Annotated in this window: 58 protein-coding genes and 1 tRNA gene (1 of these 59 running past the window's edge); 31 read left to right on the forward strand and 28 right to left on the reverse strand. The window is 60.3% G+C overall.

The window, feature by feature from the left end:
* From MRBLMR1_RS13130 to MRBLMR1_RS13140, 3 genes are all read left to right on the forward strand, one after another.
* The coding region (locus MRBLMR1_RS13130; RefSeq protein ID WP_148148372.1) for an integrase core domain-containing protein at nt 1-98 on the forward strand (98 nt) is incomplete at its 5' end.
* A gap of 39 nt (nt 99-137) precedes the next feature.
* Complete coding sequence (locus MRBLMR1_RS13135) at nt 138-641, forward strand: hypothetical protein (protein WP_183684902.1); 504 nt, start codon at nt 138-140, stop codon at nt 639-641.
* Nucleotides 642-817: 176 nt separating this feature from the next.
* Nucleotides 818-1006: a helix-turn-helix transcriptional regulator gene (locus MRBLMR1_RS13140; protein WP_148146277.1), complete on the forward strand. Its 189-nt coding sequence runs from the start codon at nt 818-820 to the stop codon at nt 1004-1006.
* 18 nt (nt 1007-1024) lie between these two features.
* Here the strand turns inward: MRBLMR1_RS13140 and MRBLMR1_RS13145 are convergent, their stop codons facing one another.
* The 9 genes from MRBLMR1_RS13145 to MRBLMR1_RS13185 form a co-directional block, all read right to left on the reverse strand.
* Nucleotides 1025-2107, reverse strand: a complete 1083-nt coding sequence (locus MRBLMR1_RS13145; protein ID WP_148146276.1) for a protein-glutamate methylesterase/protein-glutamine glutaminase — start codon at nt 2105-2107, stop codon at nt 1025-1027.
* A 7-nt stretch (nt 2108-2114) separates the two neighbouring features.
* A complete protein-coding gene (locus MRBLMR1_RS13150; RefSeq protein WP_148146275.1) occupies nt 2115-2987 on the reverse strand; it encodes a CheR family methyltransferase in 873 nt (290 codons plus the stop codon).
* Entirely contained in the window at nt 2984-3472 is a 489-nt protein-coding gene (locus tag MRBLMR1_RS13155) for a chemotaxis protein CheW (RefSeq protein ID WP_148146274.1), read from the reverse strand. Before MRBLMR1_RS13155 ends, MRBLMR1_RS13150 begins: the two co-directional genes overlap by 4 nt.
* 3 nt (nt 3473-3475) lie before the next feature.
* On the reverse strand, nt 3476-5278 hold the full coding sequence (locus MRBLMR1_RS13160) for a methyl-accepting chemotaxis protein (protein WP_500065024.1): 1803 nt from the start codon (nt 5276-5278) through the stop codon (nt 3476-3478).
* A 185-nt stretch (nt 5279-5463) separates the two neighbouring features.
* A complete protein-coding gene (locus tag MRBLMR1_RS13165; RefSeq protein WP_148146272.1) occupies nt 5464-7146 on the reverse strand; it encodes a methyl-accepting chemotaxis protein in 1683 nt (560 codons plus the stop codon).
* Nucleotides 7147-7168: 22 nt separating this feature from the next.
* Nucleotides 7169-7684 (reverse strand): chemotaxis protein CheW, encoded by a 516-nt coding sequence (locus MRBLMR1_RS13170; RefSeq protein ID WP_148146271.1) that lies wholly within the window; start codon nt 7682-7684, stop codon nt 7169-7171.
* Nucleotides 7681-9681 carry a chemotaxis protein CheA gene (locus MRBLMR1_RS13175; RefSeq protein WP_183684903.1) on the reverse strand — a complete coding sequence of 667 codons (2001 nt, stop codon included), beginning with the start codon at nt 9679-9681 and terminating at the stop codon, nt 7681-7683. The genes MRBLMR1_RS13170 and MRBLMR1_RS13175 overlap by 4 nt, the downstream gene beginning before the upstream one ends.
* Entirely contained in the window at nt 9678-10046 is a 369-nt protein-coding gene (locus tag MRBLMR1_RS13180; RefSeq protein WP_148146269.1) for a response regulator, read from the reverse strand. The genes MRBLMR1_RS13175 and MRBLMR1_RS13180 overlap by 4 nt, the downstream gene beginning before the upstream one ends.
* Nucleotides 10043-10480 carry an STAS domain-containing protein gene (locus MRBLMR1_RS13185; protein ID WP_500065027.1) on the reverse strand — a complete coding sequence of 146 codons (438 nt, stop codon included), beginning with the start codon at nt 10478-10480 and terminating at the stop codon, nt 10043-10045. The genes MRBLMR1_RS13180 and MRBLMR1_RS13185 overlap by 4 nt, the downstream gene beginning before the upstream one ends.
* A gap of 223 nt (nt 10481-10703) precedes the next feature.
* On the opposite strand from MRBLMR1_RS13185, the gene MRBLMR1_RS13190 reads away from it, so the two are divergent.
* From MRBLMR1_RS13190 to MRBLMR1_RS13220, 7 genes are all read left to right on the forward strand, one after another.
* Nucleotides 10704-12434 (forward strand): hypothetical protein, encoded by a 1731-nt coding sequence (locus MRBLMR1_RS13190; protein ID WP_148146267.1) that lies wholly within the window; start codon nt 10704-10706, stop codon nt 12432-12434.
* Nucleotides 12435-12625: 191 nt separating this feature from the next.
* Nucleotides 12626-13033 carry a 30S ribosome-binding factor RbfA gene (rbfA, locus tag MRBLMR1_RS13195; RefSeq protein WP_148146266.1) on the forward strand — a complete coding sequence of 136 codons (408 nt, stop codon included), beginning with the start codon at nt 12626-12628 and terminating at the stop codon, nt 13031-13033.
* Between the two features lie 17 nt (nt 13034-13050).
* The gene (gene truB, locus MRBLMR1_RS13200) at nt 13051-13980 is read left to right on the forward strand and encodes a tRNA pseudouridine(55) synthase TruB (RefSeq protein WP_148146265.1); all 930 of its coding nucleotides are present in this window, start codon (nt 13051-13053) and stop codon (nt 13978-13980) included.
* A gap of 157 nt (nt 13981-14137) precedes the next feature.
* Nucleotides 14138-14407 (forward strand): 30S ribosomal protein S15, encoded by a 270-nt coding sequence (gene rpsO / locus MRBLMR1_RS13205; RefSeq protein ID WP_112459048.1) that lies wholly within the window; start codon nt 14138-14140, stop codon nt 14405-14407.
* Between the two features lie 298 nt (nt 14408-14705).
* Complete coding sequence (gene pnp, locus MRBLMR1_RS13210) at nt 14706-16841, forward strand: polyribonucleotide nucleotidyltransferase (protein WP_148146264.1); 2136 nt, start codon at nt 14706-14708, stop codon at nt 16839-16841.
* 97 nt (nt 16842-16938) lie between these two features.
* Nucleotides 16939-17946 (forward strand): class I SAM-dependent methyltransferase, encoded by a 1008-nt coding sequence (locus MRBLMR1_RS13215; protein ID WP_148146263.1) that lies wholly within the window; start codon nt 16939-16941, stop codon nt 17944-17946.
* Between the two features lie 96 nt (nt 17947-18042).
* The gene (locus tag MRBLMR1_RS13220) at nt 18043-18693 is read left to right on the forward strand and encodes a tetratricopeptide repeat protein (RefSeq protein ID WP_148146262.1); all 651 of its coding nucleotides are present in this window, start codon (nt 18043-18045) and stop codon (nt 18691-18693) included.
* A 22-nt stretch (nt 18694-18715) separates the two neighbouring features.
* On the opposite strand, the gene fabI is transcribed toward MRBLMR1_RS13220, so the two are convergent.
* From fabI to fabA, 3 genes are read right to left on the reverse strand one after another with little or no spacing between them, the layout of a single operon-like run.
* On the reverse strand, nt 18716-19522 hold the full coding sequence (gene fabI, locus MRBLMR1_RS13225) for an enoyl-ACP reductase FabI (RefSeq protein ID WP_148146261.1): 807 nt from the start codon (nt 19520-19522) through the stop codon (nt 18716-18718).
* 4 nt (nt 19523-19526) lie between these two features.
* A complete protein-coding gene (gene fabB / locus MRBLMR1_RS13230) occupies nt 19527-20750 on the reverse strand; it encodes a beta-ketoacyl-ACP synthase I (protein ID WP_112506941.1) in 1224 nt (407 codons plus the stop codon).
* 45 nt (nt 20751-20795) lie between these two features.
* The gene (gene fabA, locus MRBLMR1_RS13235) at nt 20796-21311 is read right to left on the reverse strand and encodes a 3-hydroxyacyl-[acyl-carrier-protein] dehydratase FabA (protein WP_148146260.1); all 516 of its coding nucleotides are present in this window, start codon (nt 21309-21311) and stop codon (nt 20796-20798) included.
* 291 nt (nt 21312-21602) lie between these two features.
* On the opposite strand from fabA, the gene irrA reads away from it, so the two are divergent.
* Nucleotides 21603-22019 (forward strand): iron response transcriptional regulator IrrA, encoded by a 417-nt coding sequence (irrA, locus tag MRBLMR1_RS13240; protein WP_148146259.1) that lies wholly within the window; start codon nt 21603-21605, stop codon nt 22017-22019.
* 61 nt (nt 22020-22080) lie between these two features.
* Here the strand turns inward: irrA and MRBLMR1_RS13245 are convergent, their stop codons facing one another.
* Complete coding sequence (locus MRBLMR1_RS13245) at nt 22081-22740, reverse strand: trimeric intracellular cation channel family protein (RefSeq protein ID WP_148146258.1); 660 nt, start codon at nt 22738-22740, stop codon at nt 22081-22083.
* 170 nt (nt 22741-22910) lie between these two features.
* Here MRBLMR1_RS13245 and MRBLMR1_RS13250 point away from each other — a divergent pair, with 170 nt between their 5' ends.
* Nucleotides 22911-23339 (forward strand): hypothetical protein, encoded by a 429-nt coding sequence (locus tag MRBLMR1_RS13250; protein ID WP_148146304.1) that lies wholly within the window; start codon nt 22911-22913, stop codon nt 23337-23339.
* Here MRBLMR1_RS13250 and MRBLMR1_RS13255 read toward each other — a convergent pair whose 3' ends face one another.
* The 5 genes from MRBLMR1_RS13255 to MRBLMR1_RS13275 all read right to left on the reverse strand — a co-directional run bounded on the left by MRBLMR1_RS13255 (nt 23340) and on the right by MRBLMR1_RS13275 (nt 28049).
* The gene (locus MRBLMR1_RS13255; RefSeq protein ID WP_148146257.1) at nt 23340-24128 is read right to left on the reverse strand and encodes a YdcF family protein; all 789 of its coding nucleotides are present in this window, start codon (nt 24126-24128) and stop codon (nt 23340-23342) included.
* A gap of 30 nt (nt 24129-24158) precedes the next feature.
* Entirely contained in the window at nt 24159-24875 is a 717-nt protein-coding gene (locus MRBLMR1_RS13260; protein WP_148146256.1) for a YoaK family protein, read from the reverse strand.
* A gap of 105 nt (nt 24876-24980) precedes the next feature.
* Nucleotides 24981-26189, reverse strand: a complete 1209-nt coding sequence (locus tag MRBLMR1_RS13265; protein WP_148146255.1) for a TIGR03862 family flavoprotein — start codon at nt 26187-26189, stop codon at nt 24981-24983.
* Nucleotides 26190-26201: 12 nt separating this feature from the next.
* Nucleotides 26202-27101 carry a DMT family transporter gene (locus tag MRBLMR1_RS13270; RefSeq protein ID WP_210297739.1) on the reverse strand — a complete coding sequence of 300 codons (900 nt, stop codon included), beginning with the start codon at nt 27099-27101 and terminating at the stop codon, nt 26202-26204.
* Nucleotides 27102-27224: 123 nt separating this feature from the next.
* Nucleotides 27225-28049: a hormone-sensitive lipase gene (locus MRBLMR1_RS13275; protein WP_500065035.1), complete on the reverse strand. Its 825-nt coding sequence runs from the start codon at nt 28047-28049 to the stop codon at nt 27225-27227.
* A gap of 209 nt (nt 28050-28258) precedes the next feature.
* Between MRBLMR1_RS13275 and MRBLMR1_RS13280 the strand changes: the two genes are divergently transcribed.
* The 8 genes from MRBLMR1_RS13280 to MRBLMR1_RS13315 all read left to right on the forward strand — a co-directional run bounded on the left by MRBLMR1_RS13280 (nt 28259) and on the right by MRBLMR1_RS13315 (nt 35995).
* Complete coding sequence (locus tag MRBLMR1_RS13280; protein WP_148146253.1) at nt 28259-29884, forward strand: AMP-binding protein; 1626 nt, start codon at nt 28259-28261, stop codon at nt 29882-29884.
* Nucleotides 29885-30012: 128 nt separating this feature from the next.
* On the forward strand, nt 30013-31149 hold the full coding sequence (locus MRBLMR1_RS13285; RefSeq protein ID WP_500065037.1) for an ABC transporter substrate-binding protein: 1137 nt from the start codon (nt 30013-30015) through the stop codon (nt 31147-31149).
* Between the two features lie 9 nt (nt 31150-31158).
* The gene (locus MRBLMR1_RS13290) at nt 31159-32082 is read left to right on the forward strand and encodes a branched-chain amino acid ABC transporter permease (protein ID WP_148146251.1); all 924 of its coding nucleotides are present in this window, start codon (nt 31159-31161) and stop codon (nt 32080-32082) included.
* Between the two features lie 9 nt (nt 32083-32091).
* On the forward strand, nt 32092-33066 hold the full coding sequence (locus tag MRBLMR1_RS13295) for a branched-chain amino acid ABC transporter permease (protein WP_148146250.1): 975 nt from the start codon (nt 32092-32094) through the stop codon (nt 33064-33066).
* Entirely contained in the window at nt 33059-33808 is a 750-nt protein-coding gene (locus MRBLMR1_RS13300; RefSeq protein ID WP_148146249.1) for an ABC transporter ATP-binding protein, read from the forward strand. The genes MRBLMR1_RS13295 and MRBLMR1_RS13300 overlap by 8 nt, the downstream gene beginning before the upstream one ends.
* Nucleotides 33808-34491, forward strand: coding sequence for a branched-chain amino acid ABC transporter ATP-binding protein (locus MRBLMR1_RS13305; protein ID WP_148146248.1), 684 nt, complete (start codon nt 33808-33810; stop codon nt 34489-34491). The genes MRBLMR1_RS13300 and MRBLMR1_RS13305 overlap by 1 nt, the downstream gene beginning before the upstream one ends.
* Nucleotides 34488-35000 (forward strand): MarR family transcriptional regulator, encoded by a 513-nt coding sequence (locus tag MRBLMR1_RS13310; protein WP_148146247.1) that lies wholly within the window; start codon nt 34488-34490, stop codon nt 34998-35000. Before MRBLMR1_RS13305 ends, MRBLMR1_RS13310 begins: the two co-directional genes overlap by 4 nt.
* A gap of 62 nt (nt 35001-35062) precedes the next feature.
* On the forward strand, nt 35063-35995 hold the full coding sequence (locus MRBLMR1_RS13315; RefSeq protein ID WP_148146246.1) for a glutaminase: 933 nt from the start codon (nt 35063-35065) through the stop codon (nt 35993-35995).
* A 78-nt stretch (nt 35996-36073) separates the two neighbouring features.
* Here MRBLMR1_RS13315 and MRBLMR1_RS13320 read toward each other — a convergent pair whose 3' ends face one another.
* The 4 genes from MRBLMR1_RS13320 to MRBLMR1_RS13335 form a co-directional block, all read right to left on the reverse strand.
* Nucleotides 36074-37591, reverse strand: a complete 1518-nt coding sequence (locus MRBLMR1_RS13320) for a tripartite tricarboxylate transporter permease (RefSeq protein ID WP_148146245.1) — start codon at nt 37589-37591, stop codon at nt 36074-36076.
* Nucleotides 37592-37612: 21 nt separating this feature from the next.
* Nucleotides 37613-38107 carry a tripartite tricarboxylate transporter TctB family protein gene (locus MRBLMR1_RS13325; RefSeq protein WP_148146244.1) on the reverse strand — a complete coding sequence of 165 codons (495 nt, stop codon included), beginning with the start codon at nt 38105-38107 and terminating at the stop codon, nt 37613-37615.
* Nucleotides 38104-39048 carry a Bug family tripartite tricarboxylate transporter substrate binding protein gene (locus MRBLMR1_RS13330; RefSeq protein ID WP_148146243.1) on the reverse strand — a complete coding sequence of 315 codons (945 nt, stop codon included), beginning with the start codon at nt 39046-39048 and terminating at the stop codon, nt 38104-38106. Before MRBLMR1_RS13330 ends, MRBLMR1_RS13325 begins: the two co-directional genes overlap by 4 nt.
* 228 nt (nt 39049-39276) lie before the next feature.
* Nucleotides 39277-40362: an ABC transporter substrate-binding protein gene (locus tag MRBLMR1_RS13335; protein ID WP_148146242.1), complete on the reverse strand. Its 1086-nt coding sequence runs from the start codon at nt 40360-40362 to the stop codon at nt 39277-39279.
* 156 nt (nt 40363-40518) lie between these two features.
* On the opposite strand from MRBLMR1_RS13335, the gene MRBLMR1_RS13340 reads away from it, so the two are divergent.
* The 3 genes from MRBLMR1_RS13340 to MRBLMR1_RS13350 all read left to right on the forward strand — a co-directional run bounded on the left by MRBLMR1_RS13340 (nt 40519) and on the right by MRBLMR1_RS13350 (nt 43166).
* Nucleotides 40519-41025, forward strand: a complete 507-nt coding sequence (locus tag MRBLMR1_RS13340; RefSeq protein ID WP_148146241.1) for a DUF1993 domain-containing protein — start codon at nt 40519-40521, stop codon at nt 41023-41025.
* 72 nt (nt 41026-41097) lie between these two features.
* On the forward strand, nt 41098-41775 hold the full coding sequence (locus MRBLMR1_RS13345) for a response regulator transcription factor (protein ID WP_148146240.1): 678 nt from the start codon (nt 41098-41100) through the stop codon (nt 41773-41775).
* Complete coding sequence (locus tag MRBLMR1_RS13350; RefSeq protein ID WP_148146239.1) at nt 41772-43166, forward strand: sensor histidine kinase; 1395 nt, start codon at nt 41772-41774, stop codon at nt 43164-43166. The genes MRBLMR1_RS13345 and MRBLMR1_RS13350 overlap by 4 nt, the downstream gene beginning before the upstream one ends.
* 85 nt (nt 43167-43251) lie before the next feature.
* Here MRBLMR1_RS13350 and nagA read toward each other — a convergent pair whose 3' ends face one another.
* The 4 genes from nagA to MRBLMR1_RS13370 are packed head-to-tail and all read right to left on the reverse strand — an operon-like array spanning nt 43252 to nt 47095.
* Nucleotides 43252-44409: an N-acetylglucosamine-6-phosphate deacetylase gene (nagA, locus tag MRBLMR1_RS13355; RefSeq protein WP_148146238.1), complete on the reverse strand. Its 1158-nt coding sequence runs from the start codon at nt 44407-44409 to the stop codon at nt 43252-43254.
* Complete coding sequence (locus MRBLMR1_RS13360) at nt 44406-45428, reverse strand: SIS domain-containing protein (RefSeq protein ID WP_148146237.1); 1023 nt, start codon at nt 45426-45428, stop codon at nt 44406-44408. The genes nagA and MRBLMR1_RS13360 overlap by 4 nt, the downstream gene beginning before the upstream one ends.
* An 18-nt stretch (nt 45429-45446) precedes the next feature.
* Complete coding sequence (locus tag MRBLMR1_RS13365) at nt 45447-46211, reverse strand: GntR family transcriptional regulator (protein WP_148146236.1); 765 nt, start codon at nt 46209-46211, stop codon at nt 45447-45449.
* Complete coding sequence (locus tag MRBLMR1_RS13370) at nt 46208-47095, reverse strand: N-acetylglucosamine kinase (RefSeq protein ID WP_148146235.1); 888 nt, start codon at nt 47093-47095, stop codon at nt 46208-46210. Before MRBLMR1_RS13370 ends, MRBLMR1_RS13365 begins: the two co-directional genes overlap by 4 nt.
* Nucleotides 47096-47301: 206 nt before the next feature.
* Between MRBLMR1_RS13370 and MRBLMR1_RS13375 the strand changes: the two genes are divergently transcribed.
* The 7 genes from MRBLMR1_RS13375 (at nt 47302) to MRBLMR1_RS13405 (ending at nt 53971) form a co-directional block, all read left to right on the forward strand.
* Nucleotides 47302-48225 (forward strand): N-acetylmuramic acid 6-phosphate etherase, encoded by a 924-nt coding sequence (locus MRBLMR1_RS13375; RefSeq protein ID WP_148146234.1) that lies wholly within the window; start codon nt 47302-47304, stop codon nt 48223-48225.
* Between the two features lie 16 nt (nt 48226-48241).
* Nucleotides 48242-49498, forward strand: a complete 1257-nt coding sequence (locus tag MRBLMR1_RS13380) for an ABC transporter substrate-binding protein (RefSeq protein WP_148146233.1) — start codon at nt 48242-48244, stop codon at nt 49496-49498.
* Between the two features lie 216 nt (nt 49499-49714).
* Nucleotides 49715-50665 (forward strand): carbohydrate ABC transporter permease, encoded by a 951-nt coding sequence (locus tag MRBLMR1_RS13385; RefSeq protein ID WP_148146232.1) that lies wholly within the window; start codon nt 49715-49717, stop codon nt 50663-50665.
* Nucleotides 50666-50679: 14 nt separating this feature from the next.
* The gene (locus MRBLMR1_RS13390) at nt 50680-51519 is read left to right on the forward strand and encodes a carbohydrate ABC transporter permease (protein ID WP_148146231.1); all 840 of its coding nucleotides are present in this window, start codon (nt 50680-50682) and stop codon (nt 51517-51519) included.
* Entirely contained in the window at nt 51516-52577 is a 1062-nt protein-coding gene (locus MRBLMR1_RS13395) for a Gfo/Idh/MocA family protein (protein WP_148146230.1), read from the forward strand. Before MRBLMR1_RS13390 ends, MRBLMR1_RS13395 begins: the two co-directional genes overlap by 4 nt.
* Nucleotides 52578-52608: 31 nt before the next feature.
* Nucleotides 52609-53610 (forward strand): ABC transporter ATP-binding protein, encoded by a 1002-nt coding sequence (locus MRBLMR1_RS13400; protein ID WP_148146229.1) that lies wholly within the window; start codon nt 52609-52611, stop codon nt 53608-53610.
* A 103-nt stretch (nt 53611-53713) separates the two neighbouring features.
* Complete coding sequence (locus MRBLMR1_RS13405; RefSeq protein WP_148146228.1) at nt 53714-53971, forward strand: hypothetical protein; 258 nt, start codon at nt 53714-53716, stop codon at nt 53969-53971.
* Nucleotides 53972-53998: 27 nt separating this feature from the next.
* Here MRBLMR1_RS13405 and MRBLMR1_RS13410 read toward each other — a convergent pair.
* Nucleotides 53999-54074: transfer RNA gene (locus tag MRBLMR1_RS13410), tRNA-Ala, on the reverse strand.
* A gap of 153 nt (nt 54075-54227) precedes the next feature.
* Nucleotides 54228-54620 (reverse strand): TIGR02300 family protein, encoded by a 393-nt coding sequence (locus tag MRBLMR1_RS13415; RefSeq protein ID WP_148146227.1) that lies wholly within the window; start codon nt 54618-54620, stop codon nt 54228-54230.
* 228 nt (nt 54621-54848) lie between these two features.
* On the opposite strand from MRBLMR1_RS13415, the gene aroA reads away from it, so the two are divergent.
* On the forward strand, nt 54849-55616 hold the 5' portion of the coding sequence (gene aroA / locus MRBLMR1_RS13420) for a 3-phosphoshikimate 1-carboxyvinyltransferase (protein ID WP_148146226.1). It continues 600 nt past the right edge of the window; the window shows 768 of its 1368 coding nt (coding positions 1-768); its start codon is at nt 54849-54851; its stop codon lies off the right edge, out of view.

Genomic DNA, 55616 nt, shown 5'->3' on the forward strand with positions numbered 1-55616 from the left:
TGCCCTCATGGTTCGAACACTACAACACCCTTCACCCGCATAAGGCATTGGGGTATTGCTCGCCTCGTGAGTTCTTAAACCGTCAAACCGAAACCTGATCCTGTCCGGTTTTTAAGGGGCAACTCCAGGTCGGCGCATTGGCCGCGACTGAAAGGAAGAAGTCCAGTGACGACCCCGATGTCTTTTTCAGTGCCGTCAACTCGCCGATCCAAATGGAAGTCCGAGCCCTATTAAACGTCATGCGAAAGGCGGGCGTTCCCGACTATGAAGCAGGCCAAAAGGTTCGCGATTTATGGGCTTCAGACGTCTATAAGCAGCTGCCACATCATCGCATTTCAGCTTATCTTTTCGCTGCAACAGCCAGACGGGTTGTGGGAGGGCAGAAGACCATCATCAACAAGGGGATGATGAACGATATCCGCGCTATCTCAGCCTATGCTCCATACTTAGATGCGATGTTCGTGGACAAGACGTCAGCTCAATTACTTCAAGAGCGGCCGCTTTTAGAAGATCTGGAATACAGGGCACGAATTTTTTCCTTTGCCGAGCGCAACGACTTTATGGCCTACCTTGAAGAGCTCGAGGTCAATACCCCTCCCGAAGTTAGGGAGATGGCCTCACGCATCTACGGCGTGACCTGAGGCGGTAGATTTGGTTGCGAAGGCTGCTTCCACACGCGGACCAACGGGTACGTATCGACCTTCAGCTATGGGTTTCTCGAGAATGTCGGGTACCCGAAACTTTCGATGTTTTTCGTCTGGCCGCTGATGGCGGTGCTTTGGATGGTCGGCGGCCTGATCAGTGCCCGGCGTTTTCGATGAAGAACAGGTTGAAGGCTCTCCGCATCGAGAAAGGCTGGTCGCAGAGTGAGCTTGCGGCCCGGCTTTCCGTGTCGCGACAGACGGTCAACGCGATCGAAAATGAGCGTTACGATCCGAGCCTGCCGCTGGCATTTGCCATTGCCCGCGTGCTGGAGCGAAGGATCGAGGATATTTTCGAAGAGTGATCGTGATGGTGTCAGGCGTTACCGCCGCTTGTCCGCAGCCAGTATCTCACGCGCAATCTGGTCGAGCGGTACGATACGGTCGACGCCGCCATGGGCGATCGCTTCTTTCGGCATGCCGAACACGACCGAGCTTGCCTCGTCCTGTGCCACTGTGAACGCGCCGGCCTGGTGCATTTCGTTCATGCCGCGTGCGCCGTCGTCGCCCATTCCGGTCATGATCACGCCCATCGCGTTTGCGCCGGCGGAACGTGCGGCGGAGCGGAACAGCACGTCGACCGAGGGCCGGTGCCGGCTGACCAGTGGGCCTTCCCGGACGGAAACCTCGTAGCGTGCGCCGCGGCGCTCAAGCAGCATGTGTTTGTCGCCCGGCGCGATCAGAACGTGGCCGCGAAGCACCGGATCGCCGTTGACGGCTTCCTTCACCTCGACTTCGCAAAGACTGTTCAAGCGCTTGGCAAAGGCGGCGGTAAACTTTTCCGGCATGTGCTGGACAATAACCATGCCCGGCGAATTTGCCGGCAGCGCTTCTAGCAGTTCGCGCAGCGCTTCGGTGCCGCCGGTGGAAGCTCCGACGCAGACGACCATTTCCGTCGTCTTCGCCATCGCGCCGATCTTCGGCGGCGGCAGCACGGCATCGGCCGTCAGTTTGCCCTGGACGGGCCGTTCCTTCAGGCGGCTTGCCCGCAGCTTGGAAACGCTGGCGCGCGCCGCACCCTTCACCGTCTGGCGGATTTGTTCGGCATGTTCGGCCAGATGGTCGGCAGCGCCGATTTTGGGTTTGAGGATGATGTCGACCGCACCGGCCTCAAGCGCCTGCATCAGCGTTTCCGAGCCGGTTTCCGTCAGCGACGAGCACATCACCACGGGGATCGGATGTTGCGACATCAGCTTGCGCAGGAAGGTGATGCCGTCCATCTGCGGCATCTCGACATCGAGCGTGATGACGTCCGGTATTTCGTCGCGCAGCTTCTTGGCGGCCATGAACGGGTCGTTGGCAACCCCCATGATCTCGATATCCGGGTCTTCCGACAAAAGAGTCGAGAGCGTCTGCCGCACGCTCGCCGAGTCGTCGACGATCAGGACACGAATTTTACCGCCCATGCTTTGCCTATATCCGCTTGAAGATTGTGTTGGCGACCTGCCGGATCGGCAGATCGAAGCCGCTGACGGTTTCCGAATGACCGATGAACAGGTAACCGCCAGGTACCAGGCTGTTGCATAGCCGGGTCAGGACCTGCTGTTGGGTCTGCTTGTCGAAATAGATCAGCACGTTGCGGCAGAAGATGATGTGCATCGGATCGCCGATCGGATACTTTGCGTCCATCAGGTTCATGCGGGCGAACCCGACCTTCTGGCGCAGCATCGGCGCGACCCGCATTTCCTGCCGATGCGCGTTGGTTGCCCGCATGACATAGCGGCGCATCATGTCGGGCGGTACAGGCGCCATCATGTCGGACGAATAGATGCCCTTCTGCGCCTTCTGCAGCACATCGGTGGAAAGGTCCGTCGCCAGGATGAAATAGTCCCGGTCCGGCGCCTGCGATTGCAGGTAATCGGACATCACCATGGCCAGCGTGTAGGGCTCAGCCCCCGTCGAGCAGGCGGAACTCCATATGCGGAGTCGTCGCTCGGAAAACTGCCGCACGATATCGCCAAGCGCCACATCCCGCATGTAGTCGAAATGTTTCGGTTCACGGAAGAAGTCTGTCTTGTTGGTCGTGACCGCATCAATCAGGTAGATGGCCTCGCGCTCGATGCCGCCCTGATTGAAGAGATAGTCGCAATAGTCGTCGAAAGTGGCGATGCCCGTTACCCGCAGCCGGCGGCGAAGCCGGCCTTCGAGCATGGTGGACTTGCTCAGCGGCATCTTGATGCCGCTGTAGCTGTAGATGAATTTCGACAGCGCCTCGAAATTGCGCTTGCTGAGCTGATCGTCCAGTGGCTGAGTCTTTAATGCTGCGTTCACGCTGGGATCCGTCATGCAACCTGTGATCTGGGCGCGACGCCGGCAAGCGCCGGGCCGGTATCGGAAAATAGCCGGGCAAGATCGATGATGACGACAAAGCCGCCATCCTTGCGCACCACGCCGGCGATATAGTCTGATCGCCAGCGAATGCCGATATCCGGCGCATCCTCGATCTGCTCCGCACGGAACGGCACGACTTCGTAGACGCGGTCGGCAACCAGCCCGAGCGCCAGAACCTTGTCGCCGATCGGCACGTCGAGAACCAGCATGCGCGTATGCGGCGTGCGTGCGGTCGGGCTCATGCCGAGCCGGATCCGAAGATCGATGATCGGCACGCCCTGTCCGCGGACATCGCGCAGGCCGAGAAGATAATCCGGCCCGTGCGGGATCTTGAAGGCATCCTCGTGGTCGAGGATTTCCCGCACCACCTCGACAGGCACGGCGAAGATCTCCTCGCCGAGACTGAAAGTTACGAACTGGGATTCAGATGATGCGGCCATGGTTTAAGCGCTTTCCCGGAAATCGGCGTCGTCGCTATCGGGGCCACCCATCGACATGTCGAGGGCAAAACCCTTGGCGCGGGCCTGTTGCGACTTGATGCCGTTCGCCGATGAGGCACTCGTCCGCTGTGCCTGCGGGGCAGGCTTGTAGGCCGGTGCCTTGGCAGCCGGTACCGCGCGGGTGCGGGAGCCGGCCTGATCGACCTTGAAGAAGGAGATCGATGCCTGCAGTTCTTCGGCCTGGGCCGCCAGTTCTTCCGACGTCGATGACATTTCCTCCGACGAACCGGCGTTCTGCTGGGTCACCTTGTCGAGCTGCTGGATGGCTTCGTTGATCTGGCTGGCACCGATATCCTGCTCGCGGCAGGCGGCGGAGATTTCCGAAACCAGTTCGGCGGTCTTGTGGATCGCAGGAACCAGCTTGTTCAGCATGTCGCCGGCTTCGGCAGCTGTCTGCACCGTCTCGCCGGAGAGCGAGCTGATTTCGGCAGCGGCAGCCTGGCTACGCTCGGCGAGCTTGCGCACTTCCGAAGCGACGACGGCAAAACCCTTGCCGTGTTCACCGGCACGCGCAGCCTCAACGGCGGCATTCAGCGCGAGAAGGTCGGTCTGGCGCGCGATTTCCTGAACGATGGAGATCTTTTCGGCAATCGTGCGCATCGCGCCGACGGCACGGGCAACGGCTTCACCGGATGCTTCGGCATCCTTGGAAGACTGGCGGGCAATCTTTTCCGTCTGAGCGGCGTTATCGGCGTTCTGCTTGATGTTGGCGGCCATCTGTTCCATCGAGGCGGAAGCCTCTTCGGCCGACGATGCCTGCTCGGTTGCACCCTGCGAGAGCTGTTCCGAGCTGGAGGACAGTTCCTGGCTACCGGACGAAACGTTGTCGGCAGCGGCAAGCGCGTCGGCCACGACGCCGCGCAGGCGCTGGACCATGCTTTCGAGTGCGACGCCGAGCGTATCCTTGTCGGAAAGCGGCTTCGGCGTGACGGTCAGGTTGCCATTGGCAATCTGGTCGGCGATATCGGCCGTATTGCGCAGATTGGCGGTCATCACGTTGATGGTGTTGACCAGATCGCGGATTTCATCGTTGGACTTGATCTGGACGTCCTGGTTGAGATCGCCGATCGAAACGGCCTCTGCAACGCCCATGATCTTCCGCAGGCCGTTGCTGATGCTGAGTGCAATCCACAGAGCTGCAACGATAGCGATGAGCAGTGCGATTGCGGCCAGGCCGACGATGAAGTTGCGGGTTGTCGTGTACTGATCGTTGGTGTCCGCATCGGCCTTCTGCATGGCCGCGCGGCTTGCATCGGCGCGTGCGTTTGCCAACTCTTCGATCGCGTCGACCGTTGAGCGTCCTTCGGTCGTCGCCAGCCGCACTGCTTCGGCGCCGTTGCCGGATTTAGCCAGTTCGCGAATTTTGTCATCGATCGCAAACAGCTTGTCACCGAGATCGCCGACATCCTGCCAGGACTTGCGGCCTTCATCGGAAGTCGCGGCTGCAATCAGCCATGCGATCTCTTCCTTGAATTTCACACGGTTGGTGTCGCTGGCTTTGAGATAGCTGTCGACATCAGCCGAGGTGGTCGCTGTGGCCATGTTCATCTGGGCGCGGACGATGCGCAGCTGCAGCGCGCCGACATTCTGCGCATGTTCGAGCCGCTTTGCAGGGCCCGCGATGAGTTCAGAGATGGCGGTGTTGAGGTTGGAGAGGCTGAAGATGCCGTAACCGGCGGTCAATGCCAGAAGGACAATCATCAGTCCGAAAGACAAGGCCAGCTTGAGTTTGATGGTGAAGCGCAAGGAAATACCCCGATATGCATGGATGGCGACGTGGAGCTTTCAACCTCGATGGTGAAAGCTGAATGGATCGGTATTCGGGCAAGACATTCGCCCCGGAACCTCAATTCAAACCGGTCTGACGTCGACGCATACACACGGCGGCGGTGGTCCGGGCCACAAGCGCGGCCCGGACCAGCTAATTTGTCTCAAGCGCTTTCGCGGAAGTGCTGGTCGTCCGCGTCCGGGCCGCCCATCGACATGTCGAGCGCAAAACCCTTGGCCTTGGCCTGTTGAGCATGGACGGAATGGCCGCTCTGAGCCGGTGCCCGGTAGGCGGGCTTTGCAGCAGCGCGCGGGGCAGGGGCGGCAGACCGTTTGGGTGCCGGTTTTGCGCCCGCCTGATCGACGCGGAAGAAGGCGATCGATGCCTGAAGCTCTTCAGCCTGGGAGGCGAGCTCTTCCGACGTTGCCGACATTTCTTCCGATGCGCCGGCATTCTGCTGGGTCACCTTGTCGAGCTGCTGGATGGCTTCGTTAATTTGCGAAGCACCGATATCCTGCTCGCGGCAGGCGGCGGAGATTTCCGAGACCAGTTCAGCGGTCTTCTGGATGTCCGGAACGAGGCGGTTCAGCATTTCGCCGGCCTCGGTTGCGACCTGAACGGTATCACCCGAAAGCGCGCTGATTTCAGCGGCAGCTGCCTGAGAACGCTCGGCGAGCTTGCGCACTTCCGAAGCAACGACCGCAAAGCCCTTGCCGTGTTCGCCTGCGCGTGCAGCCTCGACCGCGGCGTTAAGGGCCAGAAGATCTGTTTGACGGGCGATTTCCTGAACGATGGAAATCTTTTCGGCGATCGTCCGCATCGCGCCGACGGCACGGTTAACGGCCTGACCGGAGGCTTCTGCATCCCTTGAGGATTGGCGCGCGATCTTTTCCGTCTGGGCGGCGTTGTCGGCGTTCTGCTTGATATTGGCAGCCATCTCTTCCATCGAGGCAGAGGCTTCTTCGGCCGAGGATGCCTGTTCGGTCGCGCCCTGCGAAAGCTGTTCGGAGCTTGCCGAAAGTTCCTGACTGCCCGAAGAGACGTTGTCGGAGGCCGACAGCGCATCACCGACCACGCCGCGCAGGCGCTCGATCATCGTGTTGACGTAAGTGAGCAGGTCGCCGATCTCGTCCTTGCTGGAAATTGTCGCAAAGCGGGTAAGATCGCCTTCGGCAACGTTCTGCACCGCGCTGACTGCGTTGCGCAGACCCTTGTTGATGCTCAGCGCGATCCAAAGCGCGGCAAGCGTTGCGATCAGAAAGGCCGCCGCAGCAACGGAGATCATGATCATCCGGGTCTGGGCATAGTCGACATCAGCCTGTTCGTCAGCGGCCTGAAGACGGCTGTCCTCAAGCTTAATGACTTCTGCGAGAAGAGCGTCGATCTGGTTGATCACTACGCGTGCTTCGTTGCTGGAGACCTGATTGGCACCGGTCTGGTCGCCTGCAAGCATAAGAGCGCGGATGCGATCGTCCTGTTTGCGGAATTCTGCGGTGAAGCCAGAAAGTTTGTCCCAGTACACCTTGCCCTGCTCGGTCGCGCGCGCCTGGATCATCTGAAAGCTTTCGTCATAGGCCTTACGTGCCGCGTCGTTGCTTTCGATGTAGCGTTGCATGTCAGCATGAGTGGAAGCGAGCAGAAGGTTTTTCTGCTGGCGAAGCTGCTGCAATTGTTCGGCATTGAGCGTCTGCGTCAGCTTGAGACGCGTCGCCGGACCCTGGATAACCTGTTCCAGAGTATCGTTGAGGTTGCCGAGGCTGAAAATGCCATAACCGGCAGTCACAATCAGCATCATGATAATGAAGCCGAAGGCCGAAGCGAGCTTTAACTTGATCGAGGCACGCATATGTAATCTCCGTCAAATATGATCAACCGTGGGTCGGCGCGGTTGCGGAACGCTCGTGTCTGGCCGAAAAGATGACCTGCAGATTGGGAACGATGATGAATTCGCTTCCCCGCTTCACGAGGCAGTTGATGAAATCCGGGCGCCAGCGCATGCCCACACTTGGCGGCGGTTCGCTGGCGGATTGCAAAAGCGTGGTGACTTCATTCACCTTGTCTGTGCGGATACCTGCAAGTACCGGCTCCCCATCGATTTCGATCTCGATGACGATGATCCGGCTGTCGATGGTCGGCTTCGTCGCCTCCATGCCGAAGGCGAGGCGGATATCTGCAAGCGGAATGACCTTGCCGCGGAAGTTGATCACGGCACCGACAAAGGCCTTGGCGCCCGGAACACTGGTTTCCGGCAAGAGATCAAGGATTTCCTGAACGATGAAGGCTTCGAGCGCGAAGGTTTCGCCGGCGATCTCGAAGGTAAGCACCTCGAGTTCGTCGCGTCCTTCCCACAGATCTTCCGAAAGTTTTGCTAAGGCTTGGTTCATCCGGCTGCGCGCAGATGCGCCTCCTGCTGCTGGCCCTCGGCGACGAGGTGGCCGACATCGAGAATAAGAGCGACATCGCCGTCGCCTAGAATGGTGGCGCCTGAGAAGGTCGCCACGTCATGGTGAAGCTTCGACATGCCCTTGATGACCGTCTGATGGTCGCCGATGATCTGGTCGACGACCAGGCCGACGCGTTCCGAACCGGTGGATATGACGACCACCTTCTGGAAGGGATCGGGCGTCGTGTTTGTGCGGAACAGATCGCGCAGGCGAAGGAAGGGAACGAGGCTGTCGCGCAGAGAGATGAAGCTGCGACCGCGAGAGCGCATGTCTTCCTCGATCGAGAGCTCGAGGCATTCCTCGACCGCCGAAAGCGGGATGACGTAGCGGCCGTTTCCGACACGCACGAGCAGGCCGTCAATGATGGCAAGCGTCAGCGGGATGGCGAGCGAAATCTCCGAACCTTCTCCCGGACGGCTGACGACGTTGATCGTGCCGCGGAGCGCGTCGATGGTGCGCTTTACCACGTCCATGCCGACGCCGCGGCCCGACAGGTTGGTGACCTGGCTCGCTGTCGAAAAGCCCGGCTGGAAGATCAGCTGGTAGAGTTCCTGATCGCTGAGGCTGGCATTGGCGGCTATGAGACCGGAGGATTCCGCCTTGGCGCGAACCCGCTCCTTGTTGATGCCGCGACCGTCATCCTTGATCGTGATAATCACTTCGCCGGCCTGCTGGCGGGCTGACAGGTGGATATGGCCGGCTTCTGTCTTGCCCGCTGCAAGTCGATCTTCCGGTGTCTCGAGACCGTGGTCACAGGAATTGCGGACCAGATGCACCAGTGGATCTGCCAAGCGTTCGATGACGCTCTTGTCTACTTCCGTGGTTTCACCCTCGGTGACAAGTTCGATCCTCTTGCCGGTTTCGTTCGCCAGATCGTGGACCAGGCGGCGGAAGCGGCTGAACAGATGCGTAACCGGCACCATGCGCAGGACCATCATCGTATCGCGCAGCTCGCCGGAAAGACGTTCGACGTCTTCGGACACGGCACGCAGCGTGAGATCGCCGCTGCCGCCTGCCAGCTGAGAGAGTCGCGACTGGGCAATCACCAGTTCACCGACCCGGTCCATCAGTTCGTCGAGCTTTTCGGCGGGAACGCGGACATTTTCATTTGCCTTGGCGGCTTTCGCGTCGCCCGGAGCCGGTGCTGCCGGTGCCGCGGCCGTCGGTGTTGCGGAAGCAACCGGTTCGGCCGCGACGGGCGCAGCCGCTGCAACAGGTGCCGGTGCTGCGACGGTTGGCGTTTGTGCCGCAACTGCGATCTCTTCGACGGCCAGTTCCATATCGTCCATGACGAAAATGAACACGTCATCGATCGCGGAACGCGTCTGATCGGTCAGAAGCTCGACATCCCAGGAAACATGGAGGTCGGTCGGCACGAGCTCATCGAGCGCGGGAATGCCGGAACGGTCGGCGACAATACGGCAGGTTCCGAGATCGCGCAGCTCGTCGAGCAGCGGCAGCGGATTGGTGCCGTTGGCCATGGCATTCTGCGGCAGGCTGAAACGGATCTTGAACAGCGTCTTGGCTGGAGCCGCAGCAACAGATGCTGCTGCCGGATCGCCGCTGCCGTCGACGGCGTGGCGCAGATTGGCAAGCAGTACCTCGCTCACTGCTTCATGATCGCCGGCAGGTGTCTCTACCAGCGCGCGCATGTGATCCTTGGCTTCCAGAACGGCGGTGACGAGCGCCTGGGTCGCGGGAACCTCGCCCTTGCGCACCCGGTCGAAAGCCGTTTCGCAATGGTGGGTGAAGGCCGCAAGCGCCTCGAAGCCAAACATGGCGCCGGAGCCTTTGAGCGTGTGGAGGCCGCGGAAGACCGCGTCGACCTGATCCTTGTCGCCGAGATTCACATTGAGATCGAGAAGCCCTGCCTCGATCTGTTCCAGAAGCTCGGCTGCTTCTGTTCTGAATACCGCGATAGGATCAGGGAAGCTCATTTGCCGAGCACCTTCCTGGCGATCTTGACCAGGCTTTCCGGGTCGAAGGGCTTGGTGAGCCAGCCGGTTGCACCGGCAGCCTTGGCCTGCTGCTTGATTTCACCGTCGGACTCGGTGGTGAGGAAGATGACAGGAACACCCATATGTGCGGGCAGCTTGCGCAATTCCCGGATCATCGTCAGGCCGTCCATATTGGGCATGTTGAGGTCGGTGATGACCAGATCGAACTGCCCTGCATTCAGCTTGGCAATGCCATCGACCCCGTCGACGGCTTCCGTAACCTGGTAGCCGGCATTGGTCAGCGCGACCCTCGTGGTCAGGCGAATGCTCGCCGAGTCATCGACGGTCAGGATGTTGGCACTCATTGAATTTTCCCTTGATGAAGCCAGAATTTCGCGTCGTCGTCCGACATGCCTTCCAGGAAGCCGCTTCTGCGGAGCGTTTCGAGAAGTACACCGCTTGCCGGCTGCGCAAGCGTGATGATCTTGCCGGCCGTCCCGGCATAAACGCGGGCGGCCTCGACCATCTGAATGAAGCTGATATCGACCTGCACCTCATCCGAAAGCTCGATCTTGGCGGCCTCGTGTGCATCGATGAATTTCAGCATATCCTCGCGTATGGGCACGATAGCCCGGACCGTCAGATTTTCGGGCAAGCGGAGGCATGCTTCATTTTGACTGGCAATATCCATACCTGCTCCAAAAGCCTTAGAATGTGCTGAAATGGTCTGCCAAATTTGAGACACTATGCTTAACCAGAGGTTAATTGGTGCCAGTGAGTTTTCATGTGCATTAGTCACAATTAGCGTTTAGCTAATGTTCATATCTCCCGAAAATTAACCACGAGCACTGAAACCAAAGGGGTGTTTTGACCCGGTTAACTGTCGCCGGGGCAGATTGCTTGCATGTGAGGACAACCCGTGCCCGGCTTTCACTGCCGGCGGAGAGTTGTCCCATAATGAACAGGGCAAATCGTTGCCGATAAGGGTGGAAAACCCCGGCAGAACGTGAAGGGTGGCCGAAGTGGCAGTTGCGGCAGTTTTGGTGAACAGGGCCGAGCCTTATGAAGGCTCGGCCTCGGTTTCTGGTCTTGTTGAGCGAATGGAGACCGCGAGGTCCCGTATCGAAGAGCGCTTTCTCGACGGGGGGGCAGCACTTCTTTCCGTTCTCGACGTTCTCAACAAGCTGATCGGATCGCTTGACCAGATTACCGGATCGCTCGACGAGGAAACGGCCAATGCCACCATGGCCGAATTGCAGCAGACCGTCGGCCGGCTTTCCGAACTCAGCGCAATCGAGACCGCGCGTCAGGCCGGTTTTGTCGATATTTCCGGGGCGGAACGCAATCTGCGACCACATGTGGCGGATATGCAGGAAACCATGCGCTACCTGCGCACCTTCGCGGTGACAGCCAAGATCACCGGCGCGGGCATCCCTGATTTCGCAGGTTTCGCTGAAGAAATTCTCGAACGCATCCAGACCGGGACAAGGCAGGTGAACGAGTTCGGCGACAAGTTGAAGTCTCTCGGTTTGGGCCTGGGTTCGGTCATGGAGCGCGGCGCCGCAACGGTTGAGCGTTATGAAGCGACCATTCCGGGCATCGTGACCGGTCTTTCGACCGGTGGCGCCGAGATCAGCGCTCAGCAGAAAGTACTGGTCGAGCGCGCGGCTCGCGTGCGCCAGATCGCGGCCGGCATTCAGGGCAAGCTGGCTTCCGTTCTATCTGCCATGCAGATCGGCGATATCACCCGCCAGCGCATCGAACACTGCCAGAGCACCTTGACGCTTCTCGACGGTTACCTTGAAACTGAGGCCGGAATGCTGGCGCCGGCCGACCGGGAAAACCTGTCGTCAATCATCACCAATCTTGTCGCTCTGCAGCTCAGCCAGTCAATCGACGATTTCGATCGCGATACGATGAAGATCGTCGAGACCGTAGCAAGCTTCCGTTCCGATCTCGGGGAGATTGATGGTTTGCGCCGGATGATGACCGAAGGCGGCGGCGATAACGCGATGCGCCGGCTTGAAGCCAATGTCGGCGTAGCGCGCGAGGCTGTCCAGGAAATCGAGGCCGTGGCGCTGGAGGCGGGCGAACTCAGCCGCTCGACCGGAACCACGGTTCGCGAACTGATCAATGGTGTCGGTCTGCTCCAACTGGTACGTACCGACATTCATTATATGGCGCTGAACACCAATCTACGCTGCGGCAAGATCGGCGAACATGGCAAGGCACTCAATGTCGTCACTGCCGAACTGCGCAATTTTGCGGCGCAGCTGGACGAAACGGCAGAGAAGGTGCTGGCCGAGCTGAAGACCCTGGAAACGGCTTCCGACAAACTGAATATCGGTCATGAAGGCGATAGCCAGGAACTGCTGGACGATCGGCTGGCAAGGGCAATGCAGAGCATCCGCGACGTCGGCGATCGGATGGATGCAGAAATGGATGGGCTGAGCGAGCAGAGCGGCGTCGCCATCGATCAGATGGAACACTCCCTGTCGCGCCTTAATTTCAAGGCGGAACTCGGCGAAGTGCTGCGCAACTGCGCCGACGAGATTTCGATGGTCGAGGCGGCCGAACTCTCCGCCGACCTGGAACCGGTACTTGCCGATCTCGGCGCCCGCATCGGCAAGCTTTACACCATGGTTTCCGAACGTGAACTGCATGCGGCTGTTCTGGGCACCGCGCCTCCTGTCGACGCGGCTGTTGTTGCGGCTGTCATGAGCGACGACGATATCGACGACGCCCTGTTCTAATAAGGCCTGACCTCGTCATCCGTCTCTGAGGGATACAACCTGCGTCCTGCGGTGGCGGGGCGCGATTTATCGGCGCCTGCGCCTTGACCTTTGGCCGGCTCTGGGTCATTTGACGCCCTTGATTGAAAAGGCGCCCAAGGGTCTCACCCTGGCGGGACGAACCCCGGCGGCGTTAGCAAAGAGAACAAGACATGGCAAAGGCTACATCTTCGGCGCCGTCCCAGCGCATGCTTCGCGTTGGCGAACAGGTTCGCGCCGCCATCACCCAGGTCCTGCAGCGCGGCGAAGTGCGCGACGACCTGCTCGAAAAGACCGTTATCTCCGTTTCGGAAGTGCGCATGTCACCCGACCTGAAGATTGCGACCGCCTATGTAACGCCGCTCGGTCTTCCAGACCATGAGGCCGTGATTGCAGCGTTGAACCGTAACGCGAAATTCATTCGCGGCCGGCTCGGCGGCCAGCTTCGGCAGATGAAATACATGCCGGAAGTCCGATTCCGCGACGATACCAGCTTCGACAACTACAAGAAGATCGATGAGCTCCTGCGTTCGCCCGAGGTCCAGCGGGATCTTGGTGCGACAGACGAAGACAAAGAATAATCTACTAAAGAGAACGCATGTCCAAACCACGCAAACCCAAGGGCCGGGCGGTTTCCGGCTGGCTTATCCTCGACAAGCCGGTGGACTTCGGTTCGACCGAAGCCGTGTCCAAGATCAAGTGGCTGCTCAACGCCCAGAAGGCCGGTCACGCCGGCACGCTCGATCCGCTTGCCTCCGGCATGCTGCCGATCGCGCTGGGCGATGCGACGAAAACCGTGCCTTACGTTATGGACGGTCGCAAGATCTACGAATTCACCGTGACCTGGGGAGAGGAACGCTCGACCGACGATCTGGAAGGCGAGGTGACGGCTTCCTCCGACACGCGCCCGGCCGAACAGGCGATCCGCGATCTGTTGCCGAATTATACCGGCGTCATTCAACAAATCCCGCCGCAGTTTTCGGCAATCAAGATCGCCGGCGAGCGCGCTTATGATCTCGCCCGTGACGGCGAGACCGTCGAAATCCCGGCCCGCGAAGTCGAAATATTCCGTCTGACGCTGCTTGGCGTGACGCAGAACGAGGCGCATTTCGAGGTCGAATGCGGCAAGGGCACCTATGTGCGCTCGCTCGCCCGCGATTTCGGCCGCGAACTCGGCTGCTACGGCCATATTTCCAATCTCCGCCGCACCTTCGTCGCGCCCTTCGGCGAGGACAAGATGGTGCCGCTTGCCGATCTGGTGGCGCTGGAAGAGATCGAGGACCGCGACGAGCGGCTTGCCGCTCTCGACGCCTATCTGATCGATACCGCCGAGGCGCTCTCCTCATTGCCGCATCTGCCGGTGACGGAAGAACAGGCGCACCGCATCAAGATGGGCAATCCGATCATCCTGCGCGGCCGCGACGTGCCCGTCGAAGAGCCGGAAGCCTATGCCACCGTCCGCGGCAAGCTGATCGCCATCGGCGAGATCGGCCAGGGCGAGTTCCGCCCGAAGCGCGTGTTCGGCTGATCCGGCGTGGCACCTCTTCCAATTAGAGCTTGAATGGTCTATAGGCAGCGCCAGCCAAGGGGCTGCCTTCGGGCATCGCCTTTGCATTCACGGCCAAGGCTGGACGACATCCCGGCCTTTGGCGACCCTATTTCCTCTTCACATAAAGGATCAGACGATGTCGATCACTGCAGAACGTAAGGCCGAACTCATCAAGGAATACGCAACCGTCGAAGGCGACACCGGTTCGCCGGAAGTCCAGGTTGCTATCCTCACCGAGCGGATCAACAATCTGACGGAACACTTCAAGGGTCACAAGAAGGACAACCACTCCCGTCGTGGCCTTCTGACCATGGTTTCGAGCCGTCGTTCGCTTCTTGACTACCTCAAGAAGAAGGACGAAGCCCGTTACACCAAGCTGATCACCAGCCTGGGCGTGCGCCGCTAACAAGTTCTCGGCGGGCTCTTCATCCGAAGGGTCCGCCGGATCTCTATTTCGGCACCTTTCGGGTGCCAGACTGAGGCGGACCCGGATGGGCCGGTTTCGCCACCAAAACCAGACCTGTCATGGGGCAGGATTGCCGGATGCTTTTGGCCGGAGCCGCAAAACGGCTTCGGTCAATCTGAAAAGCTTCTCGTTGTCTTGCCCGTGATGTGTCGCAATGACTGCGGTGGAATGTGTTGCCGCCTCTTCGCTTTGAGAAAAGCCGGGGCGAGACGCCGTTTCCCGCGTTGAAGGACAATATATGTTCAATACCCACTCCGTCGAAATCGAATGGGCCGGCCGTACGCTGAAGCTGGAAACGGGCAAGATCGCCCGCCAGGCTGACGGCGCGGTTCTCGCCACCTACGGCGAAACCGTCGTTCTCGCCACCGTCGTTTCGGCCAAGGCGCCGAAGCCGGGCCAGGACTTCTTCCCGCTGACCGTCAACTACCAGGAAAAGACCTATGCCGCCGGCAAGATCCCGGGTGGCTACTTCAAGCGCGAAGGTCGTCCGTCGGAAAACGAAACGCTGGTTTCGCGCCTGATCGACCGCCCGATCCGTCCGCTCTTCCCGGAAGGCTACAAGAACGACACCCAGGTCGTCGTTACCGTCGTCCAGCATGACCTCGAGAACAACCCGGACATCCTGTCCATGGTTGCAACCTCGGCTGCCCTGACGCTTTCCGGCGTTCCCTTCATGGGCCCGGTCGGCGGCGCACGCGTCGGCTACATCAACGGCGAATATGTCCTGAACCCGCATCTCGACGAGATGGAAGAGTCTGTTCTCGACCTCGTCGTTGCCGGCACCCAGGACGCCGTCTTGATGGTTGAATCGGAAGCCAAGGAACTGAACGAAGACGTCATGCTCGGCGCCGTCATGTTCGGCCACAAGGGTTTCCAGCCGGTCATCGACGCGATCATCAAGCTCGCCGAAGTGGCTGCCAAGGAACCGCGCGACTTCCAGCCGGAAGACTATTCCGAACTCGAAGCCGAAATGCTGAAGCATTTCGAAGCCGAGCTTCGCGAAGGCTACAAGATCACCCAGAAGGCTGATCGTTACGCTGCCGTCGACGCCGTCAAGGCAAAGGTCAAGGCTCACTTCTTCCCGGAAGGCGTCGAGCCGAAGTACACTGCCGAAGTTATCGGCTCCGTCTTCAAGCACCTGCAGGCGAAGATCGTTCGCTGGAACATCCTCGACACCAAGAGCCGTATCGATGGTCGTGACCTCGTCACCGTCCGCCCGATCGTCTCGGAAGTCGGCCTCCTGCCGCGTACCCACGGTTCGGCTCTCTTCACCCGCGGTGAAACGCAGGCGATCGTTGTTGCCACGCTCGGCACCGGCGAAGACGAACAGTATGTCGACAGCCTGACGGGCATGTACAAGGAGCGCTTCCTGCTCCATTACAACTTCCCTCCCTATTCCGTTGGTGAAACCGGCCGCATGGGCTCCCCGGGCCGCCGCGAAATCGGTCACGGCAAGCTCGCATGGCGCGCTATCCGCCCGATGCTGCCTTCGGCTGAACAGTTCCCCTACACGCTGCGCGTCGTCTCCGAGATCACCGAGTCCAACGGCTCGTCCTCGATGGCAACCGTGTGCGGCACCTCGCTCGCTCTGATGGACGCCGGCGTTCCTTTGGCAAAGCCGGTTGCCGGTATTGCCATGGGCCTGATCCTCGAAGGTGACCGCTTTGCGGTTCTCTCCGACATTCTCGGCGACGAAGACCACCTCGGCGACATGGACTTCAAGGTTGCAGGTACTGCCGACGGCATCACCTCGCTCCAGATGGACATCAAGATCGCCGGTATCACCGAAGAGATCATGAAGGTCGCACTTGCCCAGGCACAGGGCGGTCGTACCCACATTCTCGGCGAAATGTCGAATGCGATCTCCGAAGGCCGTTCACAGCTCGGCGAATTCGCCCCGCGCATCGAAGTGATGAACATCCCGGTCGACAAGATCCGTGAAGTCATCGGTTCGGGCGGCAAGGTCATCCGCGAAATCGTCGAAAAGACCGGCGCCAAGATCAACATCGAAGACGACGGCACCGTGAAGATCGCATCTTCGTCGGGCAAGGAAATCGAAGCGGCCCGCAAGTGGATCCACTCGATCGTTGCCGAGCCGGAAGTCGGCGTGATCTACGAAGGCACCGTTGTGAAGACCGCCGATTTCGGCGCCTTCGTCAACTTCTTCGGCGCGCGCGACGGTCTGGTCCACATCTCGCAGCTCGCTTCCGAGCGCGTTGCCAAGACCTCCGACGTCGTCAAGGAAGGCGACAAGGTCTGGGTCAAGCTGATGGGCTTCGACGAGCGCGGCAAGGTTCGTCTGTCGATGAAGGTCGTCGACCAGGCCACCGGCGAGGAAATCAAGAAGGCCGACGGCGACGCAGCCGCCGAATAAGCTTTCGCTTGATTGAAATCAGGGGCGCGGAAGTTTCTTCTTCCGCGCCTTTTCTTTATTCGTAGACGCACACACTACTCACTTAAGGTCCGCATCCATGAGCCGCGACGCCCTGAAAACCCTCTTCCATCCCTTCGTTACCGATGCCGTACCCATGCCCGGCGAAGGCGAGCGGGTGATCTTTCTCGGCGCCGAGGCCGGCAATGCAAGGCCGGAAGGCTTTGACGCGGAAATCACCTCCGTACAGCCGTTCCGCCCGCTGTTCCGCGCCCTGCGCAACAACGCCTTTCCGGAGGCTGAGGGCGAGGATTATGACGGCGCGCTGGTTCTGTGCGGCAAGCATCGCGGTGACAACGAGAACCGCATTGCGGAAGCTCTGGCGCGCGTAAAGGTCGGCGGTCTGATCGTGGTTGCTGGCGGCAAGGAAGACGGCATCCAGCCGATCCGCACCATGCTGCTAAAACTCGGCATCATTCTCGACTACGCACCGAAATATCACGGTGTCGCCATCTGGTTCGCACGGCCGGAAGACGCAAGCGATGCGATCAAGGCGCTGAAGAAGACCGCTGTAACAGTCGAGGGGCGCTTCCAGGCGGCTCCGGGCATGTTCAGCCATGATCGCATCGATGCTGGCTCCGAGCTGCTCGCAGGCCGTTTCCCGACCGATTTCGATGGCAATGTCGCCGACTTCGGCGCCGGTTGGGGTTATCTTTCGGTGATGCTGGCCGAAAAGTCGCCGCGCGTGAACCGCATCGATCTCTTCGAGGCCGATTATCGGGCGCTCGAATTCGCCAAGCAGAACCTTGCGCATAATTGCCCCGATCTGCAGGCACGCTTCTTCTGGCAGGATCTCGGAGCCGAGCCGCCGAAGGAGAAGTATGACATGGTCATCATGAACCCGCCCTTCCACGAAGCGCAGGCCGCAGATCCGGAACTGGGTCGCACGATGATCCGCACCGCCGCTGCCGCGCTCAAACAGGGCGGTCGCCTGATGATGGTCGCCAATCGCGGCCTGCCTTACGAGCCGGTGCTCGCCGAAGCCTTCCGCGAATACGGCGAAACCTGCCGCAACTCGAAGTTCAAGGTCATGTGGGGCAAGAAGTAGGCGCCAAGGCGCTTCGAGAAAGCTCGATCGTTTCCATCCCTTGCCTAATTCACCGAATGCAAATTAAGGTTGCATTCGGTGGTGTGGGGCGCGTGAATGAAACGGTTGATCGCGGTTATTGTTATATGGCTTGCCGCCACGAATGCGGCCTTCTCTGATTCCGCGCGTATCACCTGGGAATGGTATAACGCCGCCGAGATGCATCAGGGACGCAAGGCGGCGGGTCCGGCCGATCAGAGGCTTGCTGCCCACTATTTCCGGCTTGCCGCAGACAAGGGCAATATAGCCGCCGCCTACAAGCTCGGTGAGATCTTCGAAAACGGCCAAGGCCTCGCTCCCGACCCGATACAGGCATTTCAGTGGTACATGAAGGCGGCGGCCAGGAACGACAAGCATGGCCAGCTCAAGGTCGGCTGGTGTTACCAGAAGGGGATCGCCGTCACAGCCGATCCCGCAATCGCCGCCATCTGGTATCGCGTCGCGGCCGAAAATGACAATATCTGGGGCTATCACATGCTGGCCTTCATGCTTGCCGATGGCGAGGGCATCAAGAAGGATGTCGCGCTTGCGCGCCGCTATTTTGAGCGCAGCCTGCCGAAGACAAATGATCACTGGGCTAAATGGAAGCTGGCGCAGCTGATCGAAGCGGAAGATCCGAAGAGAGCCAAATTGTTGCTGAAAGAGGCCACAGAGGCTGGGAACGCCCAAGCCGCTGAGGAGCTCAAACGGATTAATCTCAAGCCTTAGAACGCAATACGAGAAGCTTGGCTTATTCGGTGTCGGCCCGGCGCAGCTTGTCGAGGGTCGGCAGCGAGGTGATGCTGTAGCCGGCATCCACGTAATGCACTTCGCCGGTCACGCCGCGCGAAAGGTCGGAGAGGAGATAAAGCGCAGAGCCGCCGATATCCTCGATCGTAGCGGTACGGCGTAAGGGGGCGTTTTCCCGGTTCCAGGAATAGATCGCACGGGCATCCGAAATACCCGCTCCGGCAAGCGTGCGCACGGGGCCGGCGGAGATCGTGTTGACGCGGATGTCACGCGGACCGTAATCAGCCGCGAGATAGCGCACCGAGGCCTCTAGAGCAGCCTTGGCGACGCCCATGACGTTATAATTGGGAATGACGCGTTGCGAGCCGTTATAGGTCAGCGTCAGCAGCGAGCCGCCGTTAGGCATCAGCTCGACCGCCCGCTTGGCAATCTCGGTGAAGGAAAAGCAGGAAATCACCATTGTGCGGGAAAAGTTTTCGCGCGTGGTGTCGGCATAAAGGCCCTTCAGCTCGTTCTTGTCGGAAAAGCCGATCGCATGAACGAGGAAATCGAAGGAGCCCCAGCGCTCTCTGATCGCCGCGAAGGTCGCGTCGACCGAGTGCAAGTCTTCAACGTCGCAGGGGATGACGAAATCGGAGCCGATTTCTGTCGCAAGCGGCCTTACCCGCTTGCCCAAGGCCTCACCCTGATAGGTGAAGGCCAGTTCCGCGCCCTGGGCGGACAAGGCTTTTGCAATGCCCCAGGCGATCGAATGGTTGTTCGCGACCCCCATGATGAGGCCGCGCTTCCCCTGCATGATACCCGTCATGGGTTTATCCGTTGTAGCGCTGGAATACGAGCGTTGCGTTGGTGCCGCCGAAACCGAACGAGTTCGACAGAACCGTGTCGATCTTGGCATTGTCGATGCGCTTGCGCACGATCGGCACGCCGTCGAATTCGGGATCGAGGTTCTGGATATGCGCGCTTTCGCCGATGAAGCCGGCCTGCATCATCAGAAGGCCGTAGATCGATTCCTGCACGCCGGCAGCACCGAGCGAATGGCCGGTCAGCGACTTGGTCGACTGGATATGCGGGATCTTGTCCTTGAAGACTTCGCGGATCGCACCGATTTCCTTCGAGTCGCCTACCGGCGTCGAGGTGCCGTGGGTGTTGATGTAATCGACTTCGCCCTTCACCGTTGACAGTGCCTGGCGCATGCAGCGGATCGCGCCTTCGCCCGACGGAGCGACCATGTCGTAGCCGTCCGACGTTGCGCCGTAACCGGTGATTTCGGCATAGATCTTGGCGCCACGAGCCTTGGCATGTTCCAGCTCTTCGAGAACCAGCACGCCTGCACCGCCGGCGATGACGAAACCGTCGCGATCGGCGTCATAGGCGCGCGAGGCATTGGCTGCGTTATCGTTATACTTCGAAGACATGGCGCCCATCGCGTCGAACAGGTTCGACATGGTCCAGTCGAGATCCTCGTGGCCGCCGGCGAACATGATGTCCTGCTTGCCCCACTGGATCATTTCAGCAGCATTGCCGATGCAATGTGCCGAGGTCGAGCAGGCCGACGAGATCGAGTAGTTGACGCCGTGGATCTTGAACCAGGTGGCAAGCGTTGCCGATGCCGTGGAGGACATCGCCTTCGGCACGGCGAACGGACCGATACGCTTCGGGCTGTTGTTCTTGATCGTGATGTCGGCGGCTTCGATCAGCGTGCGGGTGGAAGGACCGCCCGAACCCATGATGATGCCGGCACGCTCGTTTTCGGCATAATCTTTTTCTTCCAGGCCGCTGTCTGCCAGCGCCTGCTTCATCGCAACGTGGTTCCAGGCGCCGCCCTGGGAAAGGAAGCGCATGGCGCGGCGGTCAACGAGATCCGTCGTGTCGATATTCGGCTTTCCCCAGACCTGGCACTTGAAACCGTGCTCGGCGAAATCGGGAGAAAAGGAGATGCCGGATTTCGCAGCCCTCAAGGATTCGGTGACTTCGCCTGCGTCGTTACCGATCGAGGACACGATACCGAGGCCCGTGACAACTACCCGTCTCATTTGCTGTAACCCTTGTTGTTTCCGTCAGTTGGCCTTGAGTTCAACTCAGGCCGTCTTGTCCTTGGACAGGCCGACGCGAAGGTCGGTTGCCTGATAGATAGTTTCTCCGTCGGCCTTCAGCCAGCCGTCTGCGGTGCCGAGCACGAGCCGGCCCTTCATGACGCGCTTGAAGTCGATGCCGAATTCGAGAAGCTTAGTGGTCGGGCGGATCATGCCCTTGAACTTTACTTCACCGGTCGAAAGCGCCATGCCGCGGCCTTCTTCGCCCAGCCAGCCGAGGAAGAAGCCGGTCAGCTGCCACATGCCGTCGAGGCCGAGGCAGCCCGGCATGATCGGGTTGCCTTCGAAATGGCAGGGGAAGTACCAGTCGTCAGGCTTCACGTCGTATTCCGCGCGAATGTAGCCCTTGTCGAAAGCGCCGCCGGTCTCTGAAATATCGGTGATACGGTGGACCATCAGCATCGGCGGCAGCGGCAATTGCGCGTTACCCGGCCCGAAGAGCTCACCATGTGCGCAGGCGAGAATTTCTTCGTAATTGAAGCTGGATTGTCTGGTCGTCATCGAATTCCGCATCCCCTATGATCGCTAGGTCAGGCGGGCCAAGCCCTGTTTCAGGCACAGCCATGATTGAAGCGTTGAACATTCCGGGTCCGGGATATTGGGCCTTGGAACATCATTTTGTCACGTCCGCATATAGGAACCGGAGCGTGCAAACCAGAGGGACGGGCATAAAATCCGAATATTTGCGGCATTGCGTGCGCATCCGACGCGGGAAACTGTTGAAACTCAAGCCGCCAAAAGTTATATCCGAAACTTGAGAAGTGTCGCGAGTTGCAGGAGCTCCAGATCAGAATGGCAGAAGCCATACCCGAAATCGAAGTGAAGTTGCGCCATCATGGCCTGCGGCCGACACGGCAGCGCGTGGCGCTGGGCGATCTTCTTTTTGCCAAGGGTGACCGCCACCTGACGGTCGAGGAACTGCACGAGGAAGCGATCATCGCAGGCGTGCCGGTCTCATTGGCAACCGTCTACAATACGCTTCACCAATTTACCGAAGCCGGCCTGATCCGCGTTCTCGCCGTCGAAGGCGCCAAGACCTATTTCGACACCAACACGTCGGATCACCATCACTTCTTCATCGAAGGCCGCAACGAGGTCATGGACCTTCCCGTCGGCAATCTGGAGATCGGCAATCTGCCGGAACCTCCGGAAGGCATGGAGATTGCCCATGTGGACGTCGTCATCCGCCTGCGTGAAAAGCGCTCGTGACGCTTGAAGACATTCCGACAAAACCGGGCATCGGTTTTGCCGAAATTGCGTTGAAGCCGCTTTAGCGGCGCTTCTTCCTTTTGCTTGACTTCAGAGCTTCTTCGGGAGGCCTGCCTGGTCGCGACATATAGCGCGGCAGGGTCCAGCCGTAATGGAGCGCGCCGCCGCGGAGCGCAAAGGAAATCACCACACCGCAGCCGGCGCTGACGAAAAGCGGCTGGCCCATCGCGTGTACGGCCGTAAAGGTTGCGGCTCCAGCAAGCGCGGATGTGATGTAGATCTCCGGGCGCAACAGTACCGAGGGCTCGTTTGCCAGAACGTCGCGTAACACGCCGCCCAGGGTCGCGGTCATCACGCCGGTGACGATCGCAATCGTTGGCGATCCGGTTGCGGCCATGCCCTTGGCGGCGCCGAGCACGCAGTAGGCGGCAAGGCCGATCGCATCCAGCCACAAAAGCAGCTTGTAACGCGATTCCACGTAATAGGCGGTGAAATAGACGAAGGCGCCGGTGGCGACGCAGATGAGAATGTAGATCGGATCGATGACCCAGAACACCGGGCGACCGAGGATCAGATCACGCACGGTTCCTCCGCCCGATCCGGTCACCGCGGCAAAGAAAAGGAAGCCGATGAGATCGAGTTCCTTGCGCGAGGCGGCAAGCGCGCCGGTTGCTGCAAAGACCGCAACGCCCATATAATCGAGTATCATCAGCAGCGGCATGTCATTCTCCAGCGTCGCGCAAGTGCTCGGGGCTAATGGTTGAGGACAATAATTCGTGTCCTGCATATACGTAATTCGTGCTGCAGCGTCATAAACAGATCAATTTGCCTGTGGTGAACGCCGTGAAGAAGCATTTTGTCGCGATAATCCAAGCCATTGCCCTTCTGGTGATGATGCCCGTGATGGCATCGGCCCAGCAACAGCTGCTGCAAGATCCGGAAATGTTCGAAAAGGGCTTCTTCAGGAAAAGCTGCAAGACGGTCGATTTCGGGCCGAATTTCGTCAAGCGCTTCGATATTAACAACGACAATATTACCGATGTCGTTATCGATCACAGCGACATGACCTGTGACGGCGTTCGCGGACCAAGATGCAATCAGGATGGCTGCCCGCAGAATTTCTATGTCCAGGCCAAGGAGGGCGGTTACATCATGATCGCCACCGCCCAGGTCTATGGCTACGATTTCGTCCAGTATTTTGGCAACATGGTCTTCATGTTCAAAATGCATCCGCGTTTCTGCGAGCGTACCGATGCGGTACCTTGCGAAATGCGCGTTCGTGTTCGCGGAACGAAATTCGTCACGATCTCGAAGAAATAGTTATCTTGGCAAGAACGAGCCGATCCGGCCCGTCAGATAATAGGCGGCAAGGCTCATCCACTCCCGCGCGGCAGTCGTGGTGATCTGGGCGTTGAGCGCCGGCTGGGTGAAGTCCAGGCCGGGTCGCACCACGCCGCTCGTGCGATAATCGACCGGCCAAGGCGTGACCGCAATGCCGGCCTTGGCGAACAGCCCGACCGAGCGCGGCATGTGAAAGGCCGAGGTGATCAGCAGGCAGTTTTCCAACCCCTGAGCTTTCAAGAGTTCGGCTGTGTTGAGGCTGTTCTCGTAGGTCGTGCGCGACGTGTTTTCCTTGATCAGCCGCTCGGAAGATATCCCGAAGGCCGAAAAGAAGCGTTCCGCCGTTTGAGCTTCGCCCTCGAAAGTGCCGCTGATCGACCCGTCACCGCCTGAAATCAGGATGCGTGTCTCAGGGTAGTTGCGAGCAAGCCTCAGGGCCTCGACGAAGCGGTCGGCCGACTGGTTGAGCTCCATGCCACCGCGTGCCGTATTGATCTCATTGTCGAAGGCGCCACCGAGGATGATCATGCACGAGACCTCGGCAAGATCCTTTGCTTGTCTTTCAAACCGTGCTTCGAGAACCTGCAATGCCACCACACCCGTTGTCGTGAACAGCGTGATGAAAAGCACAAGCGCCGCAAGACATGCCGAGAGGCCGGAAAGCCTTCGCCAGCCGACGAAGGCAAGCGCTGCCGCTAGCGTCGCTAGCAGGAAGGCGATGGAGAGCGGTTGGGCGAAAACCCAGAACAACTTAGAGAGAAGAAACATGGACGCTCGCGAATTCGATTCGCGCGCAGTTTACAGCGCGTCGCGGCGGCGGTGAACGATCGGCTGCTGGAAATGCAGGTGAAGCGGGCGTGGCAGCGCACGGGTGGCGAGCGCGACGACGATCGTCAGCATGGCGACGACAGACAGTGCATCCTTGCCCATGGAATGGGTGATGAAGGCTCCAGTCACCGCTCCGGCCGCCATGCCGGTCCATGGCACGGTCTGGATCAGCCAGCCGCGCGGATTGCGATCGCCGATCATCCATCGCCCGATGCCACGGCCGAAGCGGGACAATGCCCCGGTAATGTAGGTCAGCCCGATCGGCAGGCCTTCGATCTGTTCAACCGTTGCGTTGATCAGGCCCATTGACAGCACGACCAGATAGAATTGCACACGCAGGTAATCCGCCGGCAGTACCGAGGCGCCTGCAAGCAGGATGGCAACGGTTGAGAGCACCACAAAGGCGCGCCGCGCCGAGACACGGTGGGCAAGCACGATGCCGAGCGCATTGCCAAGAATGAAGACCCATATCGCGCCGAACAGGGTCAGTGCGTGAGTGTAATCGCCATCGGCAACGGATATTGCCGCGCGCGTTGTGTTGCCGCTCATGAAGGAGACGAAATCGCCGGAGAGGATGAGGCCGATCGCATCCGTCATGCCGGCAATGAAGGAAACCGCAGCCACAAGCGCCAAACCGGTTGTGGTCCGCCGTTTGCGGATGATGTGTCGACGTCTCTGGCGTGTCATCTGACGAGCGTGGTTGGGGTGTATTTCTGGGCAATCTGCCGCAAAACGGCTTCACGGCATTGATCCATGACAATAGCGGCAGAAAGGGTCGCAGTCCTGTCCAAACTAACTGTCCGACAGCCAGTCCCGGATGCCGCGTGCGGCCGCGCGACCGGTAGCAAGGCAGGCGGTGAGCAGGTATCCGCCGGTCGGCGCTTCCCAGTCGATCATTTCACCGGCTGCGAACAATCCGGGGCAGGATTTCAGCATGTAGCGCTCGTCGATGTCGCTCCAGGCAATACCGCCAGCCGACGAGATTGCCTCGGCAATCGGGCGGGGGCGCAAAACCGGGATCGGCAATGCCTTGATTAACTCGGCGAGTTGTTCCGGCGTCAGACGATTGGCATTCGCAGACAGTTCGCGCAGGAGCGAGGCCTTCACGCCATCCAGCCCGGCCCCCTTGCGCAGCCGGTTGGAAAAGCTTGCCTTGGCGTCCTGCCTTGCCAGATCGCGGGCGAGGCGATCCTGCGTTCGGCCCGGCATCAGATCGACGGTAAGCGTGGCCTTCCCGTCACGCAGAACCCGGTCGCGCAGTGCGGCCGAATGGGCATAGACGAGACTGCCCTCGATCCCGTGTTTCGAGATGACGAATTCGCCCGGATAGGTGCCGGCATCAGATGTGGTGGAGACAGATTTAAGCGGTGCCCCGGCGAAGCGCTCGACGAAGATTTCGCTCCAGCCGACATCGAAGCCGCAATTGGCCGGCTGCAGGTCGCGAACGGCTATACCCTGATCCTTTAGCCACGGCACCCAGGCGGCGTCTGAGCCAAGCCGCGGCCAGCTCGCGCCGCCGAGGGCCAGAAGCGTGGCGTCGGGCCGGATGCTGACTTCGCCATCCGGTGTCGCGAAGCGATATCCGTCTGCATTAAAGCCGGTCCAGCGGTGCCGGGTCTTGAGTGTGACACCGTGGGCTTCCAGCCGTTTCAGCCATGCGCGCAGCAGCGGAGAGGCTTTCATCACCGTCGGGAAAACCCGGCCGGATGTGCCGACGAATGTTTCCGTGCCGAGTTCCGCCGCCCATCGGCGCACATCATCCGGCGCAAACGCATCGAGCGCCGGGCGCAGGCGAGTGGAGGCTTGGCCGAAACGTTCGGCAAAACCGGAAAAATCCTCCGAATGGGTGATGTTCAGCCCCGACTTGCCGGCCAGCAGGAATTTGCGTGCGAAGGTTGGCATCGCGTCGTAGACAGTCACGGCAAGACCAGCCGCGGAAAGCTGTTCCGCCGCCGCAAGCCCGGCCGGGCCGCCGCCGATGATTGCGATTGTCTTGGTCATGGGCTCAGTCAGTCAGAGGCTTTGCTGTGGTGCTGCGGGAAGTGGCCCGCGGCTGCGTCTAAATTCGACGAAGATGTGCCCGAAGAGCGCGACAAGCACAATGGGGCCGCCGATCAGAGTGGCCTGTGGTGGTATTTCGGCCATGAACATCCACACCCAAAGCGGCGTGAGCGGCACTTCCAGCGCAATGATGAGGCTGGCATCCGCCGCCGGAATGCGGCGTGCACCAAACGTGTAGAGAATGAGGCCGAGCGCGTTCTGCATGATGCCGAACAGGAAGATCAGCGTCATATCCTGCCCGGTGGCGGTGCCGGGGCTGGCGAACCAGAAGGTGACGGCCGAGCAGAGATAGGCGGAAAACGCCATGGCCGGCAGCATCGGCACATCACGGTGTTGGCGCATGATGACGGCAAGTGCTGCGACCGTCAGCGTCATGATGCCCGCCAGTCCCTTGCCGAGCATCGATCCGCCACCGCCGGCATCCGTCAGCATGACGGCGACGCCGGCGAAGGCGAGAGTACTGGCGATCAGCGTCGAGCGGCCGGCCTTTTCGCCGATCACCAGGAAGGCGACGCCGGCGGTGACGAAGGGCACGGTCGCATAGATGACCATCGCATCGGCAACCGAGGTGTAGTAGATGGAGCCGAGACCGGAAATCATGCTGCCGGCGGAAAACAGGGTGGCGAGGATCGTCGGCCAGCGAATTGCCTTCAGGATCGGCCAGGCGCGGTCCCGTTCCAGATAGAAGAAGAACAGCAGCGTCGCCGTGCCCGAGACCAGCCCGCGCAGAAATATGATCGTGGGAAGATCCGTCTCGATCGCACGCATGAACAGGCCCGACAAAGACCAGGCCAGCGCCGACAGGCCGACATAGATCACGCCGAGGCGATACTGGCGGTCTTCGCTGGACATGATTGTGGCCCCGGCAGGAATGAAAGAGACCGGGACGTTAATCCCGGCTTCCAATCGTCACAAGCGCCGCTTGTGCACTCCCATGCCGCAAACGCATCATACCGGACCGGCGTGTAGAGGTTCTCACGTCAGCAGCGCTTCCGTCAGCGGGTGATGCGGATCGGCAAGTCCGTCGAGAATGTTGAAGTGGTGGCGATCCGATTCCTCGACGCAATCCGTCTCGGCTCCGAGCCCTTTCCAGATATTGGCGAGAAGTGCGTTCTGGCGCAGGAATTCCGAACGCTCCGCGGCGCCCACCCAACAGGTGACGCGGGTGCGATTGAGCGGTTCGAGCAGCGCAGGACTTTCGAGATAGGCTTCTTCAATATCGATCTGCTGCATTTTGTTCATCTGCGTCATGATGAGCGGCCGCAGGTCATGGACGCCCGAGATCGATACGACATTGACGATCCGCTTGCGGATCTCTTCCGGCAGGGGAGACGTGGCGCTGACCATGCGGGTGACGAGATGCCCGCCCGCGGAATGCCCGGTGAGCCGGATCGGGCCGGAGACGATTTCCGCTGCAGCTTCGATGGCTTTGCCGATTTCCTGCGTGATGCCTGAAATCCGGTTTTTCGGCGCCAGCGTGTAGCTCGGCATCGCTACGGCATAGCCGGTTTCCACCGCGCCATGGGCCAGATGCGAGAAATAGCTGTTGTCGAGCCTGATCCAGAAGCCGCCATGGACAAAAACGACGAGGCCGATCGGATCACCGGCCGGCAGGAACAGGTCGAAGCGGTTTCGCGGCTTGTCGCCGTAGCTCAGGTTGAGCTTTGCCTGTCCGGTCTCGGCCATGCGCTCGCGATAGGTCTTCGCCGGTTCCGCCCACGCATCCGGCCAGCGATCGCCCTGCGGAATGTTGATCCCGTTGGCATAGGCGTCGTCCCAGTCGGTGATCTTGTGGCGCATACGGCTCTCCTTGAACGTGCTTCTTTCTCTCAAGACATACCGCATCGGTGGCCTCTGACCAGCCCTTTCATCGGAAAGAATGACGCGAAAACAGACGCTTCCGAAAAATATTACAAACTTAAAATTTCTCTCTTGCCAGTCCCGGAACTCGGTGCAATTCTGGACAAAAGGCAAAAAGCCACATCGATAAGAATAATGGGAACGTGATTATGCTGGGACCGTCAGGCCATCAGGATACCTATGCCCGCGATAACCTTCCGCCCATCGAAGAATGGCCGGAAATAAGGCTCGATGGCTTCCAATACCCCGAATGGATGAATGCCGGCGTCGAGCTGACCGACCGTATGGTCGAGCGTGGTTTCGGCGACCATACGGCGCTGATCGGCAACGGCCGGCAACGCACCTACAAGGAACTGACCGACTGGACGAACCGCATCGCCCGGGCGCTGACCGAGGACTATGGGGTCAGACCGGGTAACCGCATTTTGATCCGCTCGGCCAACAATCCGGCCATGGTCGCCTGCTGGCTGGCAGCAACCAAGGCCGGTGCTGTCGTCGTCAACACGATGCCGATGCTGCGCGCCGGCGAACTGGCAAAAATCATCGACAAGGCGCAGGCGACGCTGGCGCTGTGCGACACTAGGCTAATGGATGAGCTGATTGCCGCCGCCAAGGAAAGCGACACTCTTACTCAGGTGATCGGCTTCGACGGCACAGCCAATCACGATGCTGAACTCGATCGTGCGGCTCTGAACAAGCCGGTGAAGTTCGAGGCGATAAAGACCGGTCGAGACGACGTGGCGCTGCTTGGCTTCACCTCCGGTTCGACCGGCGTGCCCAAGGCGACAATGCATTTCCATCGCGATATCCTGATCATTGCCGATGCATATGCGCGTGAAGTCTTGAACGTTCGTCCGGACGATGTTTTCGTCGGCTCGCCGCCGCTTGCCTTCACCTTCGGGCTTGGTGGCTTGGCTGTCTTCCCGCTGCGTTTCGGCGCGAGTGCTGCGCTTCTCGAAAACGCATCGCCGCCGAAACTGATCGAGATCATCGAGACGCATAAGGCGACCATCTGTTTCACCGCGCCGACCGCCTATCGCGCCATGCTTTCGGCAATGGATAGCGGCGCGGATTTGTCGTCGCTCCGGATCGCGGTCTCTGCCGGTGAAACGCTGCCTGGACCGGTTTTCGACGAATGGATGCGAAAGACCGGTACGCCGATCCTCGACGGCATCGGTGGCACCGAGATGCTGCATATCTTCATCTCCAACCGGCTGAACGATTTCAGGGCATCGAGCACCGGCAAGCCGCTGATGGGTTATCAGGCGATGGTGGTGGATGACGATCTGAACGAGGTGCCGCGCGGCACGCCCGGTCATCTCGTCGTGCGCGGCCCGATCGGCTGCCGTTATCTCGCCGATGACCGCCAGAAAAACTTCGTTCGTGGCGGCTGGAACGTCACCGGAGACACATTCGTAGAGGATGCGGACGGCTATTTTCATTTCGTCGCCCGTTCCGACGATATGATCGTTTCCGGCGGTTACAACATCGCTGGCCCGGAAGTTGAGGCGGCGCTGCTGAAACATGAGGCGGTGCAGGAATGTGCGGTGATCGGCGTGCCGGATCAGGATCGCGGCATGATCGTCGAGGCGCATGTGGTGCTCGTAGCAGGTTCCGACCCGTGCGACGCCATGGCGAAGCTTCTGCAGGAACATGTGAAGGCGGTGATCGCGCCTTACAAATATCCGCGCTCGGTCATCTTCACCGACACGCTTCCGAAGACCGAATCCGGCAAGATCCAGCGCTTCCGTCTGAAGCAGGCTCTTTCGGCGTAAATTACGCTCCCACCGGCGAAATCGTCCTTTTCGACGGTGGAAGTTTCTGTGTGAATGTGGAAGGTAACGGTTCCGCCACGGTGAACTCGCCGGGCGACAGGGGAACGACAAAAAAGGGGAGTACCGCAATGAAGAAAATGCTGGCAGCCGCCACGATGGCGCTCAGCCTCGGTGCATCGGGTCTGGCGATGGCCGAGCCGCTCAAGATCGGCATGATCACCACGCTTTCGGGCGGCGGTGCAGGCCTCGGTGTCGATACCCGTGACGGCTTCATGCTGGCGATCAAACAATCCGGCAACGAGGACATCACCGTCGTCACCGAGGACGACGCGCAGAAGCCGGAACTTGCCGTCCAGATCGCCGACAAGATGATCCAGAGCGACCAGGTCGACGTGCTGACCGGCATCGTCTGGTCGAACCTTTTGATGGCGGTCGTGCCGGGCGCGGTCGCTCAGGGCAAATTCTACGTGTCCACCAATGCAGCGCCTGCGGCGCTTGCCGGCCAGGGCTGTAACAAGCTCTATTTCAACGCCGCCTACCAGAACGACAATCTTCATGAGGCAATGGGCGAATACGCCGCCAAAACCTACAAGAAGATGTTCATCCTCGCTCCGAACTATCCGGCCGGCAAGGATTCGCTCACCGGCTTCAAGCGCTATTATAAGGGCGAGCTGGCCGGCGAAGTCTATACCAAGGTCGGCCAGACGGATTACGCCGCCGAAATCGCCCAGATGCGCGCATCCGGTGCCGATGGCATTTTCGTATTTCTCCCGGGCGGCATGGGTATTTCCTTCATGAAGCAGTTCGCCCAGTCGGGCGTAAAGATCCCGGTCATGGGCCCGGGTTTCTCCTTCAGCCAGGATGTTCTTCCGGCAATCGGTGATGCGGCACTCGGCGCCAAGGCATCCGGCCAGTGGGCGCCTGACTTCGACACCGACGTCAGCAAGAAGTTTCTTGCCGATTTCCAGAAGGAATATAACCGCCTTCCGTCCATCTACGCCGTGCAGGCCTATGACGCGGCACAGCTGATCCTGTCGGCTGCGGCCAAGGCCAGCGTCAAGGATGCCGATGCTTTCCGCAACGAACTGTTGAAGGCCGACATCAAGTCACCGCGCGGAAACTTCAAGTTCAACACCAACCAGCATCCGATCCAGGACATCTACCTGACGGAAGTGGTGAAGAAGGACGGCGTACTGACCAACAAGACGGTCGAAAAGATCTTCACCGATCACGGTGATGCCTATGCCAAAGACTGCAAGATCTAAGGCCTAGATGTGACCATCGCACTTGCTCTCGAGCAGTTGCTGAACGGCATCCAGCTCGGCGTCATGTTGTTTCTCATGGCAGCCGGGCTGACGCTGATTTTTGGCGTCATGGGCCTCATCAACCTTGCTCACGGTTCTCTCTATATGGTCGGCGCTTTCGCCTGTGCGGCCGTTGCTGCCTGGACCGGTTCGTTCTGGCTCGGCCTGATCGCCAGCCTCGCCTGTGCGGCAGCCGCCGGCGCCATCGTCGAGCTTGCCGTCATTCGCAGGCTTTATGACCGCGATCATCTCGATCAGGTTCTGGCGACATTTGCGCTGATCCTGATCTTTTCCGAAGGCACCCGCTGGCTGTTCGGTGATTTCCCGCTCTATCTCGATATTCCGGCCCTGCTTCAGGGCGTCGTCACCCTGCCGGGTGACGCGAGCTATCCGGTCTACCGCCTGGCGATCATCGCCGTCGGCGCGCTGATCGCGCTCGGCCTTTACCTGCTGATCGGAAAAACCCGTCTCGGCATGCGCATTCGCGCCGGCGAAAGCGACCGGGAGATGATCGGCGCGCTCGGCGTCGACATCCGCACGCTCTACACGCTGGTTTTCGCGCTCGGGTCGGCACTCGCAGGCCTCGCGGGAGCACTCGTCGGCGCGCTGCAATCGGTGCAGGTCGGCATGGGTGAGCCGGTGCTGATCCTCGCCTTCGTCGTCATCGTCATCGGCGGCATCGGCTCGATCAAGGGCGCGCTTTATGGCGCGCTGCTGGTCGGCGTGACCGATACGCTCGGGCGTTTTCTTCTGCCGCAGTTTCTGGCCTTGTTCGTCGATCCATCCCAGGCGGGCATGATCGGCGGGGCCATGGCCTCGATGCTGATCTATGTCGTCATGGCCGTCATTCTGGCCGTCAAACCGCGCGGGCTTTTCCCGCCGGCCCATGCGTGAGGGCAAGACATGCTGACACGCGAAAATACCGTCAATCTCGTGCTCGCCCTTCTGCTGCTGGTCGCTCCGCTGGCGGCCAATGCATTCGGCCAGCCATTTTACGTAACGCTTGCCACCCGCATCGCCATTCTGGCGCTGGCAGCGCTGGGGCTTAATCTGGCACTCGGTCTCGGTGGCCTCGTCTCCTTCGGACACGCCGCCTTTTTCGGCATCGGCGGTTATGCGGCGGGCATCCTGTCCAGCCATGCGCTCTCCTACGAGCCGATGATTTTCGGCCTGCCCGGCACGGTGCAGATGCCGGTCATCTGGATCGTCGCGGTGATTGCGGCAGGCCTGGTAGCACTGGCGATCGGGGCGATCAGCCTGCGGACATCCGGCGTCTACTTCATCATGATCACGCTCGCCTTTGCCCAGATGGTCTATTATTTTGCCATCTCATGGCCCGCCTATGGCGGCGAGGACGGGCTGTCGATCCTGGTGCGCAACCAGTTTCCTGGGCTCAATACGATGAAGCCGTTGAGCTTCTTCCTCGTCTGTTATGTCGTGCTCTTGGCCGGTATCGGCCTTTTCGCGCTGATCCGCGCCTCGCGTTTCGGTACGGCCCTGCAGGCGGCAAGGCAGAACGAGACGCGCGTCGCGACTGTGGGCATCCACCCCTATCGTATCCGGCTGACGGGTTTCGTCATCTCGGCGATGATCACGGCGCTTGCCGGTGCGCTTTATGCCGATCTTAACCGCTTCGTCAGCCCGTCCATGCTCTCCTGGCACATGTCGGGCGAACTGATCGTGCTGATCATTCTCGGCGGCACCGGGCGGCTGTTCGGGCCAGTTGCAGGCGCTGCCCTTTATGTCGCCTTCGAATTTGCGCTTGGTGGACTGACAGAACGCTGGCAGTTCTTCCTTGGCCTCATCCTCCTCGGTGTCGTGCTGTTTGCGCGAGGCGGCCTGCTTGGTCTTCTGGCCGGAAAGGCGAAACATGGTTGAGCCGGTTCTGCAGATAGACAATCTCGTCAAGGCATTCGGTGCTTTGCGCGCCACAGACGGCGTTTCGATCGATCTTCGGCCGGGTGAAATCCACGCACTGATCGGCCCAAACGGGGCCGGCAAGTCGACGCTGATTCACCAGATCTGCGGTACGGTGAGGCCGGATAGCGGCACGATCCGTTTTGCCGGCGAGGATATCGGCGCGCTGAACACCGCCGAACGGGCGCAAAAAGGCCTCGGCCGGACCTTTCAGGTCTCGTCGCTGGCGCCGGAATTTTCGGCGCTGAGGAATGTCATGCTGGCCGTGCAGGCCAAGCAGGGGTCGAGCTTCGGTTTCTTTAGGCCGGTCATGCGGGATAGGTCATTGGTCGACCCGGCAATGGCGATCCTCGAAAGGGTGGGGCTCGCCGACCGTGCGCGCCTGCCGGCCGCCGAACTTTCCCATGGCGAACGCCGCCAGCTGGAAATCGCCATGGCGCTTGCGCTGCAATCGAAGGCCTTTCTACTCGACGAACCGATGGCCGGCATGGGGCCGGAAGGATCGAAGAGGCTGACCGGCTTTCTCGATGCGCTGCGCCGGGAAGCACCGATCCTGCTGGTTGAACACGATATGGATGCGGTCTTCGCACTCGCGGACCGGATTTCGGTTCTCGTCTACGGCAAGGTCATCGCGACCGGCACGGTGGACGAAATCCGCAGCAATCCGACGGTGCGCACCGCCTATCTGGGGGATCATGCCTGATGCTTCTGGATGTACAGGATATCACCACCTACTACGGCGCAAGCCAGGCACTTTTCGGCGTCGAATTCCGTATCGATGAAGGCGAGGTCGTGGCGCTGATGGGCCGCAACGGCATGGGCAAGTCGACGACGATCAAGTCGATCTGCAATCTGATGCCGCCGAAGAGCGGCCGGATCTTCTTCGGCGGCAAGGGCACCGAGCGGATGGCGCCCTATAAGGTGGCGCGACTTGGCGTCGGTCTGGTGCCGGAAGGGCGGCGCTGCTTTCCCAATCTTTCCGTCCATGAAAACCTCGTCGCGGCGGCAAGACCGGGGGAGTGGACGCTCGCAAAGGTCAACGCGCTTTTCCCGCGGCTGGAAGAGCGACATGCGCAGATGTCGAAATCGCTGTCCGGCGGCGAACAGCAGATGCTGGCGATCGGCCGAGCGCTGATGACCAATCCGCGCCTGCTTATCCTCGATGAGGCAACAGAGGGGCTGGCCCCGGTCATCCGGCAGGATATCTGGCGGGCGATCCGGCAGCTGAAGGCGGAAGGCCTGTCCATTCTCGTGGTGGACAAGACGCTTTCGGAGCTTTTGCCGGTTGCTGACCGTTGCGTCATCCTCGAAAACGGGCGAAGCGTCTGGCAGGGATCAAGCGGCGAAGTCACCGCGGAGATCCAGGATCGCTATCTCGGAGTATGACAATGGAAGCGGCAAGCGCGGATCTCGAGCTTATCGTTCACGACGCCCACGGCAACAACAAGCCGGAGACGCGGCTGTGGCTGCGCATGCTCTCGACCACCAAGCTGATCACCAACGAGATCCGTCGCCGCCTGCGTGCCGAGTTCGGCGCAACGCTGCCGCAGTTCGACCTTCTGGCGCAGCTCTATCGCGAGCGTGAAGGCCTGCGGCTCGGCGAGCTGTCGAAGCGCACCATGGTGACCAATGGCAATGTCACAGGGCTGGTCGAGCGGCTGGAAGCGGATGGGTATGTAGAGCGCGTCACGCCACATGCCGACCGCCGTGTGACGGTGGCAAGGCTGACGCCATCGGGTATCGATTTTTTCACCGGCATGGCCGTGGCGCATGAACGCTGGCTGAAAGACATCATGGCGGATGTCGAGCCGGACATGGTTGCTTCGCTCTGGAATGAGATCGGTGCGGTCAAGGCATCCGCCAGCAATCACCTTTCCGGCAGCGCCGACGAATAGGGGCTTTTCATCGGCCCCGAAAACACTCTAGGTGTTTCAAAAGCATTGTTCCCGGAGCCGCAATGAAAGACGACCTGCAGGCGATCGTTGAAGACATCCATTCAAAGCTGCAGAAGCGGCTCGGCGAAGGCAAGGTGGCTGACTACATTCCCCAGCTTGCCCACGTCGACCCGAAGAAATTCGGCATCGCGGTCGTCACCGTCGACGGCAAGGTTCACAGTGCAGGGGATTGCGACGAGGCCTTCTCGATCCAGAGCGTCTCAAAGGTGTTCACGTTGACGCTCGCGCTCGGCAAACATGGTGAAACGACCTGGAACCGTGTCGGCCGCGAACCATCGGGATCGGCCTTCAACTCCATCGTCCAGCTGGAGCATGAGGAGGGAAAGCCGCGCAATCCCTTCATCAATGCCGGCGCGATTGCCGTCAGTGATCTCGTGCTCGCCGGCCATACGCCGCGCGAGGCGATCGGCGAGATCCTGCGTTTTGTCCGTTATCTGGCGGATGACGAGGAGATCGCGATCGACCCTGCCGTGGCGAAATCGGAAGAGGCGACCGGTTACCGCAATTTCGCGCTCGCCAATTTCATGCGCTCCTTCGGCAAGCTCACCCATCCGGTGGAGCATGTGCTCGGCGTCTATTTCCACCATTGCGCCATCGCCATGACCTGTACCCAGCTTGCGCGTGCCGGACTGTTTCTGGCGGCAAACGGCAGAAATCCGATGACCGGGCACACGGTCGTATCGAGGCAGCGGGCGCGGCGCATCAATGCGCTGATGCTGACTTGCGGGCATTATGACGGCTCGGGCGAATTCGCCTATCGCGTCGGCCTGCCCGGCAAAAGCGGCGTCGGCGGCGGCATCATGGCGGTCGCACCGGGCCGCGCCTCGATCGCCGTCTGGTCGCCGGGACTCAATCACAACGGCAATTCGCTGGTCGGTTCACTGGCCTTGGAAATGCTGGCCGACCGGACCGGCTGGTCGGTGTTCGGGCACTGACGCTTCACCTGAAGCAGACATAAAAAAGCCCGGCACCTCTTGTCGACGTGCCGGGCTTTTTCGTCCTGGGAGGACTTGTCAGTCTTCACTGGCCGCCATCTGGGTCAGCACGTCGCCACGCCCACGCATGCGCAACACCAGCGGCAGGATCAGTGCGGTTGCTGCAAGCAGCAGCAGCACGGCGGCGATCGGCGAGGTGAACAGCACGGTGAAATCACCCTGGCTGATCGAGAGCGCACGGCGCAGCTGCTGTTCCGCCAGCGGCCCGAGGATCAGGCCGACAATGACGGGTGCGATCGGATAATCGAAGACGCGCATGACGTAAGCGATCAGGCCGAAGAGCAGAAGCATGCCGAGTTCGAACACCGAAGGATTTGCGCCGATCGTGCCGAGCGTCGCAAACACCAGAATGCCGGCATAAAGCCAAGGCTTCGGGATGGTCAGCAGTTTCACCCACATTCCAACCAGCGGCAGGTTCAGAACCAGAAGCATCAGGTTGGCGATCAGCAGCGAGGCGATCAAACCCCAGACGAGCTGTGGGTTGGTCGCAAACAGCAGTGGGCCGGGCTGCAGGCCATATTGCTGGAAGCCGGCCAGCATGATTGCAGCCGTGGCAGACGTCGGCAGACCGAGCGTCAGCAGCGGCACCAGCGTACCGGCGGCAGACGCGTTGTTGGCGGCTTCCGGTCCGGCGACGCCTTCGATCGCACCATTGCCGAATTCTTCCGGATGCTTGGAGAGCTTCTTTTCCGTCGCGTAGGAAAGAAACGTGCCGATCTCAGCGCCGCCGGCCGGCATTGCGCCGATCGGGAAGCCGATCACGGTGCCGCGCAGCCAGGCTTTCCACGAACGCGCCCAGTCCGATGCCGTCATCCACACGGAACCCTTGATCGCTTCCACCTTGTCGGGCGCCTGCGCGCCCTGGGCTGCGATGAACAAGGTTTCGCCGATCGCGAACATCGCAACCGCCATGGTCGTGACTTCGATCCCGTCGAGCAGGTCCGGCACGCCGAAGGAAAGGCGGTTCTGGCCGGTCAGCTGATCGATGCCGACGAGCGAGAGCGCCAGGCCGATGAACAGCGAGGTAAGGCCGCGTAGCGTCGAATTGCCGAAAGCGGAAGACACGGTAACGAAGGCGAGCACCATCAGCGCGAAATATTCGCGAGGGCCGAAGACCAGCGCCAGCTTGACGATGTAAGGCGCGATGAAGGCGAGCGCCAGCGTCGCGATCAGGCCGGCAACGAAGGAGCCGATCGCGGCTGTCGCCAGCGCCGGTCCGCCGCGGCCCGCGCGGGCCATCTTGTTACCCTCGAGCGCGGTGACGATCGAGGCGCTTTCGCCGGGCGTGTTCAACAAGATCGACGTCGTCGAGCCGCCATACATGCCGCCGTAATAGATGCCGGCAAACATGATCAGCGAGCCGGTGGCGTCGAGCTGGTAGGTGACCGGCAGAAGCAGCGCCACGGTGGTCGCAGGCCCGATGCCCGGCAGGACGCCGACCATGGTGCCGAGTGTGACGCCGATCAGCGCATAAAGCAGGTTCATCGGCTCTGCGGCGGATGCCAGGCCCTGGAGGAGGAATTCGAATGTGCTCATGGGATGTCTCTCCGGCTCCGGTTACTGGAGGAGCAGGTTTTCAAGCGGGCCGGCGGGAAGCGAGAGCTGTAATACGCCCGCAAACAGCCACCAGATGGCAAGACAGATGGCGATACCGACCGGAATGCTGATATGCAGCTTGCGCGCACCGAAACCGCGGGCGGCAAGGCCGAACAGCAGGCCGGTTGCGATGGAGAAGCCGGCAAGGCGGATCAGGATCATCTGGGCGAGAAGGCCACCGACAACCCAAAGGACCGGGCTGATTTCCTGACGCTCGCGCTCGGGAAAATCGTGACGGAAGGCTGCAAATACGGTCCAGATGGCAAGGCCGATCAAGCCGAAGCCGATCCAGTAAGGAACCGAAGCCGGGCCGATCGGCGAATAGCCGGTCGTGGCTGTCAGGCGCGATACGTCGACGAAGATGACGCCGGCAACGATGGCGAGAACGGCTGCGATGACAAGCGCCGCCCAATCAGGGCGGCGCTCGCTCGAGCTCTTTGGTGTGTCAGAACTCATTTAACCAGTCCGATTTCTTTCAGGATCGTCTCGGTGGAGGCGATGTCCTTGGCAAGCTGTTCGTCGAAGGCCGCGCCCGACAGATAGGTGTCCATCCAGCCCTTGGTCTTCAGGTTTTCCTGCCACTTGCCCGACTTGGCGAGCTTTTCGATATCGGTGGCGATTGCCTTCTTCTGCTCTTCGGTAATGCCCGGAGCAGCGGCAACCATGCGCCAGTTCTGCAGCACGACGTCGAGACCGCTTTCCTTCAGCGTCGGCGCATCGATGCCGTCGATCTTTTCAGCCGAAGAGATCGCCAGAAGGCGCAGCGAACCGGCCTTGATCTGGCTTTCGAACTCGCCATAGGACGAGATGCCCGCCGTCACCTGGCTGCCCAGGATTGCGGCCAGTGCTTCGCCGCCGCCGGAGAACGCGATATAGTTGATCTTGGTCGGATCGACGCCGGCAGCCTTGGCGATCAGGCCCGCGCCGATATGGTCGGTACCGCCGGCCGAACCGCCGCCCCAGGAAACCGAACCCGGATCAGCCTTCAGCTTGGTGACGAGATCGCCGATCGACTTGATGTCGGACGAGGCCGGCACGACGATGACTTCGTATTCGCCGGTCAGCCGCGCGATCGGGGTGACGTCCTTCAGGGTGACGGGCGACTTGTTGGTGAGGATCGCGCCGACCATGACGTAACCGCCGACGAGAAGCGCATTCGGGTTGCCCTTCTGCTGGCTGGCGAACTGGGCGATGCCGATCGTGCCGCCTGCGCCCGGAACGTTCATCACCTGGACGCGGTTGGAGATCTTCTCCTGCTGCAGCACGGTCTGCATCGTGCGCGCGGTCTGGTCCCAGCCGCCGCCCGGTGCTGCCGGCGCCATGATCGAATAATCGGCGGCAACCGCCGGAAGGGCGATTGCACTTGCGAGGAAGGAAGCGAGCAAGAAATGTTTCAAGGTATGTCCTCCGTTGTCGTCCCGCGAGACGAAGTGTTTTTACGCAACGGAAGGATGTTTTGGGCGCAGCGACATGTCGCCCGCCATTCTCCTCCCGTTATCGACGGCCCCACCTCCATGGAGGCCGCATGCGCTCAAGCGATCACAAGAACCTGACATTTACCTGACATCGCTTGACGACAGTCATTCTTGCAGAAAACCAAGTAACGATGCCAGCTTTTTCAAGTCCTATTGATGTCGCAGTTCCTCGTTCCATTTCGAGATCAATCGCGCTCGCTTCACCTGATCAAGATAGACCATCAGACCGAGGCTGACAGGCACCGGCTTCAACTGTCCGCCGAGCATTTCGCGCATCGTCGTCGCCGTATTGTTGCCGGCGACTTCCGGGCTGACGGCGGGGATCTGCAACTCCCGAGCCATGATCGTCTGGCCTTCTTTCGACATGAAGAATTCCAGGTACCGCTTGCCGAGATCGGCATTGGCCGCAGCCTGCGGAACGAGCCCGATGCGCGACATCACGACAGTATAATCCTTGGGTAGGACGATGCCGACATTCGGGTAACGCGAGGCCCAGTCGGCGGCATAGGAGCCGACGATATTGTAGCCGAGCAGAAACCGGCCATCGGCCACGCGTTCGAGGATCGCGCCGCTTGTCGAATAGAGTTTTACTCCCGCCGCGCCCATGGCGCGCACCACGGACCAGATATCGCCGAACTGTTCCTGGTCGCGCGACATGAACAGAAAACCGACGCCGGAACGTTCGATGTCATAGGTGCCGATCCGCCCATGGACCGAATCGCCGTGTTTGTGCAGGAATTCGATGAATTCGGCTCGGCTGGCGGGTGGGGCCTCGTTCTTAAAGCTCGGCTTGTGATAAACGAAGACGGCCGGTTCGAAGGTGAGCGCATAGACGGTATTGCGCCAGTTCGCCCATTGCGGCCAGCGCCCGCTCATCGGCAGGTCGCTCGCCTGGGCATATCCGTCATTGGCGAGTTTCACCTGCAGGTCCATGGCCGAGGAAAAGGCGAAGTCGGCTGTCTTTTTCCCCGCATCGGTCTCGCGCACGATGCGGTCGTAGATTTCGCCGGTCAGCATGTCCTCATAGGCGACCGCGACATCTGGATTGGCAGCCTGGAAACCGGCGATCATCGGCTTTGCAAGCCCCTCGTCCAGCGATGAATAGACGGTCAGCACTGCCGCATTCTGTTTGCCGGAGAGAGCCGGAAACATCAGCACATTCGCGGCGCTCGTTCCAGCCAGAAAGGCAGGACAGAGCCCGATGAGACAGAGACAAAGGAATGTAAGGCGCGTCATGTACGGACAATGCCTGAGGCCGAAGCCTGCGGCAAGCTGCCACGGGCGTGTCCGCCCGGCCACAGGCGCAACGCATTGTTCGAGCATCCTTGTTCGGCCGCTACGACTGCCTACCTGATGCCGGTAATTCTTTCTCTGCCCCCAACGAGGTTCCCCATGTCTCTCTCGCTCTACGACGTCTCCGTGCCGGCCTTCCTGCGCGGCTTTGCCAATCTCACCGAAATCCTCAAGAAGGGCGAGGCCTTTACGGATGAAAAGGGGATCGCCCACAAGGAGCTTCTCGAAGCCCGGCTGATCGAGGACATGTTGCCGCTGACCGGCCAGATCCAGCGTGCAAGCGACAGCGCCAAGTTCGTGCCGGTTCGTGTCGGCGGCGTCGAGAATGTGCCTTTTTCCGATGACGAGGTGACGTTTGCCGATCTCCATGCCCGTATCGAAAAAACCGTTGCTTTCCTGAAAGACGTGGTGCCGGCCTCGATGGCGGATCGCGAGGATATCGAGGTCGTGCTGAAGACCCGTTCGGGCGAAACCACGTTTAACGGCAAGAGCTATGTGCTCGGTTTCGCGCTGCCGAACTTCTATTTCCATGTCACCACGGCTTACGCGATCCTGCGCCACAAGGGCGTGCCGGTCGGCAAGATGGATTATCTCGGCCGTCCCTGACTATCAGCGCCTCGCCATCGTGACATCTCTCCGCTTCACCGATTATAGTCGGCGGGCAAGCGGGGGGATTTCGTGCGTATATTGCTGGTCGAGGATAATCTGGCTCTGGCCGAGGGCCTTCAGGCCATTCTTCGCAGTAGCGGTTATGTCGTCGATTTCGTTGCCGATGGTGCGTCTGCCGAGGCGGCTGCCGCAGCTCAAGCCTATGATCTCGTCATCCTCGACCTGAACCTGCCGGAAATGGATGGTCTCGATGTGCTGCGCGCCATGCGCGCCCGCCAGAACCGCGCGGCGGTGATGATCCTGACGGCACGGGGCCTGCCGGAGGAGCGGGTGCGTGGGCTCGATCTCGGGGCCGACGACTATATGATCAAGCCTTTCGATGTGCCGGAATTCGAAGCGCGAATCCGTGTTCTGCTGCGCCGCCAGGCGGGCCTGCGTAGCTCGGTCATCAGCCATGGCGGCGTGACCTTTGACCTGACATCGCGGACATTTTCCTGCAGTGGCACGCCGCTCGACATTCCGGCCCGGGAGATCGCGCTTCTGGAATTGCTGTTCCTGCGCATGGGCAAGGTCGTCTCGAAGGAAGCGATCGTCGCTTCTCTGACGGGTTTCGACGACGACCTGTCGGCCAATGCCATCGAACAATATGTGAGCCGGCTAAGAAAAAGACTATTGCCGCACGGGCTGACCGTGAAAACTGCCCGCGGCATTGGTTATTATCTCGAAGCCGCGAGGACCGCGCCATGACGGGCGCTGCCCTAAGCGCCTATTCCCTGCGCCGTCGCCTGCTTGCTTGGCTTCTGGTCTCCACGGCCGCAATCGGCGCGATCGCTATGATCGACACTTGGGACGAGGCGATCGATACCGCGAACGAGGTTTCGGACCGTGTTCTGGCAGGATCGGCGCTTGCCATCGCCGAACGGGTGATTGTTTCGGAAGACGGCTCGCTGGAGGTCGATATTCCCTATGTCGCATTGGAAATGCTGACATCCGCTGCGCAGGACCGTGTTTTCTATCGGGTCGACGGACCGCCTGGCACGTTCGTCACCGGTTACCAGAACCTGCCGTCGATCCAGCGACGCGAGGGGCAGGCGGCGGCCTTCGGTGATGCAGTCTTTCGCGGCGAGCCGATCCGGGTTGCAGCACTGGCGCGTTCGGCCTCTACCGGCATCAATTCGGTACCCTTTACCGTGACGGTAGCCGAGACGACGATTGCCCGCCAGCAGCTGACCCATGCGATCCTGTTACGGTCCGCGCTGCGTATCCTCTTCATGATCCTGGGGGCGGCGGCGATCGTCTGGGTTGCCGTCACGCTGTCGCTTCGTCCGCTCTATCGCTTCAGTGAAGCACTGTCGGAGCGCAGCCCCGATGACCTGCATCCGATTACTGAGCGGGTTCCGAACGAGGTGCAGGGACTGGTCGATACCGTCAATTCCTTCATGGTCCGGCTTGAGGGTGCGCTCGATGCGCTTCGCCATTTCACCGGCAATGCCGGGCATCAGTTGCGCACCCCGCTTGCGATCGTCCGCACCCAGCTGACGCTTGCCAGGCGGTCAGGTGATCTGAGCGAGGTTCAGCAGGCAGCGGAAAAGGCGGATGAAGCCGTGGGCGATGCGGAGCGTATATTGGCCCAGCTTCTCCTCATGGCGCGGATTGATGCCGCCAGCCGTTCGACCGCAATGCGCCAAGTCGATCTCGTGGATCTGGCCCGTACCGTCACCGCCGAGCATGTGCCGCGTGCAGCCGAAGCGGGTATCGATCTCGGATTCGAAGGAGCGGGAGAGGTGACGGCCATCGTCGAACCCATCCTGATTGGCGAACTGGTGAAAAACCTGGTTTCCAACGCGCTGCTTTATGCCGGTGCAGGTGCTGAGGTGACGGTGCGTGTTGCTGGCCAGCAAGGCGGAGCATGTGTTGAGGTTGAGGATAACGGGCCGGGCATCCCGCCTGATCGCCGCGAAACTGTGCTGAGGCGCTTTGAGCGCGGCGATGTAAGCGGGCAGGGGCGACCGGGAACCGGGTTGGGCCTTCCGATCGTGGAGGAAATCGCGCGGCTGCATGGTGCAAGCCTCAGCCTCGAAGATGGCGCTGGAGGCAAGGGTCTGAAGGTGCGCGTTGTTTTTTCGGTTACGGCATAGGCAAGCCGCCAGCCTCTCATCCGTCTGCCACCACCTTCTCCCCGTTTACGGGGGAGAGGGCTAGGGTAAGGGGCAAATCCCAAATCTATGCTTGATAAACGCTGACGCCGCCGATCCATGTGCTCTGCGGGTGAAGGCTTGCGTCCAGCACCACAAAATCGGCATCGAACCCGGGCTTGAGCGATCCCTTTTTATCCGCAATCTGGACGGCATCCGCCGGATAGGCCGACGCCATTCGCAGCGCTTCCTCCAGCGGCAGATCGAGCGTTTCGTGAACCAGCCGCACGCAGGCAGCCATGTCGATATCGGCGCCGGCAAGCGTGCCGTCGGCAAGCGTGAGACGGCCGTCATGGCGCAGGATTTCCCGGCCGTTGAGGGTAAACGATGTCATGTCTGTGCCGATCGGCGACATGGCGTCGGTCACGAGAAAGATCTTTCCCGGTCCGTTCTTGGCGCGCAGGGCTGCCGCCATCGCTGCCGGATGCACATGGATGCCGTCTGCAATCAGGCCGGCATGCAGGTTTCTCGTATCGAGTGCCGCGCCGACCATGCCCGGCTCGCGATGGCCGAGCGGGCTCATGGCGTTGAACAGATGGGTAACCGTCCGCGCTCCGGCGGTGGCATAGAGGCGAGCCGTGTCGTAGCTGGCTTCCGTATGGCCGAGGCTGACGGTGATGGCGGCGCGCGCGAGCGTGTTGACCTGTTCGGGAGAAACGCTTTCCGGCGCGATCGTCACCATCAGCGCGTCGAGCGCCTCACCGCAGGAGAGGATCAATTCGAGGTCCTGCTCCTCCATCGGCCGGATAAGCGTCGGATCATGCGCGCCCTTGCGGGCAAGCGAAAGATGAGGGCCTTCCAGATGCAGGCCGAGAAAACCGGCAATACCCTGTTTCTTTGCCTCGATCCCGGCCGCGACCGTGCGGCTGGTGATCTCGAACGTGTCGGTAATCAGCGTCGGCAAAAGCGCCGTCGTGCCGAATTTTGCGTGTGCGGCGCAGATCGTGGCGATGCCTTCGACGGTCGGCTCTTCATTGAGAAGCACCCCGCCGCCGCCATTCACCTGTAGATCGATGAAACCGGGTGCGATGATCTCACCGCCTTCGATCGTCTCCATATCCACAGAGAGCAGATCGACCGGAAGAATGCCCGTAATCTTTCCGCCTTCGAAAATAACGGCAGCATCCTCATGCCAGCCCGAGCCGTCGAATACACGCTTGCCGATGAGAGCCTTTTGCTGGGTCATAGCGTTTCCGTGATCTTCTTCAGAGCTGCAGGCTGATCGGGATTAAAGCCCTTGGACCGGGACCATGCTTCGACGAAACCATAGAACGGTACGATCAGCGCCAGTGCATCGGTCAGCGGATGGCCGGTCGCGATGAAAGGCAGCTTGTTGGCGGCTTTCACCTCGCCGGATGTGGCGAAGGCCATAGCCCGTTTGCCGGCAAGGCTGTCGACGATCTCGACGATGGAAGCCTCGGCCGCATCGCGCGCGGCAAAGGCCAGCACCGGAAACCTGTCTTCCACCAAAGCCACCGGGCCGTGCAGCACCTCGGCTGCCGAATAGGCCTCGGCATGCATGTTGGAGGTTTCCTTGAATTTCAGCGCTGCTTCGCTGGCAATCGCCAGCGCCGGGCCGCGGCCGAGCATGTAGAGCGATTCCGCGTCACCAAGTTGACCGGAAAATTCGCTCCAGTCGAGCGTAACGGCTTTTGCCAGATGGTCCGGCAAAGCGCGAACCGCGGCCTTGAGCGCATCGTCGCCCGTCCATTCCGAAAGAAGGGCAAGACCGGCAACGATGGAATTGACAAAGGATTTTGTTGCCGCGACCGCAAGTTCGGGGCCGGCGTTGATATCGACTGCATGAAGCGATGCTTGCGTGATCGGCGAAGGAAGCGTGTTGGTGAGCGCGACGGTCACCGCACCGCTCTTGGTCGCTGCTTCAGCCATAGCGACGATGTCCGGGCTTTTGCCGGACTGCGAGATGGCGATTGCCGCTCCGCCGCCAAGCTTGAGGTCGGCGCCGTAGATCGAGGCGAGCGATGGTCCGAGCGAAGCGACTGGCCGGCCGGCCGTCAGTTCGATCGCGTATTTGATGAAGGTTGCGGCGTGATCGGAAGAGCCACGGGCGATCGTCACGAGGAATGCCGGATCCTTGTCGCGGAGCGCCTGACCCGCCTTGGCAAGGTCTGCAGCCGATCGGTCGAGCAGTCGGGTCGCCGCTTCCGGTATCTCGTTGATCTCTTGGCGCATATGGGTCAGCATCTTGCAATCCTCGACTTGTCAGTTTTCTCCGAGCGAAAGCTCGGCCACGAAATCATAGGCGTCGCCGCGATAAAGCGAGCGCGTCAACTCGACCACCCGGCCGGATGCCAGATAGGAAACCCGCTCGATCGAAAGGCCGGCGGCGTCGATCGGCACCTCCAGAAGCCCGGCATCGGTCTTTTTCATGTTGGTGGCGGAAATGCGCTGGATGGCGCGCACCGGTCGCGCATTCTTTTTTTCCAGTTCGGCATAAAGCGAACCCGTGAGCGAAACAGGATCGGGCAGGAATTCGGCGGAAATGCTGGCCCGCTCGATTGCGAGCGGCATGTCGTTGCCAAAACGCAGGCGGCCGATCCTGGCGACCATCGTGCCGGGGGCGAGGCCCAGCATCATCATCTCTTCCGGCGAGGGATGAAACAGCCCGCGCTCCAGCCATTCCGAGCGGGAAACAAGGCCGCGCCGCGCCATGTCCTCGGTGAAAGAAGTGAGCTTGGTCAGCGGCTGCTCGACCCGCGACAGCGGCTTGACCACGAACGTGCCGGACCCGTGCTTGCGCGTAAGCAAGCCGTCCTTGACGAGATCGTCGACCGCCTTGCGCACAGTGACGCGGCTGACATTGGCATAGTCGGCAAGATCGCGTTCGGCCGGCAAGGCGTCGCCATGGCCGAGCTTGCCGGAAAGAATGGCCTCTTCCAGGCTCTGGCGCAGTTTCAGGTAAAGCGGCCCCGACCCTGCCGATTGCAGGCCGTCGAGCGGCAGGATCGCGGTCAGCGTATCGCTCATGCGCGCACCTCCGCCTTGTCCGCATAAGCCTTCACCGCCAGCTCGACGGCACCGGTCAAAGCATCGGCGCGTGGCTCGGAAAGGCGTGTCCGGTGCCGTTCGGCAAGATAGGGCGGATAGAGCGGCGCAAGGCCACCGAGCAGGCAGAGCTTGCCCTTCGATCCGGTCACCGCATTGACCGCATCCAGTGCTTCATCGACACCACTTGCGCCGGTTTTCAGAATTCGAAGCGCGGTCTGATCGTTCTGGCCCGCAAATTCGAACACCTTAGGCGTATAGCGGCCGAAATCACCCGGTTTTGCCAGCCGCGCGAAATCAACGATCAGTTCGGGATTGCCGTCGAATTCCTCAAGGATGGCTTCAGTCAGAGGGCTCACCGGCCGGATTCTGTCGAAGGCGAGCAGCGTTTCCTGCAGCGCCAGCTGGCCGAGCCTTGCGCCGCTACCGAGATCGCTGACCTGAAAACCCCAGCCGGCTATGGATTTGAACTGGCCCTTGTCACGGATGATATAGACGGTTCCGGTTCCCACGATGCCGATCGCTCCGTCCTCGTCGCCGATGGCTCCCTGCAGCGCGATCACGCCATCGGAAACGATCTGCGACGCCTTGAAGGGCAGCCGCGCCGTCACGTAGCCGACTGCGTCGCCGACATTGTTGCCGGCAAGCCCGAGAATGGCCGATACCGAGCCGAGGTCCGGCACCAGTCCAGCATCCTCGAAGGAGAGCCGTGCGGCTTCGACAATATGCCTGAGTGCAGTGTCGGGGTCGGTCAGGATATTGGATGCACCGCTCTTGCCGCGGCCGAGCATGGTGCCGGCCTGATCGGCCAGTGCTGCCCGGCAGCTCGTCCCGCCGCCATCTATCCCGAGAATGTAACCCGTCATTGGTACCTCCGATGCGAATGATACCAAAAAAATACCATTTACCAAGGGTGAAATGGCAGGAACGAGAAAATCAGCGATAATTATCCGTTTTCCTTGGTGTTTTAGCGGGTGTGTGTGTCGATGCAGCCTTCGCTGGTAACGATTATTAATTTCGCGCTGGACAATTGGTATTTTTTTGGCATCATTTTGATCAGAGGGAGAAACGGATGAGCCAAAAAGCCACCGAAGCCAGAAACAAGAAAGCGGAAGGCCTCGATACGCGGGCGCCTGAGGATATTCTTGCGCTTCTGGCATCCGGCCAGCAGGACGCGGCCGGGGCGGTTGATGCGGCCATCCCGGCTTTGGCTGAGGCGGCTGATCTATTGGCTGATGCCCTTCGTTCGGGTGGAAAACTCGTTTATGCCGCAGCCGGCAGTTCGGGACTGATGGCCATGGCTGATGCGCTGGAGCTTCCGGGGACCTATGGCATTCCTCGTGATCAGATCGTGCTGCTTTTGGCCGGCGGGCTATCGAGCCTCGGCGACATGCCGGGCGCACCGGAGGACGATGTGGTGCTCGCTGAAAAGGACGCATCGGTCATCACCGAAGGCGACTGCGTGCTTGCCGTATCCGCAAGCGGCTCCACCCCTTATGTGCTGAAGATCGCTGAAATCGCCGGCAGCCGTGGCGCAAAAGTCGTGGCGATCGCCAACAATCCAGATGCTTGCCTGTTTGAAGGCGCGGATGTTGCCGTCCTGCTTGAGACGCCGCCGGAAGTGGTGGCTGGCTCGACCCGCATGGGCGCCGGCACCGCCCAGAAACTGGCCTTCAACATGTTGTCCACGCTGGCAGCCATCAAGCTTGGCCATGTGCATGACGGCCATATGGTCAATCTGCGTGCCGATAACGAGAAACTGCGCATCCGGGCTGCCGGAATGGTGGCCGAGATTGCCGGCATCGGCTTCGATGAAGCCCGTGATTTTTTTGCTCGTGCCGATGGCTCGGTCAAGGTCGCGGTGCTGCTGGCAGCAGGGGCTGCCGATGCAGTTGCTGCAAGGGAATTGCTGAATTGTTCCGGACAGGTGTTGAGGAAAGCACTGACGGAACTGAACGTGACGGAAAATACCGTGAAATGCGCCTCATGGCGCTAACAACAGGGAGAACATCATGACCCGTCTACTGAAAGGCATGCTTTTCGCCACGACCATGTTTGCTCCGGCAGGCGCGGTTCTGGCGCAGGATGCATCGCTGACGATCGAAAGCTGGCGCAATGACGACCTGTCGATCTGGCAGGAAAAGCTGATCCCGGCTTTCGAAGCGAAGAACCCCGGCATCAAGGTGACCTTCGCACCGATGGCGCCGACCGAATACAATTCCGCCGTCAACGCCAAGCTGGAAGCAGGCACGGCCGGCGATCTCATCACCTGCCGCCCGTTCGACCTGTCGCTTGCCATGTTCCAGAAGGGCCAGTTGGCGCCGCTGAACGATCTGGACGGAATCAAGAACTTTTCCGACACGGCCAAGTCCGCCTGGACCACCGACGACGGCAAAACGACCTTCTGCGTGCCGATGGCATCGGTCATCCACGGCTTCATCTACAACAAGAAGGCGTTCGAAGAGCTGAAGGTCGAAGTGCCGAAGACCGAGGACGAGTTCTTCGCGCTTCTGGACAAGATCAAGGCGGACGGCAACTACATCCCTCTGGCCATGGGCACCAAGGACCAGTGGGAAGCCGCAACCATGGGCTACTACAATATCGGTCCGAACGACTGGAAGGGCGAGGAAGGCCGCAAGGCGCTGATCGCCGGCACCCAGAAGCTGACCGATGCCGACTGGATCGAGCCCTACAAGACGCTCGCCAAGTGGAAGCCTTATCTCGGCGACGGTTTCGAAGCTCAGACCTATCCGGACAGCCAGAACCTGTTCACGCTCGGTCGTGCCGCCATCTATCCCGCAGGTTCCTGGGAAATCGCGCCGTTCAAGGCGCAGGCCGATTTCGAAATGGGCGCCTTCCCGCCGCCGGTGAAGAAGGCCGGCGATACCTGCTACATTTCCGACCATAACGACATCGGCATCGGCCTGAATGCCAAGGGCAAGAACCCGGAAGCGGCAAAGAAATTCCTCGCATGGGTGGCTTCGCCGGAATTTGCCACGCTTTACGCCAACTCGCTGCCGGGCTTCTTCAGCCTGAATTCGACGGCGGTAAAGATGGAAGATCCGCTGGCGCAGGAATTCGTCTCCTGGCGGCAGAACTGCAAGCCGACCATCCGCCCGAGTGCGGCAATCGTCGGCCGCGGCCAGCCGAACCTCGATTTGGAAATGTGGCGCGTGTCTGCAAACGTCATCAACGGCACGCAGACGCCGGAACAGGCAGCGGCAGAGACCCAGAAGGGTCTGGACAGCTGGTACAAGCCGGCGAAGTAAGCTTCCACGAAGCTTATTTTCTGCCGCACAGGCGGCCCCTCACCCTAACCCTCTCCCCGTAAACGGGGCGAGGAGACGTGGCTCACACGCTACGTTGCGATTGGGCAAGACGGCGCGGCATATCTCCTTCTCCCCGCGAGCGGGGAGAAGGTGGCGGCAGCCCGACGAGGGGCAGTCACATCCTCGACCTTGACAGCGAATAATCGGAACCGACCCATGAGCGACATCGACACTGCCGATCCTGAAATCGCTCCGATCAAGCGTCCCGTCCGCTGGCACATTCTCGTATTTCTGGCGCCGGCATTTCTTGTCTATACCGCGATCATGATATTGCCTCTGATCGAGACGCTGCGGCTGTCGCTCTATAATCTGGTCGATGGCGAGACCGTGTTTGTCGGCCTCGCCAATTTCGTCACGCTGTTTTCCGATCCACGGCTTGCAGCCAACTTCTGGAATGCCCTCGGCAACAACCTGATCTTCTTCGTCATCCATATGCTGGTGCAGAACCCAATCGGCGTGGCGCTCGCGGCCATGCTCTCGGTGTCGAAACTGCGCTTCGCCACCTTCTATCGCACCGCCATTTTCGTACCCACGCTTCTCTCCTTCGTTATCGTCGGCTTCATCTGGAAGCTGATCCTCTCGCCTATCTGGGGCATTGCGCCGAGTATGATGGATTGGGTCGGGCTGAAATGGATGTTCGCCCCTTGGCTCGGCAAACCGGAAAGCGCTCTGATCACCGTGTCGCTGATTTCCGTCTGGCAATATGTCGGCATCCCGATGATGCTGATCTATGCGGCACTGCTGAACATTCCCGACGAGGTGCTGGAAGCTGCCGAATGTGACGGCATTACCGGCTGGAGCCAGTTCTGGAAAATCAAGCTGCCGCTGATCCTGCCCTCGATCGGCATCATCTCGATCCTCACCTTTGTCGGCAATTTCAACGCCTTCGATCTGATCTACACCGTGCAGGGCGCGCTTGCCGGACCGGATGGCTCGACCGATATCTTGGGCACGCTGCTCTATCGCACCTTCTTCGGCTTCCAGAACCAGATGGGCGACCGCTCAATGGGTGCGACGATCGCTACCGTGATGTTCCTGATCATCCTCGCCGGCGTTTCGCTTTATCTCTTCGTCATCCAGCGGCGCATGCGTCGCTATCAGTTCTGAGGAGGTCAAAGACGATGGCAACAGCCCGCACCTCATATTTGCGCGCCGGACTGATCCATGTCGCGCTGGTAAGCTACACTCTGATCGCGCTTTTCCCGGTATTCCTCACGCTGATCAATTCGTTCAAGAGCCGCAACGCCATCTTCCGCGAGCCAATGGCGATCCCGACGCCCTCGACCTTCAGCCTCGTCGGGTACGAGACTGTCCTGAAACAGGGCGATTTCATCGGTTATTTTCAGAACAGCCTGATCGTCACAGTCGTCTCGATCGCGTTCGTTTTGCTGTTTGGCGCCATGGCCGCCTTCGCGCTGTCGGAATATCGCTTTCGCGGCAACCTGCTGATGGGCCTCTATCTGGCGCTCGGAATCATGATCCCGATCCGGCTTGGCACCGTCGCCATCCTGCAGGGGATGGTCGCGGCCGGTCTCGTCAATACGCTGACGGCGCTGGTTCTGGTCTATACGGCGCAAGGCCTGCCGCTCGCCATCTTCATCCTGTCGGAATTCATGCGCACCGTTTCCGACGACCTGAAGAATGCCGGGCGCATCGACGGACTGTCCGAATATGCGATCTTCTTCCGTCTCGTCCTGCCGCTGGTTCGGCCTGCGATGGCGACGGTTGCCGTCTTCACCATGATCCCGATCTGGAACGACCTCTGGTTCCCGCTGATCCTGGCACCGGGCGAGGAGACCAAGACGGTGACCTTGGGCGCACAGATGTTCATCGGCCAGTTCGTCACCAACTGGAATGCGGTGCTGTCGGCCCTGTCGCTCGCCATCCTGCCGGTTCTGGTTCTCTACGTCATCTTCTCGCGCCAGCTGATCCGCGGCATCACATCAGGAGCCGTCAAATGAGTGTCGAGAAGCCGATCCGCGTCCTCGTTGCAGGTCTTGGCAATATGGGCCGCAGCCATGCGCTCGCCTATCACAACGATCCCGGCTTCGAGATTATCGGGCTGGTCAATCGCTCGACTCCGAAGCTCGATCCGGCACTCGAAGGCTACAAGATCCATCCGGATTTCCTGACGGCGTTTGAGGAGCTGAAACCCGATCTCTGTGCGATCTGCACCTATTCCGACAGCCATGCGGATTATGCCGTTGCCGCTTTCGAGGCCGGCTGCCACGTCTTCGTCGAAAAGCCTCTGGCGACCACGGTCGCCGATGCCGAACGCGTCGTGGCAGCCGCGAAGGCTTCTGGCAAAAAGCTGGTCATCGGCTACATTCTTCGCCACCACCCGTCCTGGATCCGGCTGATCGAAGAAGCGCGCAAGCTCGGCCCGCCCTATGTCTTCCGCATGAATCTCAACCAGCAGTCCTCTGGCCCGACCTGGGACGTGCATAAGGCGCTGATGAACACGACGCCGCCGATCGTCGATTGCGGCGTGCATTATGTCGATGTCATGTGCCAGATCACCGATGCGAAACCCGTCGAAGTGCGTGGTATGGGCCTGCGCCTCTCCGATGAGATTGCGCCGGACATGTATAACTATGGCCATCTGCAGGTGATCTTCGATGACAGGTCAGTCGGCTGGTATGAGGCCGGCTGGGGACCGATGATCTCGGAAACCGCCTTCTTCGTGAAGGATGTCATGTCGCCAAAGGGCTCGGTGTCTATCGTCATGGACCCGAATGCAAAGTCGGACGATATCGACACGCATACCAAAACTTCGGTCATCCGCCTTCACAGCGCCGAAACGGGTCCAGACGGAAAGTTCTTGTCGCCTGACAAGGATATGAAAATGGCCGGTGAGCCGGGCCATCAGGAACTCTGCAATCTGGAACAGGCCTACATGCTGCGGGCCATCCACGAAGATATAGATCTCACCCGGCACATGGACGATGCGGTGCAATCGCTGAAGATCTGCCTTGCGGCGGACGAAAGCGCTCGCACGGGCAAGCCTGTCCATCTTTGACGCCGGTACGGAATTTTAAAGGAAGACGCTCTTGGGTTCGCTGCAACTGACATCCATCCGCAAGGCTTTCGGTGACCACGAGGTGCTGAAGGGCATTGATCTCGACGTCAAGGATGGCGAATTCGTCATCTTCGTGGGCCCATCGGGCTGCGGCAAGTCCACGCTGCTTCGGGTCATCGCAGGGCTTGAGGATGCCACATCCGGTTCGATCCGTATCGACGGTCAGGAAGTGGCGACCGTGCCACCGGCCAAGCGCGGCATCGCCATGGTCTTCCAGTCCTACGCGCTTTATCCGCACCTGACGGTCAAGGACAATATGGGGCTTGGCCTGAAGCAGGCCGGCACACCGAAGGCAGAGATCGAGGAGCGTGTGACGAAGGCCTCTTCGATGCTGTCGCTTGACCCGTATCTCGCCCGTCGTCCGGCAGAGCTTTCCGGCGGTCAGCGCCAGCGCGTGGCGATCGGCCGCGCCATCGTGCGCGAACCGAGCCTGTTTCTCTTCGACGAGCCTTTGTCGAACCTCGATGCGGCATTGCGCGTCCAGACGCGGCTTGAGATTGCCCGCCTTCACCGACGCCTCAAGGCAACGATGATTTATGTCACCCATGACCAGGTCGAAGCAATGACGCTGGCCGATAAGATCGTGGTCCTGAACGCCGGTGCGATCGAGCAGGTCGGTTCGCCTATGGAACTATACAACCGGCCGGCCAACATCTTCGTCGCCGGTTTTATCGGTTCGCCGCAGATGAATTTTATCCCTGCGGAAAAGCTCGAGGAAAGTGGCTGCAAGACGATCGGCATCCGGCCGGAACATATCGCCCTGTCGCGCGATGCAGGCGACTGGAAAGGCAAGGTCGTTCACGCCGAACATCTCGGCGCCGATACCATCCTCTATCTCGAAACGGAGCAGGCGGGCCTCGTGACAGTGCGCCTGTTCGGTGAGCATCGCTATGGTGCCGACGATATTGTCTTCGCCACGCCGGACAAAGCTTTAATGCACCGGTTTGACGCAAACGATCGGGCAATCGCGTAAAACCTGCTCTCGTTACGGACATCACCGATCTGTGAGACCCGGACTTTGATCTCGATCGAGAACCTTATGCCGTCCTCTGCGTTAACAAGGCAGAGGAAAGGTCATGATAACAGCATCTGTACTGCTCATCACTTTCGGATTGTTCGGCACTCTGGTCGCATTGGTAATCCGCCAAAAAGCAATCGCATATCGGGACGATTATCGCGATGAACTTGCCTTGGGCGAACGCGCGCTTAAAGGACCTGCGAACACTCGGCAACATCTTAAGGCCGAATCGACCCGTCTTCGAAATCCTGCCCTTGCAAGGCGAAAAGCCGGACGTGCCAGCGTGGCCCATGCTCATACGTTAAAGCATGCCTGAATTCTAGATTTATCGTTCGGGAGGATTTGGTGGAGCTAAGCGGGATCGAACCGCTGACCTCTTGCATGCCATGCAAGCGCTCTCCCAGCTGAGCTATAGCCCCATCAGGGTGGTCCGGTATTTTTCCGGTCCTGGGAAACTTCGAAGCGTTGTTTGCTCCGGAAGTGGCGGCTTATTACTTCGTGATTTTTGGAAGTGCAAGCCGAAAAATCAAACGCCCGACAATTTTTCTGAAATTGTCGGGCGTTAGCGTCAATTACTGTTCGTCGTCGTCGCCGCCCACACCGATGATGCCGGTCATGTCGTCGTCGTCTTCATCTTCCTGCTCGAGGAAGGTGTCGTCTTCGTCGTCGCCGATATCAACGTCATCGTCATCGCCGATATCTGGGATATCGTCGCCGCTATTGTCGCCGTCGGCGTCTTCCAGCGAAACGACTTCGGCTTCCTGGCTCTCGCTGTCGACTTCCTTGATATCGTCCTCGTCTTCGGCTGCCTCTTCCATCTTGATGGCGGCGCTGTTTTCAGCAAAGAAAGACAGCGGCCAGGACTTGCCCGTATAGGGGGAGACGACCGGGTCACGGTTCAGGTCGTAGAACTTCTTTCCGGTATCCGGGTCGGTACGTTTGGTTCCGAGTTCCGCTTTTGCCACTGTTAAGCCTCATGAGCCGGCCGATCAGATCGGCGCGCCGCGGGTGCGGCGATGGATGAATGGGTGAAAAATCTAAGCCGGTCCCCTTAAGGCTAACGGGACTTCATGTCAAAGCCAAACTTTCCGGGCTTTCTTGGCCGCCTTGAGCCAACAAGCGGATGACCGCCAAAACGCTTTATGATAACGACGGCGCAAAATTCGCAAACGCTTGAGGAATAGGGACACTCAATGTCGCATGGTATCGCGTTGAAGCCGGCAAAATCGGCTCGCTCGGAAGCTCTCAAAGGTACGATCCGGATTCCCGGCGACAAATCGATCTCGCACCGCTCCTTCATGTTCGGCGGCCTCGCTTCGGGCGAAACTCGCATCACTGGCCTTCTGGAAGGTGAAGACGTCATCAATACCGGCAAGGCGATGCGCGCCATGGGCGCCCAGATCGAAAAGGTCGGTGCTGAGTGGATCATCCAGGGTACCGGCAATGGTGCGCTTCTGGCTCCTGAAGCGCCTCTCGATTTCGGCAATGCCGGCACCGGCTGCCGTCTCACCATGGGTCTGGTTGGCGTCTATGACTTCGCCTCCACCTTCATCGGCGATGCATCGCTTTCCAAACGCCCGATGGGCCGCGTGCTCAATCCGCTGCGCGAAATGGGCGTGCAGGTCTCTTCGACCGAAGGCGACCGCCTGCCGGTAACGCTGCATGGCCCGAAGACCCCGAACCCGATCACCTACCGCGTGCCGATGGCCTCTGCGCAGGTCAAGTCGGCAGTGCTTCTCGCCGGCCTCAACACACCGGGCATTACTACTGTCATCGAACCGGTCATGACCCGCGACCATACCGAAAAGATGCTGCAGGGTTTTGGCGCCGACCTTTCGGTCGAGACCGATGCGGAGGGCGTACGCACCATTCGTCTCGTCGGCCAAGGCCAGCTCAAGGGCCAAGTCATAGACGTACCGGGTGATCCGTCCTCGACAGCCTTCCCCCTTGTCGCAGCACTC

This window comes from Neorhizobium sp. LMR1-1-1.1, assembly GCF_040675795.1.
GTDB classification, from domain to species: Bacteria; Pseudomonadota; Alphaproteobacteria; order Rhizobiales; family Rhizobiaceae; genus Neorhizobium; species Neorhizobium cellulosilyticum.

Bases quoted from the DNA above. Each gene is read 5' to 3' on its own strand.
- MRBLMR1_RS13155 (WP_148146274.1), bottom strand. From the start codon at position 3,472: ATGGCCGCATCATCTGAATCCCAGTTCGTAACTTTCAGTCTCGGCGAG.
- MRBLMR1_RS13305 (WP_148146248.1), top strand. From the start codon at position 33,808: ATGCTTCTGGATGTACAGGATATCACCACCTACTACGGCGCAAGCCAG.
- MRBLMR1_RS13145 (WP_148146276.1), bottom strand. From the start codon at position 2,107: ATGGGCGGTAAAATTCGTGTCCTGATCGTCGACGACTCGGCGAGCGTG.
- MRBLMR1_RS13170 (WP_148146271.1), bottom strand. From the start codon at position 7,684: ATGAACCAAGCCTTAGCAAAACTTTCGGAAGATCTGTGGGAAGGACGC.
- MRBLMR1_RS13255 (WP_148146257.1), bottom strand. From the start codon at position 24,128: ATGTTTCTTCTCTCTAAGTTGTTCTGGGTTTTCGCCCAACCGCTCTCC.
- MRBLMR1_RS13325 (WP_148146244.1), bottom strand. From the start codon at position 38,107: ATGAGTTCTGACACACCAAAGAGCTCGAGCGAGCGCCGCCCTGATTGG.
- MRBLMR1_RS13180 (WP_148146269.1), bottom strand. From the start codon at position 10,046: ATGAGTGCCAACATCCTGACCGTCGATGACTCGGCGAGCATTCGCCTG.
- pnp (WP_148146264.1), top strand. From the start codon at position 14,706: ATGTTCAATACCCACTCCGTCGAAATCGAATGGGCCGGCCGTACGCTG.
- MRBLMR1_RS13360 (WP_148146237.1), bottom strand. From the start codon at position 45,428: ATGCTGACCCATATGCGCCAAGAGATCAACGAGATACCGGAAGCGGCG.
- MRBLMR1_RS13250 (WP_148146304.1), top strand. From the start codon at position 22,911: ATGATGCCCGTGATGGCATCGGCCCAGCAACAGCTGCTGCAAGATCCG.
- MRBLMR1_RS13150 (WP_148146275.1), bottom strand. From the start codon at position 2,987: ATGACGGATCCCAGCGTGAACGCAGCATTAAAGACTCAGCCACTGGAC.
- fabB (WP_112506941.1), bottom strand. From the start codon at position 20,750: ATGAGACGGGTAGTTGTCACGGGCCTCGGTATCGTGTCCTCGATCGGT.
- rpsO (WP_112459048.1), top strand. From the start codon at position 14,138: ATGTCGATCACTGCAGAACGTAAGGCCGAACTCATCAAGGAATACGCA.
- MRBLMR1_RS13275 (WP_500065035.1), bottom strand. From the start codon at position 28,049: ATGCGCCACAAGATCACCGACTGGGACGACGCCTATGCCAACGGGATC.
- MRBLMR1_RS13405 (WP_148146228.1), top strand. From the start codon at position 53,714: ATGATAACAGCATCTGTACTGCTCATCACTTTCGGATTGTTCGGCACT.
- MRBLMR1_RS13375 (WP_148146234.1), top strand. From the start codon at position 47,302: ATGAGCCAAAAAGCCACCGAAGCCAGAAACAAGAAAGCGGAAGGCCTC.
- MRBLMR1_RS13390 (WP_148146231.1), top strand. From the start codon at position 50,680: ATGGCAACAGCCCGCACCTCATATTTGCGCGCCGGACTGATCCATGTC.
- MRBLMR1_RS13310 (WP_148146247.1), top strand. From the start codon at position 34,488: ATGACAATGGAAGCGGCAAGCGCGGATCTCGAGCTTATCGTTCACGAC.
- MRBLMR1_RS13370 (WP_148146235.1), bottom strand. From the start codon at position 47,095: ATGACGGGTTACATTCTCGGGATAGATGGCGGCGGGACGAGCTGCCGG.
- MRBLMR1_RS13320 (WP_148146245.1), bottom strand. From the start codon at position 37,591: ATGAGCACATTCGAATTCCTCCTCCAGGGCCTGGCATCCGCCGCAGAG.
- fabA (WP_148146260.1), bottom strand. From the start codon at position 21,311: ATGACGACCAGACAATCCAGCTTCAATTACGAAGAAATTCTCGCCTGC.
- MRBLMR1_RS13215 (WP_148146263.1), top strand. From the start codon at position 16,939: ATGAGCCGCGACGCCCTGAAAACCCTCTTCCATCCCTTCGTTACCGAT.
- MRBLMR1_RS13270 (WP_210297739.1), bottom strand. From the start codon at position 27,101: ATGTCCAGCGAAGACCGCCAGTATCGCCTCGGCGTGATCTATGTCGGC.
- MRBLMR1_RS13295 (WP_148146250.1), top strand. From the start codon at position 32,092: ATGCTGACACGCGAAAATACCGTCAATCTCGTGCTCGCCCTTCTGCTG.
- MRBLMR1_RS13140 (WP_148146277.1), top strand. From the start codon at position 818: ATGAAGAACAGGTTGAAGGCTCTCCGCATCGAGAAAGGCTGGTCGCAG.
- MRBLMR1_RS13300 (WP_148146249.1), top strand. From the start codon at position 33,059: ATGGTTGAGCCGGTTCTGCAGATAGACAATCTCGTCAAGGCATTCGGT.
- MRBLMR1_RS13365 (WP_148146236.1), bottom strand. From the start codon at position 46,211: ATGAGCGATACGCTGACCGCGATCCTGCCGCTCGACGGCCTGCAATCG.
- MRBLMR1_RS13165 (WP_148146272.1), bottom strand. From the start codon at position 7,146: ATGCGTGCCTCGATCAAGTTAAAGCTCGCTTCGGCCTTCGGCTTCATT.
- MRBLMR1_RS13340 (WP_148146241.1), top strand. From the start codon at position 40,519: ATGTCTCTCTCGCTCTACGACGTCTCCGTGCCGGCCTTCCTGCGCGGC.
- MRBLMR1_RS13385 (WP_148146232.1), top strand. From the start codon at position 49,715: ATGAGCGACATCGACACTGCCGATCCTGAAATCGCTCCGATCAAGCGT.
- rbfA (WP_148146266.1), top strand. From the start codon at position 12,626: ATGGCAAAGGCTACATCTTCGGCGCCGTCCCAGCGCATGCTTCGCGTT.
- truB (WP_148146265.1), top strand. From the start codon at position 13,051: ATGTCCAAACCACGCAAACCCAAGGGCCGGGCGGTTTCCGGCTGGCTT.
- MRBLMR1_RS13395 (WP_148146230.1), top strand. From the start codon at position 51,516: ATGAGTGTCGAGAAGCCGATCCGCGTCCTCGTTGCAGGTCTTGGCAAT.
- MRBLMR1_RS13380 (WP_148146233.1), top strand. From the start codon at position 48,242: ATGACCCGTCTACTGAAAGGCATGCTTTTCGCCACGACCATGTTTGCT.
- MRBLMR1_RS13265 (WP_148146255.1), bottom strand. From the start codon at position 26,189: ATGACCAAGACAATCGCAATCATCGGCGGCGGCCCGGCCGGGCTTGCG.
- MRBLMR1_RS13350 (WP_148146239.1), top strand. From the start codon at position 41,772: ATGACGGGCGCTGCCCTAAGCGCCTATTCCCTGCGCCGTCGCCTGCTT.
- irrA (WP_148146259.1), top strand. From the start codon at position 21,603: ATGGCAGAAGCCATACCCGAAATCGAAGTGAAGTTGCGCCATCATGGC.
- MRBLMR1_RS13315 (WP_148146246.1), top strand. From the start codon at position 35,063: ATGAAAGACGACCTGCAGGCGATCGTTGAAGACATCCATTCAAAGCTG.
- nagA (WP_148146238.1), bottom strand. From the start codon at position 44,409: ATGACCCAGCAAAAGGCTCTCATCGGCAAGCGTGTATTCGACGGCTCG.
- MRBLMR1_RS13335 (WP_148146242.1), bottom strand. From the start codon at position 40,362: ATGACGCGCCTTACATTCCTTTGTCTCTGTCTCATCGGGCTCTGTCCT.
- MRBLMR1_RS13220 (WP_148146262.1), top strand. From the start codon at position 18,043: ATGAAACGGTTGATCGCGGTTATTGTTATATGGCTTGCCGCCACGAAT.
- fabI (WP_148146261.1), bottom strand. From the start codon at position 19,522: ATGACGGGTATCATGCAGGGGAAGCGCGGCCTCATCATGGGGGTCGCG.
- MRBLMR1_RS13260 (WP_148146256.1), bottom strand. From the start codon at position 24,875: ATGACACGCCAGAGACGTCGACACATCATCCGCAAACGGCGGACCACA.
- MRBLMR1_RS13245 (WP_148146258.1), bottom strand. From the start codon at position 22,740: ATGCCGCTGCTGATGATACTCGATTATATGGGCGTTGCGGTCTTTGCA.
- MRBLMR1_RS13280 (WP_148146253.1), top strand. From the start codon at position 28,259: ATGCTGGGACCGTCAGGCCATCAGGATACCTATGCCCGCGATAACCTT.
- MRBLMR1_RS13285 (WP_500065037.1), top strand. From the start codon at position 30,013: ATGAAGAAAATGCTGGCAGCCGCCACGATGGCGCTCAGCCTCGGTGCA.
- MRBLMR1_RS13175 (WP_183684903.1), bottom strand. From the start codon at position 9,681: ATGAGCTTCCCTGATCCTATCGCGGTATTCAGAACAGAAGCAGCCGAG.